This is a genomic window from Mycobacterium appelbergii (assembly GCF_032883035.1).
In the GTDB taxonomy this organism is placed as follows: domain Bacteria; phylum Actinomycetota; class Actinomycetes; order Mycobacteriales; family Mycobacteriaceae; genus Mycobacterium; species Mycobacterium appelbergii.
This window is the reverse complement of the sequence record NZ_JAMQTH010000016.1, coordinates 1-55,756: the sequence shown is the minus strand read 5'-3', so window position 1 is coordinate 55,756 and position 55,756 is coordinate 1. Positions and strand designations below refer to the sequence as shown.

The following is a 55,756-nucleotide window of genomic DNA, read 5'->3' as shown; positions in this document are numbered from 1 at the left end:
GCCCACCCCGAGGTGGGTTGCGGCCTGCACCTCGGGCTGCTGCAGGGCCTGCGCGACCGTGCCGTCGCCAGTGGCGGATCCGGTACAGCCGGTTGTGAGCCCACGGCGAGACTCGAGCCGTTCGTCGAGCCGGAGCTGTGCATCGCCCGGTTGACTGTCTCCCGCAGACCCACGTAGCTGCCGGGCGCGAGGGCGCGTCGGGTCAATACAATCTACGCCGCGAATACCTTGGTACGGAGGTGTTGACGCAGGGAGCCGAGCCGTCCCCGTAGCCGTGGCCCGATCACTTGACGCGGTAGCCTGCGCGGGCTCGGATAGGCGACGATGATTCTTCCGCGGTCCGGATCGCAGCCCTCGACGAAAGTTACTCCGTTCTCAGTGTAGGAGAACGTCGCCACATCGAAGGCGAGCAGGCGCTGCGATATTCGCTTGAACTCGTCCGGGCTGTCCGTTGCCCACATCAGGTGCTGAACACCCGTGGCGTCGACGCGGGGCTGCCGGGTCGGCCCTTTTGCGTGCAGATAGATCTGAAAGCCACCCGGCGCCAGCAGCAGCGCCGTGTCCTGCTCGCTCAGGGCAACCCGGCAACCGAACACATCGCAGTAGAAGCTGGTCGATCGGGCCAGGTCTGCGACCCTTATCAATGCTGACGCGACTTTGGCGGCGCCCTCGTCGTCCAGCGGTGGCGGAGGCTGTCCGGCCGGCCCTGCCGTCGTGATGAGCTCCTTTTTAGATGATTTCATTCCTCTATAATACTCGCCGCGTCGATCGCCGGATGGGCCCACGAGGCATCAAATATATTTGTTTCCAACAAAATTCAGATATTTACCGCCGCGGTGGCGGGGCGCTGTGGTGCGGCGCAAGTGCCCGGCCGTGGGTGGCGACTCGACACGACCAGCCCGGTGCTCAGGGAGTGCCCCTTAACTTTTACATATTTAAATGATAGAATTCCTCTATATTTACGGCTTCTCGACCAAGAGGGGTGCGGAGTGACCACCGGCGATGTCTACGATCCGGCTGCCCAGCCAACGGATTTCGCCGGGCGACAACAAATCCTGCTCGACGTTGAGACTGCCGATTCACTGAATCTCAGCGGTAGGAGGCAGCGCATGTCCGCATCCAGTCTGTACGTCAACGGCTCCGGGACGCGCCGCGCGGCCCGCCAGGGTCTGCGGTTGCGGTTGAAGCCTGCCCACGGCTATGGCGGATTTGTGCAGGGGGCCTGGTGGCCCCACGGTGACCGGCTGTATGACGAACTTCCGCAGTTGCTTACCGCCTTGTCATCCCGCGTAGGTCCCGTCGACCGAGTGATCTACGATGAAAGTGCCTGGGCCCCAACGGCACTGCGAATGGAAGTCATGGGCCGTAGCGTGATCCTGGAGTCTTCTGGCACCGACACGAACACTTTGTCGGTGTTCGGCGCGGGGTTCGGCAGGTTGGTTCTGCTGGTCGTACCCCTCTACACGAGCCCCACCCGCGCCTATACCGCCGTGATGACTGCATCCAAGCCCGACGACGAGTCGAGCCCCGATGAACTACTGGGCATCGGTCCCCGCGAGGCGCGGGATCGTCGCCAAGCATTGATCGCTCAACAGCGTTGGGAATCCGAAGGCGGAGCATTACGCATCCGGGAACTCCTCCGCGCTGACGCTACCGAGGCGACCGATAAGGCAAGAAGGACAGCATGATCAACCACCACGAACGCGCAGTCCTACGTGATATCGAGCGCCAGATTCGGACAGAGAGCCCCGAACTGTTCCGCCTCTTCCACGGCACGCGAGGGCAACTGCCAATGCCCCACGGTAAGCGGGCGAGGGCCAGGGGGCACATCGCCGCGGCCGCGCTCATCGGATTGACGTTGCTCGGACCACGGATGCTCGATGAGGCCGAAGTCCAAATACAGAAACGTCCACCATTGCCGCGAACCTCACCTGAAATCACCACTGCCGACGCGGTCGTTGCGAAGACGGTCTCTGCGGAGACCTGACCGGGCAGAACTGGAGAGAGAAATGATCGTTCTCTACACACTCGCCACGGCAGTGGGCCTCGTTCTGCTCTGCCTGGGAACCAATTTGCGCGTCGTGAAGCAGTTCGAGCGAGGTGTCGTGTTTCGTTTCGGCCGGGTGCAGAACACCGTTCGCGCACCGGGGTTGACGATGTTGATTCCGATCGTCGATCGCCTCGACAAGGTCAACATGCAGATCATCACGATGCCGGTGCCCGCCCAGGACGGCATTACCCGTGACAACGTAACCGTGCGGGTCGACGCCGTCATCTACTTCAATGTTGCCGATCCGGTTCGCGTGGCCGTCGACGTCCAGGACTATATGTCGGCCATCGGGCAGGTCGCCCAGACATCGCTGCGGTCGATCATCGGCAAGAGCGACCTGGACGACTTGCTGTCCAGTCGCGAGCACCTCAACCAGGGCCTGGAGGTGATGATCGACAGTCCCGCGCTGGGCTGGGGTGTCCATATCGACCGCGTCGAGATCAAAGATGTCGTGCTGCCCGATTCGATGAAGCGGTCGATGTCGCGTCAAGCCGAAGCGGAACGGGAGCGTCGCGCCCGGGTGATCACCGCAGACGGTGAACTGCAGGCTTCTGAAAAACTTGCTCAGGCAGCACAAGTCATGTCCGAACACCCGGCTGCGTTACAGCTGCGCCTGCTGCAAACCGTGGTCGAAGTGGCAGCCGAGAAGAACTCCACCCTGGTACTTCCGTTTCCTGTCGAGTTGCTCCGTTTCTTGGAGAAGGCCACACCGCCGGACGCAGCCGCGCCGATGTCCGTCGGCTCGCGTGTCGGACCATGACATCCGGGGAGGGGCCGATGCCGGTGGTTGTCGGCATCGATGGCTCTCAAACCGCGCTTGACGCCGCCACGTGGGCGGTGGACGAAGCGGCAAGCCGTGGCGTACCCCTGCGCCTTGTGCACGTTTGCGGCGAGAAGCAGGTGTGCCATCAGTCGGCCTTGCGCCGGGCGGAGATGACCATCGAAGGCATGGGAAGGCAGGTCCGGGTCGAAACCGTGATCGTGCACGGACGTGCCGGCTGCGTGCTCGTCGCCGAATCTCGCCGGGCGGTGATGGTGTGCGTCGGATCGCGGGGTAGGGGTCCATGCGCTCGCATGCCACTCGGCCCGACGGCGGTCGCCCTTGCCAGGTATGCGCACTGCCCGGTAGCGGTCGTCCGGGCCGGCGCTGCACGTGGATCAAATACCGGATGGATCGCCGCAATCCAGAACGACGAGGCCGATAACGACGCCGTCGTTTACCGCGCTATGGAGGAAGCGCGCCTCCGCAGGGCGCCGGTACTGCTCATCGACATGCGAATCGACAGCTGGGTGCGGCGCTATCCGGATGTTTACGTGACAACCGTCACCGGATGCCATCGGAGAATTCAGCGTCAGGAAATCCCCAGCGACTCAATTCAACTGGCGGTGGTGGGCAGCACCGAGGCTGAATCCGTGGCCCGATTGGTCTGGCCCGACTATCATCCCGTCCTCAGCGACGCCAACCGATCGATGTTGTTGGTCCGTCATTGACGACCGGACACACCATTCATCAGCGTTTGCAGTCCAGGTCCACGTAGACCGTCGTGTACTGCAAAACCTGGCCAGGTCCCATCATCGTGATTCCGTTCGCGACGGGCGGCGGTTGCGGTCCGGTCACCGAGCGCCCCTGCCGAACAGCGCTCACGGTGCAATCGTCGATCGGTCCACTGCCGACCTTGCTCACGATCACCCGGTAACCCTCGCTCTGCAACTGGCTGATGGTCTGACTGGCTGACTCACGAGAGGGCGCAGCCGCAGCCGGCGCGGTCAGAACGGTTCCTGCGGCAAACAATCCGGCAGAGATTGCGGTGGTGTTCTTTACCTTCGATTTCACTAGGGTTCGCCATTCCTTTTTGATGTGATCTGGCCGCATTAACCCTAAGTAGTGATATTCACGCGATCCGCAAACTCATATCGAATCCACATCAAAATATGCCACACATCGAATTCAGGCCGAATTCAAAGGCCCGGAGTGGCGCGCCGTGGTCCCCAACCTCAGTAGCCGGAAACCCCCTCGGCCCCGGGCCCACTCAGCAATGCCCGCGACCCCGACACGCCCAGCCGGGTGGCGCCCGCGGCGATCATCGCCTGCGCCTGCTCGAGGGTGCGCACCCCGCCGGACGCCTTCACCTCAAGGCCGTCGCCGTGGACCGTACGGTGCATCAGCTCGACAGCGTGCACAGAGGCACCGCCGGTTGGATGGAAACCCGTTGACGTCTTGACGAAGTCGGCGTGTGCCGCCACGGCAGCGCGGCACACCGCCACGATCTCGTCGTCGGTCAACGCGGCCGATTCGATGATCACCTTCAGCACCGTCGGCGTCGGAGCGGCCGCCCGCACCGCCGCGATGTCGGCTTCCACGCGGTCGAACGCGCCTTCTTTGGCCGCACCGATATCGATGACCATGTCGATCTCGTCGGCCCCGCGGCGCACTGCCTCGGCTGCCTCGGACGCCTTCACCGACGAGCTGTGCTTTCCGCTCGGGAAGCCACACACCACAGCGACTTTCAGTGCAGAACCGGACGGGAGATCGATCGGGAGCATCGACGGTGACACGCATACCGAATAGGCGCCCAACGCCGATGCCTCGTCGATCAGTGCCTTGACGTCGGCAGTGGTGGCCTCCGGCTTGAGCAACGTGTGGTCGATCATCGCGGCGACCTGCGCTGCAGTCGGTGGGGTGGTCATCAGATTCAGCATCCTTCTGTTGTCTCTCGGGGTTTCAGGCGGTTTTGCTTTGACGGTCGAGCACGTAGTTCATGATCAGTGCCGCGACCAGGATCAGTCCCGTCACCACCATCTGGAAGAACGAGCTCAAACCCAGCAAGTTGAACAGGTTGCGCAGTACCGACAGCAGCAGCACCGCAATGAATGTACCCATCACGCCGCCCTTTCCACCGAACAGGCTGGTGCCGCCGAGCACCACGGCGGCGATCGCATCCAATTCCAGTCCGGTATGCGCGGTGGGCTGGCCGATGGTCAGCCGTGCGGTCAGCAGGACTCCGGTCAATGCGGCCAACCCGCTGCAAATCACGTATGCGGCCGTGGTGATGCGCTGCACCGGCAGTCCGGACAGCCGTGCCGCCTTGGCGTTGCTGCCGACTGCGTAGACATGTTCGCCGAAAGTCGTGCGGCGCAGCACCAAGCCGACGATCAGGGTGGTGATGACGAAGATCAGTCCAACGGCCGGGATGCCGGCCACTGATCCCGCACCCAGAAACCGCAGGCCGATGGGAATTTCGGCAGTTGTCGGCGTGCCGTTGGTGGTCAGGAAGGTGAGCCCGCGGATGCTCTGCATCCCGGCCAGCGTCACCATGAACGCCGGGAGCGCCAGGTAGGCGCTCAAGCCGCCCATGACCCCGCCGAGCACCAGCCCGCTCAAGATTGCCAGTGCCATTGCCACCGGCCAGGGGATCCCCATCCCGATGAGGATCGCCACCACCATTCCTGACAGTGCCGCAACACTTCCCACCGACAGATCGATGCCCGAGGTGAGGATCACCACCGTCATACCGATTGCGACGATGCCGGTCAGGCTGGATTGCTGAAGCAGGTTCGCCAGGTTCTGCGAGGTGAGGAACTGCGGGGCAGTGACCGATGCGACGACAAACAGCGCAACGAAGATGAACAGGAGATTGAACCGGACCATGATGTTCTGGCGGCGGGTGCGGGCGCTGATGGCCGTCGTGGACGGCGACTTCGGAGCGGGTCCTTCAAGGAGGTCAGTCATTGTCGGTTCTTCCTGTGACGATGCAGCGGGCGATATCCGCCGGCGATGTGGTTCTCGGGTCGTAGGCGGCGATATTCCTGCCTTCGTGCATGACCCAGATCAGGTCGCAGTTCTCGGTGAGCTCACTCAGCTCGCTGGATGCCATCAACACCCCCACCCCGGCTTCGGCCAACGCCTGAACCTGTTCGAAGAGATCGGCCTTCGCGCCGATATCCAGTCCGCGGGTGGGCTCATCGAGTAGCAGTAGGTCGATGCCGCGGGTCATCCACTTGGCCAGCACGACCTTCTGCTGGTTGCCGCCGGAGAGCTCACCGACCGGCTGATCGATGCTGGCGAATTTCACGCCGAGGCGCTGCAGCGGAGCCGCACACAGCCGCCTGGCGGCCTTCATCGGGTTGATGCCGAACGGGGCCAGCGCCGCGATTCCGGCGTTACGCAGGATCGACTGTTCCAGGAACAAGCCCTGGCTCTTGCGATCTTCGGGGACCAGGCCGATTCCCGCAGCGACGGCACCTCGCGGCGTCTGGCGGGTGATGCGTTCGCCACTCAAGGTGAGGTCCAGCGTCGCGGACCGGTCGCCGAAGAGAGTGGCCAGTAGCGTGGAACGTCCAGCACCGCCCAGCCCGGCCAACCCGATGATCTCGCCGCGCCGAACCGAGATGTCCGACACGTCCATCACACCGGGGATGACCGCGCGGCGCACCTCGAGCAATTCGGTTCGCTCACTGTCCCGGTGCGATTGGCGAGGCGTGTGCGATTGCAGTTCGCGGCCGATCATCGCCTCGACCAGTTCGTCTTTGGTGACCGTCGCGAGGTCGAACACGCCGACCGTGGCGCCGTCACGCATGACGGTCGCACGGTCGCCGATCTCTTTGACTTCGTCGAGCCGGTGGGAAATGTAGATGACCGACTTGCCCGCCGCGGTCAGTTCACGGATGACGCGGAACACCTCGGCGAGATCGTGGTCGGTCAGCGTGGCGCTGGGCTCGTCCATGACGACGATGCGGGCGTCGCTGGTGAGCGCCTTGGCGATGGCAGTGAGCTGTTGATCGGACACCGACAGATTCGCCACCACATCCGACGGTGCGAAGTTGCCACCGACGCGGGCGATCGCCGTGGCGGCCAGACGGTCCCGTTCGCGGCGTGCGACGAACGGTCCGCGCAGCGGTTCGTGACCCAGAAAGAGGTTCTGCGCCACGGTCATATCCGGGATCAGATCCAATTCCTGGTAGATCGTGTTGATGCCCGCGTGGACACCGTCGATCGGTGAACTGAACGAGACTTCCTTGCCGTCGAGCGTGATCGTTCCGGAATCTGGTGTGTAGGAACCAGACAGGATTTTCATCAAGGTGCTCTTGCCCGCACCGTTCTCACCGAGGAGGCAGTGCACTTCACCTTTGGTCACCTCGAGCGACGCACCGTCGCATGCCTTGGTTCCGGGGAACTCTTTCACGATGTCGGCCATCCGCAGCGCGGTCACCGTCCCGCCTTCGCCGGTGCGGAGCGGTTGCGTCGATGTGGCGTTCTGACTATTTGCCATGTGGTAACTCCAGCACAGCTCGCGCCGTGGGTTCGTCGGTGATCAGGACCGAGCACAGCCCGCTGGTCAGGGCTCCGTTGACGACGGGAACCTTGCGGGTCCCCGAGGCCACTGCGATCGCGCAATTGGCGTTCCTGACGTCGTCGAGGCTGAGACCGACTGTCCTGCGGTCGATGTCGTGATAAGCGAGCTCACCGTCTGCGGTGATGTAGTGGGCCAGGATGTCGCCGCACGCGCCGGCTGATTCGAGGTGGGTGAGCTCGGCAGACGTGACCGCGCCGGACTCGACGAGGACTGACGTCGGGCCCAGCGCGCCCAGCGAGAACAACAGGGCATCTGCCGCGCGGCCGCGGGACAGCACGTCCTCGACGAAGCCCTCGGTGTACAGGGCATCACGCGTTTCGATTCGCTCGACAATCGCAGGCACCGGCAACAGCGTGGCCCGCCCGTTCCCGCTGTGGGCGATGCTCGTCACGATGTTGGCAGCCTTCGTGGGGTGTACCGATCGGCTCACCCCGCCGTTCACCTGGATGACCTCGATACCGTTCGTCCACCCGGCGGGCAGCACCGCGGCAATCTGCTGCAGGGTGTTGCCCCAGGAGACGCCCAGGGTGGTAATCCAGGCGGAGTTCGCCTTCAGATAGTTGGCTGCTGCCGTGGCGATGTGCCCGCCGTCGGCGTCGCGGTTGTCCGGGCCCGGCACCACCACGCACTCACGCAAGCCGAACCTACTGCGCATCGCCACTTCGAGGTCAGTTCTACGGGCCTGGGGATGCACGATTCTGACCTCGACGAGACCCACGCCGCGGGCTTCCTCGAGCAATCGTCCGACCTTCCACCGGGTGAGATGAAGTTCAGAGCCGATATCTTCCTGGGTGCGGCGCTGCTCGTAATAGCACTGCGCCACATAGAGCAGCAGGTCGGTGTGACTCATCTCGGCGGCCGCGCTCATGACGGCATCACCCGCAGTGGGGGCCGGCCACCAGTGCTCAGCGCCGAACCCCCGTCCGCGGCGTCACACATGATCGGCCGCAATGCTTCGGTCAACCGTTGATATTCGCCAAAGGTCTGTTCGTAGACCGCTATCCGCTTGGGGTCGGGTTCGAGCATCCGGACCCGCGGGGCGAACAAGCGGGAACCGGCTGCCAGGCTCGGAACGATTCCGGCGGCGGTCGCCGCGATCACCGCGCAGGCCCGCAGCGTCAGATTCTCACCGATCACCAGTTCTGCGGGCCGCCCGAGCACGTCGATCGTCACCTGCTGCCACAACGAGTTTCGCTCGATGCCGCCCGAGAACACCAGTCGCGTACAGGGCACTCCGGAACGTTCGAACGAATCGATGACGCCGCGGGTGCCGCACGCCACGGCTTCCACCATGGCGCGATACAACTCAGCCTTTGTGGTGCCGAGCGTGAGTCCGATGACGGCCCCGCGCAACCGCGCCTCACGGTGCGGCGTGCGGTTACCCATGAAGTAATCGAGCGCCCGCAACCCATGGGATGCCGGGTCCACCGCGGTGGCCTGGTCGATCAGGGCAGGGAGGTCGTCACGGGGCACCCCCATGATGGATTCGCCCGTCCATTTCAGTACCGAACCGCTGGTCACCTGGCCGCCTTCGACCAGCCATTTGTCGTGGTTCAAAGCGTTCGGGTAGGGGCCCCACACCTCATTGGAATTGGTCGGCGTGTCCACTTCGGTGACGATGGCCGAGGAGGTGCCGGAAACGATGGAGACCAGTCCGTCGGATGTGCCCCCGCAGGCCAGCAGCGACACATGCGCGTCGATGCCGCCGACCGCCACCACCGCATCGCCCGTGATACCCAGATCGGCTGCAGCGCTGTCGCACACGGTCCCGGCAACACCACCCACGGGAACGATCTCGTCAGGCAACTTGTCGATCAGGTCCGCCATGTCCAGCGCGGCATAGAGTTCGCCCGAAAAGCGTCCATGAACAGCGTCGTAGTTGTACTTGCACACGGCGTTCATCTGCGACCCGACCCAACGGCCCGTCAGCCGGAAGGTGAGGTAGTCGACGGCCTCGACGATGCGTGCCGCCGACCGGTACGCGTCAGGATCGTGCTTCTTGAGCCACATCGCCTTCGGCAGCAGCCATTCCGCCGCGTCAGAGCCACCCGACCATTCCAGGATCGGATGTGCCCGACTGAGTTCCGCGGTGCGCGCCGATTCGGCCGCGCCGCGGGCGTCCATCCACAAGATCGCCGGGCGTAGCGGCATTCCCGCCGCGTCGACCACCGCTACCGTTGAGGCGGTCGTCGATGCGGCGACGGCGATGACCGGTCCGGTGGACCGGCACGGGTCACTGTCGAGCAGCTGACGGGTCGCAGCGGTTATCGCGGCCCACCAGTCCCGCGGATCCTGCTCGGCCCACCCCGGCCGGGGATGGTGGGTCGAGTAGGGGCGGTGGGCCGTGCCCAACGGCGTGCCGTCTTCGGTGAACGCGCCGATGCGTGCGCCCTCCGTACCGAGGTCGATCGTCAGAAGGATTCCCATGGCTCAGTTCTCGTTGGGAAGAAACAACACTTTTGACGAGAAGATTGAGCGGTCGCCGAGCTGCTTCATCATGTCGGGCAGAGCGGAAAGCGATAGCTCATGCGTGATCATGAACTCCCACTTGAGTTTCCCTTCAGCCATCATCTGGGCCGCGGTACGCCACTCGTCGCCGGGGAACGGCGCCGAGAATGAGTTCCACGAGCCGTGCAGGCTGGTCTCCAGTCGCATGAACCGGTTGAAGGTGTCCTTGTCGAGGGTGACCGGTGCGTGCGGAATACCCACAAAGACCGCATGCCCGTGCGGGCCCGCCAGATTCGCAGCCATATCGGCTGTTGCCGGCACGCCCGCGGACTCCAGCACGATGTCGAAGCCACGACCGCCGAGCGCGCGCGCCTCCTCAGCGCTCTGCACCGCGTGGGTGGCACCGGCCTCCAGTGCCATGGCGGCCTTCTCGTCACTCAGGTCGACCGCCACGATCTGGCTGGCGCCGTGCAGCTTTGCCCATTGCACAGCGAACAGGCCGATCGGTCCCGCGCCGATCACCAGGACGCGGTGCCCGGCCCTCAGGTTGGTCTTCCAGAGGCCGTGCAGCGCAATGGCGGCCGGGTCGAGCATCGCCGCGGCGCGTGGGTCGATGCCCGCGGGCAACTTCAACAGATTGCCGATGGGGCTGACGACGTACTGCGCGTAAGCGCCGTCGGACCTGCTCCCGAAATAGTCGTAGTTCTCGCAGAGTCCGAACGCGCCCTTGGCGCAGAATTCGCAATTCCGGCACGGGATCAACGGCGGGACCGACACCAGTTCCCCCACATCGAATCCCTCGACACCATCGCCGAGTTCGGCGATCCAGCCGGAGAACTCGTGGCCGCAGATGATCGGCATGACATAGCCACCGTTACGCAGCATCCGCGGGATATCAGATCCGCAGACTCCGCAGGCGGCGACCTTCAGCAGCACCTGGCCCGGACCGGGTCGGGGTACCGGTGCCTGCTCGACCCGGATGTCACCGGGCGCATACATCACCGCCGCAGTCATGTCCTGAGGCAGGGCCGGACGCGCCGACGCGGTTGTCGGGGCGGGAGCCTCGGTTGTCATTGAAGTTTCTCCTCTTGTGATGTCTCGGGTGGCCTGCTGGAGTGCAAGCGCTATGCGGCCGCGGCGAAAGTGGATTCGCCCACCAGCGACGGCGCGTTGGACTTGTTCACCAAACCTGTTCCGGCGTCCACGAACTCATCAACCGACTCGCCGCGGGCAACCTTGACCGCGGTCTGGATGGCAAGCTTGCCTTCGGCATTGGGATCGTTGAGTGCCGTGGCCACGTACTGATCACCGGTGGCGATGGCACGCACCGCCTCCATCAGGCCGTCCACTCCGAAGACCTTGACGTCGGTGCGGTGATTCTCGGTGAGAACCTGCAGCGCGCCCATCGCCATATCGTCGTTCTGCGCGTACACCGCCTTGAGATCGGGGTTGGCCTGCAGTAGGTCCTGCATGGCTGTGACAGCCTTGGACCTGGTGTAGTCGCAGTAGGGACCGTCGACGACAGTGATGTTGGGCTGGGACGACACGCCGGCCAGGAATCCATCCCGGCGATCGCGCGCTACTGCACCGCCGGCGTCACCCTGAATCTGGATGACCTTGCCGCCTGCGGGCCCGAGTGTGCTGAGGGCGGTTTCGCCGACCAGCCGACCCATGGCCTTGTTGTCACGCCCGACGAACGATGCCGCACCGGATTCGACCGGTCGGTCCACGGTGACCACCTTGATGCCCGCCGCCTCGGCTGCGGCCAGGGAAGGCGTGATTCCCTTCGGGTCGACCGGATTGATCACCAGCACGTTGACGCCGCGGGTGATCAGATCCTGGACGTCGTTGTTCTGTTTGGTTACGTCGCCGTTGGCGTCGGCGTAGAAGAACTCGTTGCCCTGCCCCTCGGCCTCGGCCTTGGCCGCATCGGTCAACGCGACATAGAACGGGCTCTGCTGAGTTGCCTGGCTGAAGCCGATCTTCACGGGTCCCTCGGCGACCGTGTTGGCGCCCTGGCCGGCGTTGTCACCTGGGACGGAGCATCCGGTGAATGCCACTGCCATCGCGGCTCCGAGCGCGATACCCGAGAGGGCTTTTGCAAATCTCACTGTTCCTCCTAGCTGTGCGCGCCAGTGCCGTGGGCTGCGCATGACGACCATCACGTTAGGGAGCAGAATGTGAACACGTCAACGCATGCGCATAATATTGCTCATATGCGCACGGGCACTCTCTGCGATGTGGTCAGGAGTTGGGCAGTTGCAGCCCTGACGTACCACGTCGACGACGAGAATCGTCGCGGTCATGCGGCTGTACGCGCGCGTCGACGCGTCGGACGCCTGGGGGACTGGCTGCTTGACGACGTGCGTGTCCCAATCGGCTCGATTCCAAAGTTATCGAGGAGATCGCCGACATCGCCAGGCGCACCGGCCTGACAAGAGGAACTCGAGCCGGTCAATCTGGCGGCCCTGGCGGCGATCAAAGGGGCACTTGATCCGCGCGGTACTCTCCATCCCGGCAAAGCAACTGGGGCCTGACGTCCCTGAACGATCGGCACCCTGACATCAGAAACCCATCGGGTCTCGCGGGCTGTAGGGAGCGGTCAACGAGGCTAGTTCGTCGTCATCGAGTACGAGAGTGAGCGACGCGACGGCATCGTTGAGGTGATGTTGCTTGGTCGCGCCAATGATCGGAGCGGTGACCGCGGCCTGCTGTCGCACCCATGCCAGCGCGACCTGCGCTCGTGAGACACCGCGCTCGTCTGCGATTGTGGCGACCGCATCAACAATGGCGCGGTCGGATTCCTCGTCCTGACGATACAAGTCCGCGCCGAACTTGTCTGTTTCGCTTCGGGCGCTGGTCTCGCCCCAGGGCCGGGTGAGGCGGCCGCGTGCCAGCGGACTCCAGGGCAGAATGCCGATCCCTTGATCGAGGGCGAAGGGGTACATCTCCCGTTCTTCTTCGCGCTGAATGAGGTTGTACTGGTCTTGCATCGATACGAATCGTGTCCAGCCGTGCAGGTCTGCGGTGTACTGCATCTTTGCGAACTGCCACGTCCACATGCTCGATGCCCCGATATAGCGAGCTTTCCCGGATTTGACGATGTCGTGCAATGCTTCCATGGTCTCTGCTACCGAGGTGTCTGGATCGAAGCGGTGAATCTGGTAGAGGTCGACGTAGTCAGTGCCGAGGCGGGTCAGGCTGGCGTCGATGGCGGCCATGATGTGTTTGCGCGACAACCCGCCGGTATTGGGTCCGGCTCCGGTCGGGAAGAAGACTTTAGTCGCGATCACGATCTCGTCTCGTCGCGCGAATTCGGCAAGAGCGCTGCCCACGATCTCTTCACTGGAGCCTGCTGAGTATTGGTCAGCGGTGTCGTAGGTCGTGATGCCCGCTTCGAGTGCGGCGCGGATGAGTGGCCGGGATGCCTCTTCATCGAGGGTCCATTCGTGTGGGCCGCGTGTGGGCTCGCCGAAACTCATACAACCGAGGACGAGTTCGGAGACCGACAGTCCTGAGGTGCCGAGTCGGTGGGACAACATCGCCCTTCCTCTCTGCTCGATTGCGAGGTGATTGCGCAGACGTTATGCAGCCGGTCGAAAAGTTGAACTGGCGTGGCCCGAGGTCGAGTCTGCCTGACGGCCGGCTTCGACGGAGGGCTTCAGCAGTAACCTGTCCTCACCGACCAGCGCGGCATACCATCCAGACATATACACCTGTCGACGAGCGCTGATCACCGGCGCATCGGAAGCCGTCGGGCGGTTTGTTGCGGGTTGGTCGTCCCGCTCGACACACGGCCGAAGTATCGCCACATGAACGCCGTACCGACACCGTCCATCGGCCGACCGGGCGGCCCGGCCGCGGTGCGGTCCTTGAGGATGGACGATGTGGTCGCCACCTATGCGGTGGACGGAATACTCAGACTGCGGCCCGAGAAATTCTTCCCCGCAATACCAAGCGGCCACTGGTCGCAGCTGTGTACCCCAAACGGTGACATGCTCATGAGCGCGGGCGGTTTATTGATCGAACTGGCAGGCTCAACGGTGCTGATCGATACCGGAGTGGGCGTGATGAAGACGACGTTCATGTTCGGCAGCGTCGACTGCGGTTCGATGATCGACGTGCTTGGCTCACTTGGAGTTAGCCCTGCGGATATCGATGTGGTGGCATTCACCCATTTGCATTTCGACCATGCCGGCTGGGCATTCCTTAACGGAGTCAAGACTTTTCCGAACGCGCGATACACGTTGGCGGCCGAGGAGTGGGCACCGCACGCAAGAGGTGAACACACCGAGGGTTCGGCTTCTCCATCAAATAACCTGTCGCATTTCGCATCTGACCAGACCGAACCTGTCTTGTTTTGCGACGGGGACGAAATTGTTCCCGATATGCGCGCGGTCGTCACGTCGGGCCATACGCCGGGCCACACGTCATACGTGATCACCTCACGTGCGGGGAGGCGACTCATCGTGTTCGGTGACGCCTTCCACAGCCTGGTGCAATTAACGCATCCCTATTGGTTGTCGGCTGCCGATTCGGACGCGGAGGGTGTGATATCTGCGCGGCATCGACTGCTGGCCCAACTGTGCGAGCCCGACACTCTCGGCTTCGGCTTCCATTTCGGTGATCAGCCTTTCGGCCGGGTCATCGTTGCTGCCGCCGGGGAACTGACGTGGGAGCCGGTGCCTTCGTCGGTACTGGCTCCACCACCGCGCTAGGCCGTGGTGGCGTGCCATCAGCAAGGGTGGCCCGCAGACCCGATGCGGGCTTGCCGGTATGCGGTGGGGGTGGTGTCGAACCAGCGTCTGCAGGAACGGGTGAGCACGCTCTGTTCGGAATAACCGAGTTGGCGGCAGATCAGGTCCAGACTCATGTCGCTGTCGAGTAGCAGCCGGCCGGCGATGTCGCGGCGGCTCTGATCGACCAGTTCGGCGAAGGTGGTTCCTTCGGCGGCCAGTCGGCGGCGCAGCGTTTTGGGGTGTAGGCCGAACTGGCGGGCGGCCACGTCGGCAGTCAGGTTTCCGGTGGGTAGCAGTTGGCGGATGACGCTGCGCAGGGTGTCGGCCAGGCCACACGTGTGCCGGCCCACGGTGGTGGACAGGTAGTTGAGGGCAAGCTGGTGAGCGAGCGTGTCGTGAGTGAGCGGTCGTTGCAGATCGCTTGCGCGCATGCTGAATCCGGCGATCGGCTCATTGAACTGCGGTGGGCAGTTGAAGTAGCGGCGATAGTCGTTTTTGGCGGCCAGCGCGGGGTGGGGAAGATGCACGGCCACCGGCCGGTAGGCGGTGCCCAGAAACAGTTGTAGCACCCGCAGCGTGACACCGAGCGCCAGTTCGATGGCCTGCGCTTGCGGGGGCGGCGGGTTGAGCAGGAAGTCGAATTCGAATCGGCCCAACGACGCATCGGGATGGGTACCGATGCGCGTCGCGATGCCGGGACTGTACGCACTTATGTAGGTGTCGAGGATGACGAAGGCGTCGGCGACGGTGGCCGCCGTGCGGGCCGCGACGCCCACCGGGCCGAGGATGTCGATGCTTTGCCGCATCGCAAGCTGACGGCCGAAATCAGCCACGTTGAGCACCGTGGCCGCGCCCTCCACGGCGGTGATGGCGCTGCGCAACGGAATGAAGCGGTCACGCTCGCCAAGATCTTCCGGATCGATGTTGACCAGTTCCAGCAGGGCGGCGGGGTCGCCGCCGTGGGCAGTCACCAGCGCCGAGAACCCTGTCAGCGATGAACCCCGGATCAGCAGCATGTCCAGTACGGTCAAGAAAATGTCCAGAAATGTCAAGACAGCGATCATGGATCGCAGCAAAGATGATCAGGCCCGGTTCACTGGACCGTGGCACGGGCGATCATGAAACGCTCGGCAAGCGGTCCAGCTGAAGGGGATGGCATTGAGGATTCACGGGTTGGGGCGCTGGTCGGGTGTCGTTGCCGCGGTAGCGATGACAGCGGCAATGACGGCGTGCGGTGGCAATGACGAGTCGGCCGAACAAGACGAGGTGAGCATGGAGCAGGTCCGAGAAATCGCGAAACAGGCCTATATCTACGGGTATCCGATGGTGGACAACTATCGGATTCAGTACTCCTACTTCGTCGACAAGGAGGATCCGAACTACAAGGGCACTTGGAACCGGCTGCACAGCATCGCCCGGGTCGCCACGCCCGCTGACACCGCCATCCAGACGCCCAACTCCGACACGCCCTACTCCTTCGTCGGCGCCGACTTGCGAGCCGAGCCGCTGGTGCTCACCATCCCGCCCATCGAGGCGGGCCGCTACTTCTCCGTTCAGTTCATCGATGCCTACACCTACAACTTCGCCTACGTCGGTAGCCGCACCACAGGCAATGGCGGTGGCAAATACCTGCTCGCCGGGCCGACCTGGCACGGCGAGAAACCCGCAGGCATCGCCGAAGTCATCAAGTCCGACACCGATTTCGCGTTCGCCGCTTACCGCACCCAGCTGTTCAATCCAGACGACCTCGATAACGTCAAGAAGATCCAGGCCGGCTACACGGCGCAGCCGCTGTCGGCATTCCTCGAGCAGCAGCCACCGCCCGCCGCGCCGAACATCGACTTCGCCAAGCCGCTCAGCGTCGACGACCAGAAGCGTTCCGTGACGTTCTTCGAAACCCTCAACTTTGTTCTGAAATACGTGCCGGTGCTGGATTCGGAGAAAGAACTGCGAGAGAAGTTCGCCTCCATCGGCATCGGCCCGGATGGCGATTTCAACGCCGAGAATCTGAGTCCGCAGCAGCGAGAGGCGTTCCAGGGCGCGATCACCGACGCGTGGAAGGCATTCGACGGGCTGCAGGCCAAGATCAACGACGGCACCGTGGGCGCGGGTGACGTCTTCGGTAGCCGCGAGCAGCTCGGCGACAATTACCTCTACCGGATGTCGGGCGCGGTCAACGGGATCTACGGCAACACCAAAGCCGAAGCGATGTATCCGATCTTCACACTCGACTCCACCGGCGCACCGCTCGACGGGGCCAACAACTACGTGTACCGGTTCGCACCGGGGCAACTGCCGCCGGTGCGCGCGTTCTGGTCCTTGACCATGTACGGGATGCCGCAAAGCCTGCTGGTCGCCAACCCTATCAACCGGTACCTGATCAACTCTCCGATGTTGCCCAGCCTCAAGCAGGATCCCGACGGCGGATACACCATCTACGTCCAGAACCAATCACCCGGGCCGGACAAGGAATCCAACTGGCTGCCTGCGCCGGAAGGATCCTTCCGCCTCCTCGAACGGCTCTACTGGCCCGAGGAAGCAGCGCTCGACGGCACCTGGCAGACACCCAAACCGGAAAGGGTCTAGAAACCCCCTGACTCGTCACCGGCCGGTGGCCCCGTCAATGAGCTCACGCAGGATGTCCATCTGCCCGGCATGGCGGGCAGTCTCTTCAATCATGTGAGTGAGAGCCCATCGGATCGACGGCGGCTGGCCTTGGCGCGTCGGCCGCAGGCACGGCAATTCGAGGTCGGCGCACTCGAGAACGGTGTGGTTGGCCCGTGCTGTGACACTTTGGTATTCGGCGCTCAGCGACTCAACCGTATCGCCGGGACCGGGATGGAAAGTGTTCTGCCAGTTCATGACCGACTCGCCCAGGAACGTGAATCTCTCGACATTGATCAGGTGATTCAGGAGCCCGAGAAGGTTCGTACCCGAGGGGACACCCGGTGTACGGACCTCGGTTTCTGGTACACCGTCGACCTTCTTGAGCACGCAGCTGCGAAGGTAGTCGAGGAATCCGATCAATACCTCTCGCTCGCTGCCACCGGTGGCCGGCGGTGGCGTATCGCTTCGACGTCGACTCTGAGCCATGGCATCGACCATAGCGATACGGAGTTACTCGTATCAGGATTGACTTATATTAACTGCGGCTTATTATTGTGGCGTGCACGCGTTCGATGTCCTCGGCGACCCGGTACGCCGCCGCATCCTCGAACTCCTGGCCGACGAGGAGTTGACAGCCGGCGACGTCGTGCGCGTGATCGGGAATGAGTTCGGGATCACCCAGTCGGCGGTTTCTCAGCACCTGAAAGTGCTGCGGGAGACGGGATTCGCGGGCATGCGGGCCGAAGGAACCCGACGCCTGTACTCACTGGACCCCGCGCCACTACGCGGTATCGATGAGTGGCTGGATCCGTTCCGGCCGTTCTGGGCGCCACGACTGGATGCACTCGGGACCGAAATCGCCCGCGGCAAAAAGGCGCGACGTGACACACCGACACACACCAGCAAGAAGGAGAAACCATGACGGACGCATCCGACCAGATCATCGCCTCCCAGGCGGAAGCGGTGCGCCGGGGACTCGCCATCGAACGTGACGGGACGAGTCAGCACACCACGCAGACCATCAGTCAGTCCTATCCGACCACCGTGGACGACCTCTGGGAGGCGTGCACCCAGGCCGACCGGCTTGAACGCTGGTTCGCACCGGTCAGCGGCGACCTGCGACTTGGGGGCCGCTACCAGGTCGAAGGCAATGCCTCAGGCGAGGTGGTGGCCTGCGAGCCACCCCGATCCTTCACCGTGACATGGGAGTTCGCCGGGGACACCAGCCAGGTGGCCGTGCAGGTGGACGACGAGGGGGACCGTGCGCGGCTGACCATCGAGCACACGCATGCCGGCGACGCCGACTCGGACTTCTGGACGCAGTATGGACCGGGCGCGACAGGGGTGGGCTGGGACCTCGCACTGCTCGGCCTGGCACTGCACTTGGTGGCAGGGGAGGACCGTCCGCAGGATCCCGAAGCCTTCACCCAAACGGCGCCGGCGCAGCGGTTCATCCGCGCCGCGAGCGAGAGCTGGGGCGAAGCGTCCATACATGCCGGAACGCCGGAGGAAGACGCCACCGCGGCCGCGAACCGCACGACCGCTTTCTACCTCGGTCAGGATGTGGAACCGTAGAGCAATATCATGCGAATCATGCGCTATCCTTTTAGTGCATGATTCGCACGTTTGAGCTCGGTGGGTGAACAATGACCGCTGCATATGACCACTTCGTCGACGTTGCGCACCGCATCAGGGAGAGCGCCGCGGCGCTCGGTGATGCGCTGGACGCCGTGCAGGTCTACACCGAACCGGCGATCGCGCGTGCCGTGCAGGCCGAGCGGAACGTATACGACCGCATCGAAGCCGAGTTCGGGCTGCTCACCAGCGCCGAGGCGGGCAGACGGTTGGGCTCGAGGTCGACCGCGCCTCGCAACCTGGCCGTCGCGACTCGCCGAAACGGAGCGCTGCTGGCGATCATGCGCAGACACCAGATGCTCTTTCCGGGATTCCAGTTCGGCGAGGACGGGCGACCGCTTCCGGTGATCCGCGTCCTGCGCGACCTCGCCGACGAAGCCGAGTGGTCGGAGAGCGGTGTCGTGCAGTGGTTGTGCGCGCCGACCACCTACCTCGGGGGACTGCGTCCGGTCGACGTTCTGGCGACCGATCCCGACCGGGTTGTGGACACGGCCCGGCGGGCCTGGACGGTCCAGTGGTGACATCTGTCCCACCGAAGCCGTTCAACCCGAAGACCGCAACACTAGGCGCCGGGACGCAGCTGTACCGAGTCTTCACCGCAGCCGAAGACCGTTCTGCCACAACGTTCAATCCCGGGTTCGGAGCGCCCACCAGATTCGCATTCTTCGGCACCCCCGCGGTTCCCGTCCTGTACGCGGCGGCCACCGAGGAGGCCGCCGTCGCCGAAACCCTCCTGCACGACATCCCGGTCAGTGGCGGCCTCCTGCCGTACGACAGGTACGCGCGGACGGTCATGGCGCGCCTGCACGTTGCCCGTCCGATCAAGGTCGGGGTTCTGCACGGGCTGGGGCTGCGGCAACTCAAGGTCACCGCCGACGAACTCACCGCCGGCGGTGCCGATACTTATCCGGACACGGTCAAGTGGGCACAGGCGGCGCACGACCGCGGGTTCGACGGTTTGGTGTGGATGTCGAGGCTGTGCAACGACGCCAAGGCATATGTGTTCTTCGGTGACAGGTGCGACGGTGCGTTCATCCAGGACTCCACCTTCGGTCGACTCTTTGCCACCGGTGCGGACCAACTCTGGCTGATCGATCTGTGCGCACCGCTGCATGTAGACGTGCTCCTCGGCCCCTGACACCCGGCCCGGGGTTGACTTCTTTCGCTCGCCGTGGCTATGGTCCACATCACCATTTGAAACGTTTCAATTCACGCGGGGAGCATATGGCGCACGCAGCAGCCGAGCGGGTGTGCTTCGTGTTGCAACTCAAGCCTGACCGCATCGACGAGTACGTCGCCGCCCACGAACACGTCTGGCCCGAAATGCTCGAGGCCCTGAGCAACGCAGGCTGGCGCAATTACTCGCTGTTCGTCCGCTCCGCCGACGGCCTGGTTGTCGGCTACCTCCAAACCGATGACTTCGAGGCCGCGCAGTCGGGTATGGCCGCCACCGAGATCAACGCCCGCTGGCAGGCAGGCATGGCCGACTTCTTCCAGAACCCGGCCGGGGTGCAACCCGACCAGGCGATGCGCCCGCTGACCGAGTACTTCCATCTCGACTGACGAAGGACCGATATGAACATCGGAGCACGGAGCACGACGGGGTGGCGAGCGACCATCGCGGTCGCCATGTCGAACTACATCGAGGCCGGGTCGATCATCGCCATCGCCACCAGCCTGGCGTTCTGGCAGGCCGAGCTCGGCATCAGCGACTTCGCGGTCGGTCTGCTTGCCGCGTTGAGCGCCAACGCCTTCGGCGCTGCAATCGGGGCGATCCTCGGTGGGCCGCTGTGCGATCGGTTCGGACGAAAAGCCATCTACACCTACGACCTACTGGTCTACATGGCCGGAGTGCTGCTGGCCGCGTTCGCCGTCAACTTCACGATGCTGCTCGCCGCCTTCGTCATCACCGGCATCGCCGTCGGCGCCGGGGTTCCCGCCTCCTGGACGTACATCGCCGAGCAGGCGCCATCGGAGGGACGAGCCAAGCACGTCGGGACTGCACAGTTGGCGTGGTCGATAGGGCCGCTCATCGGATTTGCGCTCGCCGCCGCGCTGGCTCCGATGGGTCTGCTCGGGTCAAGGCTCATATTCCTGCACCTGTTCGTCGTTGCCGCAGTCGTGTGGTGGGTCCGCCAGGGCTTGGCGGAGTCGACGATCTGGACCGAGGAAGGCCGGGATGCGGGGGCCACGGCGGCTGCTGTGTCGCCACTGGGTGCACGCGGGCTGCGCGGCCTGTTCTCGCGCAAGGTCAATGTCACCGCGCTGCTGTTCCTCGGTGGCATCTACCTGTTCTGGAATACCGTCGCGGGGCAGGCCGGCATCTTCATGCCCCGCGTCTACGACACCGCGGGACTGCACAGCCCGGTCGCGCAGAACCTGCTGCAGGTTCTGGTGTGGGGCTGCACCGTCATCGCCACCTACTTCGGTTTCATGCGCTACGCGGACCGGATGTCCCAGCGCCGCCTGTACGTCATCGGCGCCGCCCTGGGCATCGTCGGCTGGATCGTGTTGGTGGCGTTCACCGACGGTGGGGTGCCGACCATGTTGACGTTCGCGGTGCTGTGGGGCCTGTCGGCCGGTATCGGGGCCCAGGCGTTCTACAGCCTCTGGGCCAGCGAGATGTTCGCCACCCCGTACCGGGCCAGCGCACAGGGCGTCATGTTCTGCGTGGTGCGCAGCTTCACCGGCCTGCTGAGCTACTTCTTCCCGACGCTGCTCGTCGTCACCGGCCTCACCGGGGTCGGGCTGTTGCTGATCGGGCTGCTGACGGTGGGTCTGGTGATCGGTGCCGTGTGGGCGCCGCAGACGCGCGGAAAGACATTGCGGCAGATTGAAACCGAGCGTTACGACAAGATAGAAGGCCAAACCGCCACGACCGCGGAGGTGACGACCCCATGAACACCCTCTTGAACAACGTCGCGATCGAACTGCCGTCCTGGGCGTTCGGCAATTCCGGTACCCGATTCAAAGTGTTCGGCACACCCGGCACGCCGCGGACCATCGAGGAGAAGATCGCCGACGCCGCGACGGTGCACCGATATACCGGCATGGCACCCACTGTGGCGCTGCACATCCCATGGGACCGTGTCGACGACTACGGGTCGCTCGGCGCCTACGCGGCCGAACGCGGGGTCCGGCTGGGCACCATCAACTCCAACACCTTCCAAGACGACGACTACAAGTTCGGAAGCCTCACGCACACCGACAAGATGGTGCGGCAGAAGGCCATTGACCACCATCGGGCATGCATCGAGATCATGCACCAGACGGGGTCGCGGGACCTGAAGATCTGGCTGGCCGACGGGACCAACTACCCCGGTCAGGGCGACATCCGCGGCAGGCAGGAGCGGCTGGCCGAGTCATTGGCCGCCATCTATCAGCACATCGGCCCCGATCAGCGAATGGTCCTGGAGTACAAGTTCTTCGAGCCCGCGATGTACATGACCGACGTTCCGGACTGGGGCACTTCCTACGCCCAGGTCAGCGCGCTGGGCGAGCGTGCGAAGGTGTGCCTGGACACCGGCCACCATGCGCCGGGCACCAATATCGAGTTCATCGTCGCTCAACTGCTGCGCCTGCAGAAGCTCGGTTCGTTCGACTTCAACTCGCGGTTCTACGCAGACGACGATCTGATCGTCGGTGCGGCGGACCCATTCCAGCTGTTCCGCATCATGTTCGAGGTGATCCGCGGCGGCGGCCTGGATGGAGGGGGCGAGCGAAGCGACGGGGGAGAGTCGCGCTCGGACCTCGCGCTGATGCTGGATCAGTGTCACAACGTCGAGGCCAAGATCCCCGGTCAGATCCGCTCGGTGCTCAACGTGGCGGAGATGACCGCGCGGGCACTGCTTGTCGACACGGCCGCGCTGACCGCCGCGCAGGCCGAGGGAGACGTGCTGGGCGCCAACGCGATCTTCATGGACGCCTTCTACACCGATGTCCGGCCCGCCATGGCCGCCTGGCGCACCGAACGCGGGTTACCGGAGGATCCGATGCGCGCCTTCGCGGAGTCCGGCTACCAGAACGCCGTCAACGCCGAACGAATCGGCGGCACCCAGTCGAGTTGGGGAGCCTGAGAGGACCATCATGACCAATGCCACCGTGGCCGAGCTGATCGCCCGTTCGAACCGACTCGGGTCCGACCCGAGGAACACCAACTACGCCGGCGGCAACACGTCGGCCAAGGGATCCGAGGTGGATCCGGTCACCGGTGAGCCGGTGGACCTGCTGTGGGTGAAGGGATCCGGGGGAGACCTCGGCACCCTCACCGAGAATGGCCTGGCCGTGCTGCGGCTCGATCGGATGCGGGCGCTGGTGGGCGTGTACCCCGGCGTCGAGCGTGAGGACGAGATGGTCGCCGCGTTCGACTACTGTCTGCATGGCCGCGGCGGAGCGGCACCGTCCATCGACACCGCCATGCACGGTCTTGTCGATGCCGCCCATGTCGACCACCTGCACCCCGATTCGGGCATCGCGCTGGCGACTGCAGCCGACGGTGAGGCACTGACCAAGCAGATCTTCGGTGACCGCGTGGTGTGGATTCCCTGGCGTAGACCCGGTTTTCAGCTGGGCCTCGACATCGCCGAGATCAAGGACCACAACCCGCAGGCAATCGGCACCATCCTGGGCGGCCACGGCATCACGGCATGGGGTGACACCTCGGCCCAGGCCGAAGCCCGGTCGCTGGAGATCATCGAGACCGTGCAGCGGTACATCGATGCCAACGGCAGGCCACAGCCGTTCGGCGGACCGCTGGACGGCTACGGCGCGCTGCCGGATGACCAGCGTCGCACCAAGGCGGCCGAGCTGGCGCCATTCCTGCGTGGGTTGGTCTCGACCGACCGGGCCCAGGTGGGCCATTTCACCGACGACGACCGCGTGCTCGAATTCCTCAGCGGCAGCGAGCATCTCAGGCTTGCGGCATTGGGCACCAGCTGCCCGGACCACTTCCTGCGCACCAAGGTCAAACCGATGGTGCTCGATCTGCCCGCCGATGCTCCGGTCGAGGAGTGCCGCGCCAGGCTGGCCGCGCTGCACCAGGGCTATCGCGCCGATTACCAGTCGTACTACGACCGCCACGCGGATCCGGCGAGCCCTCCCATTCGCGGCGCCGATCCGGCGATCGTACTGATCCCCGGCGTCGGAATGTTCAGCTACGGCAAGGACAAGCAGACCGCGCGGGTGGCGGGCGAGTTCTACCTCAACGCCATCAACGTGATGCGGGGTGCCGAGGCGATCTCGACCTACGCACCCATCGACGAGGCAGAAAAATTCCGCATCGAGTACTGGGCACTCGAGGAAGCCAAACTCGCCCGGATGCCCAAACCCAAACCGCTGGCCACCCGCATCGCGCTGGTGACCGGCGCTGCCTCGGGCATCGGCAAGGCCATCGCCACCCGCCTGGCCGCCGAGGGGGCATGCGTGGTCATCGCCGACCTCGATGCCGGCAAGGCTGCTGCCGCGGCCTCAGAAATCAAGACGGCGATCGGGTCCGACGATGTCGCAATCGGTATCGCGGCCGACGTCACCGACGAGAATGCCGTGCAGGAGGCGGTCGACGCGACCGTGCTGGCCTTCGGCGGCATCGACATCGTGGTGAACAACGCCGGATTGTCATTGTCCAAGTCACTGCTGGAGACCACCACCCAAGACTGGGATCTGCAGCACAACGTGATGGCGCGGGGATCCTTCCTGGTGTCGAAGGCGGCTGCCCGTGCCCTGATCGACCAGAAGCTCGGCGGCGACATCATCTACATCTCGTCGAAGAACTCGGTGTTTGCCGGCCCCAACAACATCGCCTACTCGGCGACGAAGGCCGATCAGGCTCACCAGGTGCGGTTGCTTGCGGCCGAGCTCGGCGAGCACGGCGTGAAGGTGAACGGCATCAACCCCGATGGAGTCGTCCGCGGCTCCGGCATCTTCGCAGGCGGATGGGGTGCGAAGCGGGCCGCCGTCTACGGCGTCCCCGAAGAGGAACTCGGTGCGTACTACGCCCAGCGCACCCTGCTCAAACGGGAGGTGCTGCCGGAGAACATCGCCAACGCCGCGTTCGCACTGTGCACGTCGGACTTCTCGCACACGACAGGGCTGCACGTACCGGTCGACGCCGGTGTGGCCGCGGCCTTTCTCCGATGAGCGCTCGCGCGAACAGCAGAATGCACCGATGAGGACCGGCCGGTTCGTCGCGGTGGACCTGGGCGCCACGAGCGGCCGGGTCATGCTGGCGGACATCGGGTCGCGCAGCTTCGAGATGCGCGCGCTGCACCGGTTCGCCAACGATCCGGTCTACCTGTGGGACGGCGACCGCACCGCGATGCACTGGAACCTGCCCGGACTGTTCGCCGAGGTCTGCACCGGGCTGGCCGAGGCCGGGCGCATGGCGCCGGATCTGACGAGCGTCGGCGTGGACTCGTGGGCCGTCGACTACGGGCTCCTGCGGGCCGGCAAGCTGCTCGGCCTGCCGTACAACTACCGCGACGCGCGATGTGCGCGAGGCGTCGACGCCGTACACGCCACCGTGTCGCAGGACCAGATCTTCGCCCGTAACGGTTTGCAGTTCCTGGCCTTCAACACGATGTTCCAGCTCGCTGCCGACCGCGCCGAGGGTCTGCTCGGCCTGGCGGATGCTGCGCTGCTGGTCCCAGACCTGATCGGTTACTGGCTGACGGGCCGGATGTCGACCGAGCGGACGAACGCCTCGACCACCGGACTGCTCGGAATCGATGGGCATTGGGACGAGGACCTGGCTGCCATGCTCGGTCTACCCGGCTCGCTGTTCCCTGAACTGGCGGAGCCGGGGACCGATCTGGGCCCGATGCTGCCCGGGCTCACCGACCGGGCTGGGCTGCCCGGTGGACTACGCGTCACCACGGTGGCCTCCCACGACACCGCTTCGGCGGTCGTGGCCATTCCGATGGACGCGGCGTCGGCGGCCTATATCTCTTGCGGTACCTGGGCGTTGGTGGGCGTGGAACTGGGCGCGCCGGTGGTTACCGAGGCGGCGCGGATCGCCAACTTCACCAACGAGGTGGGTGCCGACGGCCAGACTCGCTTCCTACGCAACGTGATGGGCCTCTGGTTGCTCAGTGAGTCGGTGCGGCAGTGGGAACGCGACGGATTGCGGATCGACCTACCGGAACTGTTGGAACAGGCCGCCACCTGCGCACCGCCGACGGAGGTCTTCGACGGGGACGATCCCCGGTTCGTCGAGCCCGGCGACATGCCTGCCCGCATCGCCGACTGGTATGCCGAGCGCGACCTGCCGATTCCGGCGGGTCGGCCTCAGCTGACGCGCGCGATCGTCGAGAGCCTCGCCGCCGGTTTCGCCCGCGGTGTCGAGCAGTCCGCGGCGCTGTCGGGTGTGCCGGTCCGGACGGTTCACCTCGTGGGCGGCGGCGCCCGCAATCGGCTGCTGTGTCAGTTGGTCGCCGACCGGGTGGGCGCGCCGGTGGTCGCTGGGCCCGTCGAAGCGACCGCGATGGGTAACGTACTGATCCAGGCCCGTGCACACGGCGTCTTGCGCGGTGGCCTCGGCGAGCTGCGCGACACCGTCGCCACTGCGGTGCCGACCGAACGTTTCGAGCCGCAACCGGCCCGGGCAGGAAGGGTGCGAGGGGAGTAGCGCCAATGGCTGCCGGAATCCGCGACGTCGCCGCGGCCGCATCAGTGTCGGTCGGCACGGTGTCGAACGTGCTCAACGCACCGGATCGGGTTGCGCCTGCCACGGTGGCGCGGGTACACGCCGCAATCGAGAAACTGGGTTTCGTGCGCAACGACGCAGCGCGTCAGCTGCGTGCGGGCCGGTCTCGCAGCATCGGGCTGCTGGTACTCGATGTCGGGAACCCGTTCTTCACCGATCTGGCCCGCGCAGCCGAACGCCATGCGGCACGCAGCAATCTGGTGGTGCTGCTGGGCACCACCGATGATGACGCGCAGCGTGAGCGGGCCTATCTCGAGACATTCGAGGAACAGCGCGTCTTCGGTCTGCTGATCTCGCCTGTCGGCGACGACCTGGACCGCCTGCTCGTCGTGCACGGACGGGGCATCCCCGTGGTACTGGTCGACCGCGACGGTGCGGGGACACCGTTACCGTCTGTTGCCGTCGACGACGTCGCAGGCGGCCGGCTGGCGGTGGCCCACCTGTGCGAACAGGGTCGCCGACACATTGCATTCGTCGGTGGCCCGCACGGCCTGCGGCAGGTCGCCGATCGCCTCGCCGGGGCCCGCGAGGCCATCCGCGAGTACCCGGGCGCCACATTGGCGGCGATCCCCACCCACGAGCCGAGCGTGCTCGCGGGGCGTGCCGCAGGTGAGCGTCTGTGCACGTTGCCTGCCGGCGACCGACCCGATGCGGTGTTCTGCGCCAACGATCTCCTGGCGATCGGAATGTTGCAGGCACTGATGAACGGTGGCGTGAGCGTCCCGGGCGATATCGCCCTTATCGGTTACGACGACATCGACTTCGCCCGCTCGGCGGCGGTTCCGCTGTCCTCGATCCGGCAACCGAGCGCAGACATCGGGACAACCGCGATCGACCTGCTGTTGACTGCAGCCGAGTCACCCGACCTCGAACCCCAGCATGTGGTGTTCCGTCCCGAACTCGCTGCGCGAGCCTCGACCGTCACCCCGTGATGGGGTATCCGCCGTAGACACCGGCTGCCCACAAGGGCCGGTAAGGTACGAGGCACGGTGTGCCGGGAAGTCTGGTCGGCAGCACGGGTGCGGCGATTTGCCCGCGCGTGCTTATGAGTGTCGATACAGCTGAGGTGTTCATTTGTCAGACAACCGATCGCGTCAACCGGCCAAACGCGCATTGTTTGCCCGCGGCTCGTGGTCAGAAACATCGCGCGTCTCTGACATCTTGCGCAAGGAGACGGTCGGCGGGGCACTGCTGCTGGCGGCGACGGCGATCGCGCTGGTCTGGGCAAATTCGCCGTGGTCGTCGGCCTATGACACCCTGCGCGATACCCGTGTGGGCACCGACAGTCTCGGTCTGCATTTGGACTTGAGTTTGGGCACGTGGGCAGCCGACGGCCTGTTGGCGATCTTCTTCTTCGTCGTCGGACTGGAACTCAAACGCGAATTCGTCGCCGGGGATTTGCGTGACCCCGCCCGCGCGGCGCTGCCGATCGCAGCGGCACTGGGCGGGATGATCGTGCCCGCGCTGATCTTTGTCGCCATTACAGCCCACGTGGGCGGTGACGCGACCCAAGGATGGGCGATTCCCACCGCTACCGACATCGCCTTCGCTGTCGCGGTGCTGGCAGTGCTCTCAACCCATCTTCCCGCGGCGTTGCGCACGTTTCTGCTGACTCTGGCCGTCGTCGATGATCTGCTGGCGATCACTGTGATCGCGGTGTTCTACACCGACGAGGTCAATCTGGCAGCCCTTGGGTTGTCGCTGCTTCCGCTCGCACTGTTCGCCGTGTGCGTGCAACGCCGTGTCCGGTCATGGTGGGTGCTGATTCCACTGGCAGTTTTGACCTGGGCCTTCCTCCACGAGTCGGGCATCCACGCCACCGTTGCCGGCGTACTGCTGGGTTTCACGGTCCCTGTGCTGCGTAGCCAATCCGCTGGCGGACCTGATGCCGGGCCCGGTCTGGCTGAACATTTCGAGCGCCGAATCCGGCCGATTTCAGCGGGTTTCGCCGTTCCGGCGTTCGCGTTCTTTGCCGCCGGAGTGACCGTCGGCGGCTACAAGGGCTACTTCGAGGCACTCAGCGATCCGATCGCGGTCGGGATTGTGGCCGGCCTGGTGGTGGGCAAAGCGGTCGGCATATTCGGCACCACCCGGATTTTGTCGGCGGCGACGCGCGCGTCGTTGGACGCCGCGCTCCGCTGGATCGACGTGTTCGGCATCGCGCTGTTGGCGGGCATCGGCTTCACGGTGTCGCTGCTGATCGGCGATCTGGCGTACGGCATGGGCACCGACCGCGACCAACATGTCAAGATCGGGGTACTGACCGGATCGGTGATTGCTGCAGTCATCGCGTCGATGGTGCTGATGATGCGAAACCGCCACTACCGCAAGGTGTGTGCCGAGGAAGCCCGGGACGAGGACCACGACGGTCTGCCTGACGTATTCCTGCCTTCTGAGAGCCAGTAACGCGACGTCGTCTGCATTCGCGTCAGAAGCGGTACCGCACCACCCAGACGCCGCGCCGCGCCTGCGCGCGCCAGCGGGCGAAGAGTTTCGCGATCATGCGGGTCGGCCAGGCGAATTGGGCCGCTTCCGGCGCTTGTGCGCCGAGCACCTCTTCGACGTAGGTCAGTTGCGGGTTGAGCTGTTCGACCGCGTGCGGGTCGTCAAAGCCATAGCCGCGGCAGCTCCTGGGGATGCCTACCGACCGCAACACGCCCAAAGACCCCATGAGCCGGGCGGCGATACGGGTATAGGCGTTGAAGACGAGTTCACCGCCGGAGGTGAAGTGATCGGTGATGGCACGGAGGATCTGACGGTTTTCGGCCTCGGTGAGAAATCCGAGCACTCCGTCGGCAACGACCACGGCCGGCCGGTCGCGTGGCACGCTCTGCAGCCATCCCGGCTCAGTGAGTGACGCGGCGATCAAGTGGGAACGATCCAGTTCGGGGATCACCTGCCGGCGCAGAGCCATGACGCCAGGTAGATCGATGTCGTACCAGTCGACGGTGATCGGCGATGAGACGCGGTGCATTCGGGTTTCCAGCCCGCAGCCCAGTTCCACGACGACTGCGTCGGGATGCTCGGCGATGAATCGGGTGACGAGCCGGTCGAGCATGGCGCTGCGTACGGCCACTGCGATCCTGACGGTGCCTGACAGCTTGACCGGGTCGTGAGATAGACGGCTGCTGACCGTGTCAGCCAGGCCGTCGGCAAGCAGCGGCCGGCTGGTGCGGGCATCGGCCGCGCGGCCGCTGAGCGTGACCAGCAGTGTTCTTTCGACCGGTGTGAGGTGCTCAAGGGTTACCGTCATTGATTGCCTTTCTGATGGTCGCGGTAGTACCTGCTGTAGCGGCCCACTTCTGTGTGAGCGGTCAGTCGTGAGAGCGCCCGGGCGGGGCAATGGTGTCGCTGACGACCGTAGGGGCGCGGCGCTCCTGACGTTTCACGACGTAGCGCAGTGTCATCAAAACGGCAGCCGGTACCGCCATCAGTATCAGCACTTCGACCATCTGGTTCATCGATCGCCTCGCTTGTCAGCGTCCACCCCGGAGAGCAGATCCTGTTCGTTTGCCGGCCCGGCGTAGACGTGCCGCGCCACCGACACGGTGAATGGTTCGAGGCCAGGTTGGGCAACCAACCGCGATCGGCGCGCTGGCATCCCGTCGGCCAGAGATAAAGAGTTCACATCCGTTAGCTCTACCCGTTGCCGCCGGAGAGTGCACCTATCCATACGAATCCTTAACGCCCACCCCACCACAACGTATTGGGCCGAGATGCGCGTGGAACTTTCGTGCTGCTGATGACGACTTCGCCAAAGCCACTCAACGTTGTGCATACACCGCGCGTTCGATGGGGGAGGCGTTCATCGAACGGCCTGCCGGCCGCAGATACCGTTCGGAGTACTCCTGCGCACCGACCTGCTCACGCTGATGCCAGCCGTAGCCGGCGAGGAATTCCGGCACCTGATCGGGATGCAGACCGAACTTCCACAGTCGTTTGTTGACGACAAATTCGTCGTACGCCGCGCGCGCACCGTAGAGGTGCTCGCCGTCAAGAAAGTCTTGGCGCACAAAGGTGAAAGCCAAAGAGCTACCCGGCGCGGCGCCTGCCAGATGGTCCATCGTGGAACGCACTGCATCGTCGGTGAGGTATTGGGTGACCGCTTCCCAAATGTAGAAGACGGGCTGTGTGCGGTTGAAACCCGCATCATCGAGCCGACGGGTCAGATCATTGGCCTCGAAATCGACGGGCAGCAGTGTGACATGGGATGGCACCGCTCCGAAACAGCGTCGCAGCGCTTTGGTCTTGGCAGCGATGTTGGTGGACAGGTCGACTTCACATACCCTGACCCCGGCGAGCTCGGGCATCCGGTACGCCCGGGTGTCGAAACCTGCGCCGAGGATCACCACGGCCTCGATGCCGCCGGGGTGCGCGGCGCGGAGTTGGTCGTCGATATAACGTTTGCGGCACAGAAAACTTGCCCAGCCTCCGTCGAACTTCTTCTCCGTGGCGGAAATCAGCAACCGGCGCATCACCGACCACCGCGTGCTGGACGCGGCGAGGCGGCCCGTCAGGGGCAACATCCGCCGGGCCCAAGGATCGTGGATCAATGGAGACTGTTCGTACTGGTCGGCGGCGACGATCACCATGGGGCCGATCGCGGTTTGGGCAGCAGGTGCGTTCATCAGCTCACTCCTGGTCTGTGGCCTTGTGGCGCTGGGGCTTACGCCCCGCCGTCGGTGAGTTGCCGCGGGTCGCCGATGCCTCGGGCTGCTCGTGCCATCGATCGAGCAGCGCAGGCAGTTCGGCCAGCAGAAACGCGTAGAAGCCACGCATCTGAGTGAGGCGCCCGTAGGCGGGGCTGCGACTGTCGGTCGCCGCGATACCCTCGTCGGCAGCGGCCTGCATTGCTGCGATGGTCTCGTTTTGGTTGGTGAACAAGACAGCCCAGGCGTTGTCACGCAGCCGATAGTGGTCGCGGCGGCTGGCGGGTACTGCGACCCGCTCTGCCAGGCCGACCGACGTGAGCATTTTCAGCGCACCCGAGATCGCGCCCGCACTGGCACCCAGGGTTTCGCCCAATTCACCCATCGTGAGGTTGACCTGCTCGGTGAACAGCAACGTCGCCAACACCCTCGCAGTCATCCGCTGCAGTCCGTGGCTGGTCAGTACCACGGCGAGCTGTTCGGCTGCCTCTTGTAGATCTGGCGATGTTTCCGCCACGAATCCTCCTCTTCTCAAACGGTCTTCACTATTTTGTGAAAGTTTAGTACAGTCAGCTTTGGTGTTCCGGGAAGTCTGGTCGGAGGTGTTGTATCGACCTGCGCGCGGCTGCCGCGCCGACCTGAAAGGCGACTGAGAACCCGATGCCCACCACGCCGAGCGTCATCGCTCCACCGCCCGCTACCACCACCGATGTCATCAGTGTCGCGGGGCTGACCTTCACGTATCCGAAGGCGACCCAACCCGCGGTGCGGGGAATGGAGTTCACCGTCGGGCGCGGGGAGATCTTCGGATTCCTCGGCCCCAGCGGTGCGGGGAAATCGACGACCCAGAAATTGCTCATCGGGCTCCTGCGAGGCCATGACGGCCAAGCCGACGTGTGGGGTCGCGATCCGCTGGCGTGGGGGCCGGACTACTACCAGCGGGTCGGGGTGTCGTTCGAGCTGCCCAACCACTATCAAAAGCTGACCGGTCTGGAGAATCTGCGCTTCTTCGCCTCACTGTATGGCGGGCCGACCGCAGATCCGATGCAGTTGCTGGAGTCGGTTGGTCTGGCTGACGCCGCCAATACGCGGGTGGGCAAGTATTCCAAGGGAATGCAGATGAGGCTGACGTTTGTACGGTCGCTGATCAACAATCCTGAGTTGTTGTTTCTCGACGAGCCGACCTCAGGTTTGGACCCGGTCAACGCACGCAAGGTCAAGGACATCATCTTGGGCCTGAAAGCCGAGGGCCGCACCATTTTCCTGACCACGCATGACATGTCCACCGCTGACGAACTGTGCGATCGGGTAGCGTTTGTCGTCGACGGCACCATCGTTGCTCTCGACACCCCAGCCGAGCTGAAAATCGCGCGCAGCCAACGGCGCGTGCACGTGCAATACCGCGCCCACGGCGGCACGTTGGCCACCGCCGAGTTCGCGATGGACGGGCTTGCCGACGATCCGGCGTTTCACGCGGTGCTGCGCGACCATCACGTCGAGACCATCCACAGCCGCGAAGCCAGCCTCGACGACGTGTTCGTCGAGGTAACCGGAAGGCAGCTGACATGATTCGACTGATTTCTGCGCTGCGCCTGGAACTCACGTTGCAGTACCGGCAGAAGTTTCTGCACGCCGGCATCTTCTCCGGGCTCATCTGGCTGACCGTGCTGTTGCCGATGCCGCAGCACCTGCGCCCGGTCGCCGAGCCCTATGTCCTGGTCGGCGATATCGCGATCATCGGCTTCTTCTTCATCGGCGCCGCAGTGTTCTTCGAGAAGCAAGAACGCACCCTGGCAGCCATCATCTCCACACCGTTGCGGTTCTGGGAGTACCTGGCTGCCAAACTCATTGTGTTGTTGACCATCTCATTATTTGTTGCCGTCACCGTGACGTCCGTCGCCGATGGGTTCGCCTACCACCCACTGCAGTTGATTCTCGGCGTCATCCTGGGCACGCTGCTGATGCTGCTGGTCGGCTTCATCACCTCGTTGCCGTTCAGCTCGGTAACCGACTGGTTTCTTGCCGCGACGATCCCGTTGGCGATCATGCTGGTCCCGCCGCTGATCTTCTACTCCGGGCTGTGGCCCAACCCGGTGCTCTATGTCATACCCACCCAGGGTCCGCTGCTGCTGCTCGGTGCCGCCTTTGATCAAGTGGCGTTGAGTACGGGCCAGGTCGTCTACGCGGTGGCCTATCCGTTGCTCTGTCTGGGCGGGTTGTGCTGGGCGGCCCACCTCTTGTTCGACCGCTTCGTCATCGAAAGGTCCGGCGTGCTATGACGACCGTGCTGGGATTTCGCTCAGGCAGGGCGCTGGCCGCCTTTGGCCGCAACGACATTCGCGGGACCTACCGTGATCCGCTGCTCGTCATGCTCATCGTGGCGCCGGTGATCTGGACTACCGGAGTTGCGGTGCTGACGCCAATGGTGACCACCATGCTGGCCGAGCGTTATGACTTCGACCTGGTGCCCTACTACCCGCTGGTGCTGACCGCATTTCTATTGCTCACCAGCATCATCGTCGCCGGTGGGCTGGCGGCATTCCTCGTCCTCGACGAGATCGATGGCGACACCCTGACCGCACTGCGCGTCACGCCGGTGCCGCTGTCGACGTTTTTCGGTTACCGCGCCGCCACCGTCATGGTGGTCACCACCATCTACGTGGTCGCCACCATGTCCTTCAGCGGGATTCTCGAACCGGGGCTGGTCCCGGCGCTCATTCCGATCGGGATCGTCGCCGGCCTGTCAGCGGTGGTGACCCTCCTGCTGATTGTTGCGATAGCCAGCAACAAGATTCAAGGCATCGCAATGGTGCGGGCCCTGGGCATGCTGATCGCAGGGCTACCGTGCCTTCCGTGGTTCATCGACTCCGCCTGGAACGTGGCTTTTGGTGTCCTGCCGCCATATTGGGCGGCCAAAGCCTTTTGGGTGGCATCCGAACACGGCACCTGGTGGCCGTACCTACTCGGTGGCGTGATCTACAACCTGGCCATTGCCTGGCCGCTGTTTCGCCGATTTGTCGCCAAGAACACGTGACATCAGTCCGAATCCCAGCCATCGGAGCCTCAGCTGCCTGAATCAGTACGCGAGTGCGGCGGCGGTAGCAAGAGCGCAAACGCCACGGCGGTGATCGGCACGAAGCACAGCAAGGTCAGAACAGCTTGCGGTCCATGGCGATCGGCGATCGATCCGAGGACGGGCATGAACAGTCCGCCCGCGCTCACGGCCAGCCCGAGGGTCACTCCCGACGCCGTGCCAGGCCGGTTCGGCAGATAGTCCTGGCCCAGCTTCACCAACACCGCGAAGGGTACGTTGAGGACCACGCCGACCAGCAGCGCGAGCGTCAGCGCCGCATAGGGATTCGCGCTGAAGCGTAGCGCGACCAGCGCTGGAACCAAGGCCACGCAACCGATCTGGACGGTACGGACCATGCCGATGCGGTCGGCGATGCGGCCACCACCCAGCGTCCCCAGCACTCCACCGACGAACAAGGCCGTCAGCACGTACCCGCCCAGCGCCTGTGAAGCCCCGAGGTGCTTGATGCAGAACAGCGCGACGAAGGTGCTCAGGCCGAAGAAAACAATGGATCGCACCACGGCGACGGCCGTGAGCACAAAGAACGGCGTCCACCGGTCGTCGCCGCCGGTGGACGCCGCCGCGCCGTGCGAGACCGCCCGCCGCAGCTGGTAGCGCCACAGCAAGAATCCCATCAGCACCGCAGGCGGTATGAAAATGGCCGTGGCCGAGAGTCCGAGCGACACCAGCGCCGGCGTTGCCAATGCAGGCGCCAGGAAGAAACCGACGCTGCCACCCACGGCGAACAGGCTCATCGCCGTGGCGCTGTCGCCGGCATCGCGGCGGGCATCGCGGCCGGCCGCGGGATGAAAGGACGCCACCCCGATTCCGGAGAGCAGCAACAGGGCCCACACCACCGGATAGCTGGGCGCCAACCCGGCGAGGCCGGCGCCGACGCCGGCAATCGTCAAACCCAGCGGGGCCAACCACAGGACCCGGCAGCGATCGGCAATGACGCCCAGGAACGGTTGCGGCAGTGAACTTCCCAGTGTCGCCGCCAACGCGAGACCCGATGCGGCGAGATAGCTGTAATGCCGTTCCAACACGAAGAAAGGAATGCTCGCGGGGACGAGGCCCTGGTAGAAGTCGTCGACGGCGTGCGCGACCAGCCAATACCGCATCCGTCGCCATGCCGACGGCGGATGCGCAACCGTGTCCGCGGCCCCCGTTTGCACCATGGTGATCAGCGTAGGAATGATCGGTGGTGTCGGACTTCCGATAAACTGACAGACTATGTCGAAAGGCCGCCATTCCACGGATTCGACGCGAACGCGGGTGCTGTGCGCCGGTGACGAGATCGACCGGCACTGGCACACCGAGCACCAGATTGTGTTTCCCAGCTCAGGTGTCGCTGAGGTCCGCACCGACGCCGGCGCGTGGATCGCGCCCGGTGACTGTGCTGTGTGGATCCCTGGTGGTTGGCCGCACGAACATCACTTCTACGGGCACACCCGGTTCCATCATGTCGGCCTGGCGGCTGCGCCCGGCCCGGACTGGACGACCCCACGTGTGATCACAGCTACGCCGCTGGTGCGTGAACTGATCATCGCCTGTGCCGACACAACGGATCTGGCTGTGCAGGAACATGATCGGCTGCAGCAGGTGCTGCTTGACCAACTGCGGCGAGCACCGGAGGAACCACTGCTGCTGCCGGCAGGCCGCGACCCGAGGCTGCGCCGAGCTTGCGAGCTGGTGGAGCAGGACCTGGCGGTGAGTTGGACACTTGCCGAGCTCGGCCCGAAAGTCGGTGCGGCAGAACGCACCCTGACTCGACTGTTCCGTGATGAATTCGCCATGACCTATCCCCAGTGGCGCACCCGATTGCGGTTACACCACGCCGTCCGTCTGCTCGCGGAGGACAACGCGGTGACCGCGGTCGCCCACGCGTGCGGCTGGTCGTCAGCAAGCGCGTTCATCGATGTTTACCGCCGAGCGCTGGGGCACACGCCGGGAACCTACCGACGGATGTGACCAGCTGATCCGTTCTCGTGCTCATGGCGGACAGGGGAGGGGCCGCACGGGCATACTCCGGGCGAGGCAGTTGTTGGGTTGGCCATGACCCGATTCCTGTGGGTGTCCGCGCACCCTGACCGCAAGTCGCTGACCGCGGCGCTCCGCCAGGCCGGTATCGAGCATCTTCGGCGGCGCGGGCACCAGATCGCCGAGTCTGATCTGTACGCGATGGGTTGGAACCCGGTGCTCTCTGATGCCGACTTCACCGAGCCGGACGCAGACGTGGCGCTCTCGGAGCGGCAGCGGATCGCGACCACAGACGGCACGCTCGCCGCCGATATCCGTGCCGAGCAGGACAAGATCCGTCACGCCGAGGTGGTGGTTCTGCAGTTCCCACTGTGGTGGTACGGGCCGCCCGCGATTCTCAAGGGCTGGTTCGACCGGGTGTTCACCAATGGCTTCGCGTTCTGGATCCGCGATCCGCAGACCGGACGGGTCCTCAAGTACGGCGACGGCGGGCTGGCCGGCCGGCGTGTTCTGATCGTGCTCACGGCAGGCGACCGCCCGTCGGCGCTCGGTCCACGCGGCATCAGCGGACCCGTGGAGGACGTGCTGTGGCCCATCCTGCATGGCACTGTGCATTACACCGGCATGGCGCCGCTGCGCCCGCACCTGATCGCCAGCGCTGACCGGATGGACAGCGACTGCCTGGCCGCCGAGACAGCGTGCCTCACCGATCGGCTCGACGCCGTCCTCGACGAGGACCCCATCCCGTACCGCACCCTGATCGGCGGCGAGTACGACGACGAGAGCCGTCTGGTCGATGAACTCGCCCCCGGTGCCACCGGCCTCGGCATCCATCGCCGCAACCCTCAGCCGAGTCGGTAGGCCAGCGTCGCGACCAAGGTTGCCACCGTCAATGTCAGGAAGACGGCAGCCGGACCAAGCGCGAAGTCGCGGACGCGCAGGTGGGCGATGATTGCGCCGATGAAGTACAGCACCAGGCCGGTTGCGGCTGCGATACCCAGCGCCGGAATGGCCAAACCCGCGAGCAGTCCGAGTGCACCGGCGCCCAGGAGACTGCCCAGCGGAATCATCCAGGACTGCGGTACCTGAACCGCCTTGGCCGCGGCGACCGGGATGGGGTGATGGATGTAGTTCATTACGCAGCCCGCTCCGGCGGCGCCCGCGGTGAGCAGGGTGAGGATGACGTACGGTGTGAACATCGAAAACCTTCCTGAGGTGGGGACTCGGTGTGACGGAACCGGATTCACGTGACCGAACAGTGCGTTTCTTGTGTCACGGTGCTCCTTCGTCCGGTGGCGCGACAACGAACCCGCATGCTCGTTCATCGCGATACAGGTATGACGAATTGATTCGCCGCAAGGTGACATCGGGCACCGGATGAGCGATACCACCGCGCGGACGAGGCCTGATACGGCGACGGACGGCGATGCGACGGGGTCAGGTTTCCCGGTCGACCAGATCGAACACAAGAACGGCTTCGGAAAACGGTTGCGAGGTAACGCCCATCGGGCCGTACGGGTGGTCCAGAACGAAAATGAGGTAGAGAAGCAGAGCGAGCAGCACGGTGACCGCGCTGACGAGGACGATATGCGCACGGTTGTCAGCCAGGCGCATGGAGCTGGTGAGCATGATCAGGACGAGCCCGCCGAAGATCAATGCGCACCACAACAATGGTGGGATGCGCGGTTTGGCATCTAAGATGCGCGCACTGCGGATGGTTGACAGGTCTGTCAGTTGACCGAGGAACGGTTGGTTGATCGGGCTGGCCGTGGTGCCGGGTGTGGCTGTACCGACGATGCGGTACATCGCTGTGAGCGCCGCTCGACCCTCGTTGCCGATATTGCCGAACTCGCTTCTACCCCATTCGGGGCCTTGCATCGCGGCCGCGTATCTGCGGAGCTGCGCACGCACCTGTGCCTGCTCCGGCTGCGGCATTGCGACCGTCTGGCGGTACATCGTTTTCAACGTCGAGGCCTCGGTAGCCACGTTCGTCTCGGCCGACAGATACTGCTGCCATCCGACGACCACGGTGAAGCCAAGGAGCGCACCGTAAACCAGGCCGACGACGGTCAGGAAGGGCGACAGTATCGAGTTGTGCTCGGGACGCGCGCCGCGGGCGACCACGCGGCTGGCGAGCAGCACGCTTCCGACCGCCATCAGCACTGCGCCGATGACAACGATGACGAGCAAGAACCACGCGCCGAACAGGCCAAAGTCGCCCATAGTTGATAAAGGATGCCAGCAAACATCTCGCCGCGGCGGCAGATCGCTCGTTTCCCGCTGGAGGTGTGGTAGTCGATGACTTCGTCGGTGCGCGGGAGGAACAGCGACTGACCGAGAAGTGGGAACTCGTGTGCCCGCGGACGCGGGGGTCGAGGTCAGCGTCTGCGATCGGGCTGACGTCCATTTACGGCAATGCGGCACAACATAATTCGTTCCTGACTAAGTTCCTGTGCGGTGACCGTTCACTATTTGAGGCCGACCACCATCGAGTCTGGGCCGGCAAGGTGTTCGACGTAACTCCGGCTGAAGCCCGCGTCGGACATCCAAGCGCGGCAGTCTGCACCCGTGTAGTCGAAGCCGTGCACTGCCTCGATCAGCATGTTGAGACTCATCAGGAGTCCAAACGCGTTTTCGCGTCGATCGTCGTCAATGACCGCGTCGTAGACGATCAGCGCGCCGCCTTCGGGCAGGGCGGCATAGGCCTTTTGCAGGAGCAGCCGCTTCTCGTCCAGGTCCCAGTCGTGCAGGATGTGCCCCATCACGAGCACGTCGGCGGATGGCAGCGGGTCGGCGAAAAAGTCGCCGGCGGTGAAGGTCAGGCGGTCGACGAGCCCGGAACTGGCGACGTAGGCGTTGAAGAGCGGCTCGATCGGAGCCAGGTCGAAGCCGCCGCCGGTGAGGTGCTTGTGCGCCAGCGCAATCGCGACCGGGACGGCGCCCTCAGCGCATCCGATATCGATCAGGCTGCCGTAGTCGCCCCAGGGGAATTTGGCCGCGATCGCCCGGCCCGTGCCGGCGCTGAGTCCGGTCATTGCTCCGGCAAACTGGGCGAGCCGTTCAGGGTCGGCATACACGCCGGCGAAGAAATCGTCTCCGGCCTTCACCTCGCTCTGCGGTTTGCCGGTCTGCAAGGCCTCGGTGAGCGATCCCCAGAACGGGTAGAGGCGCGCATTCGCCATCTCCAGCATCCCGCCCACGTAGGTGGGCTTCGCCGGGTCGAGAAACAGCTCGGTCTCTGCCGTATTCGAGTACCGGCCGTCGGTGCGAGCGAGCATCCTGAGCGCGACCAGAGCGTCGAAGAAGTCCTTCGCGCTGCGCGGATGCAGGCCGAGTCGGACGCGCAGTTCCTCGGCGTCGAGCGTTCCGGTCTCGCTGAGCACCGCAAAAAGTTTGAGCTCGACCGCGCTCAGCAGAGCCTTGGATCCCCAGAACCCGACCCCCAGCTGCAAGATCGCATCGGGGGTGAGCGCCTCATCTTGCTCGACAGCCGGCGCCGCATTCGGTTTACTCATCGGACACCTCGATTCGCAATGTCGTGTGAGTGCTCGACTCGGACTGCAGCAAAGAGCGAGGATAGTCGCCGCGTATAGAGGTGTCTTGAAGAAAATTAACCTCAAAACGGTTGCGAAAGGTTACCGACGGGGCTTTGCGGGGAATGACCACATTTGGCCGAATAATCCCGAGCTGGGACCCGGAGGCGCACAGGGAGACGACAGATGCGGACGCCCGGGACCAGGATCGTGCTGGTCTCTGAACGGGCTGGGGGACCACGCGTTGGCAGCGCGGCGCACCCGCAGCTGCGCGGATTGCTGGCCCGGGACTACGCCGGCTTCACCGAGCCGGCTGCACCACCACACGACCTCGTCTCGCCGGCCACCGCCGCCGTCGGCATCGTCCTGAAACTGCATGACTCGGACTGGCACCCTTCGGAGCTCCTCATCGGCGCCCGCGATTTCTGCATCGCCCACCCGATCCCCGTCGGTGCGTCCGCGCATCCCAACATGCAGCAGTGGCTGACGCCGCTGGGCGCCTACCGCTTGCTCGGTGGCCTGCCCATGGATGCCCTGAGCGGCCAAATCGTCGACCTGACCGACGTACTGGGGGCAGGCATCCGGCACCTGGCCGACCGGCTGCGCGAGACGCCAAGCGAGCGGCAACAGTTTGCCCTGCTGGACGCCTACCTGCTGCAGTGGACCCAAGACGGTCCGGAGCCCGCGCCAGAGGTCACGTGGGCGTGGCGGCGCCTGATGACCACAGGCGGCAATATTCCGATCCATCGGCTGGCCGACGAAGTCGGCTGGAGCCACAAGCACCTGATCAGCCGGTTCCGGCAACAGGTCGGCCTTCCGCCCAAGACCGCAGCCCGCCTGGTCCGTTTTGATGCGGTGTGGCGCCGGCTGGCCAATCATCCGCCCGGACGCTGGGACGAGCTCGCCGTCGAGTCCGGCTATGCCGACCAGGCCCACTTGATCCGCGACTTCCGCCAGTTCACCGGCGCATCTCCGACCGAGTTCCCGTCGCATCCCCAGGCTGGCGCCACGAGGAAAACCTGGGGAGCCCGACGCTGCCGCACTGACGCCGGCTGAACCGGACACAATCCTCGTGTGTGCGGGCAAGTCGTCAGATCGGTCAGTCTGCCGCCCGCAGCGTGATGTCGGAGATGTTGGTGCGGCTCTGGCCATCGAGGGTGCCCAACTTCGAAATCCACACCAGCACGTTGGACGTTTTCGTCTGATTATCGACGGTGATGGTGTTTTCTCCTGGATGCAACATCACGTTCGGAGTGAGCTCGACGGTGTCCGACAGGCTGTTCGGTTCGGCGTTGTCGGCCGCCCGAATCTGGACTTCTGTGCCGGTGCTGGGCACGTCGATGGTCACCTCGCCCAGAGCAGTGGCCGCAGGCAACTGCAGCATGAGGCCGACACCTTCTTTGAAGGTGGGGAAGGGCGTGGCGTCCTGGTAGATGTCGGTCGGCCAGGACGTGGCCGGGTTGCCGTCGATGGCCAGACCCGCGTCGTCTGGATGGTCGGGTGAGCCGCCCGGGGAGAACACCATCGCACGCTCGGGCGTCACGAGCGGTCCAGGGCCACTGTGCGATGACGAGTCGAAACCACGGATGAGAAAGAAGGACGCAGTAGCGATCACAGCGATTACCGCCAGTAAGGCGACGATGTGCACGAGGCGGAACTTCCTCGGGGCGCGATCACCAGGTTTCACCTCGAATGTGGCGCGTCGGCGGCGGCCGTGGGTCCCCGCCGAATGGTTGACCACCGCGTCGGCCATCAACGTCCGGTCGTCCCAGAAACCGCTGACTTCCACCACGTCACCGTCGGAGAGTTCGCCCGTGATGGAACGGCCATGCAGTTCCACCGGCACGATGGTGGACGCTTCTCCCGTCGACTCGTACCGCTCCACGCGAAAGGACCAGAATTCGTCGTCGTTGTCGGGCCCGGCCGGTCGTTTGTGCACCCCGCGGGCGGTACCGAGCACCGTGAGCACGGCCAGCTGCTTGGTGTGCGGTGAAGTCCTCGGGTTGTCGGTGCCGGGCATCTCCAGCGGGGCGGTAAAGGGACCCGTATCAGGGGGCGTTTCCTCAGGCTGCGGCGCCGGCTCGGGCGCAGTCGACACGTCCGTGCTCCCGCCCAGTGCCCGGGCGAAGTCGAGGCACCTCGCGTAACGCTTGTCAGGCTGCTTGGCCAGCGCCTTCGCCATGACAGCGTCGAGGTGTGCCAGGTCAGGACGGCGTTCGGATAGCAGCGGCGGTGAGGTGTACAGGTGGTTTCCGGCCAACACGATGCGATTTGCTTCGTCGAAAAGAGGCGCACCGGTCAGCAGATGGAAGGCGGTGGCGGCCAGCGCGTACTGATCTGCCCGGCCGTCGAGTGCCTTGCCGGTGAGCTGCTCGGGCGCGACGTAGGTGACGGTACCGATGGCCATGTTGGTCTCCGTGAGGCCACTCACGTCGTCAGCTTCCCGGGCGATGCCGAAATCAGTGAGCAGTACCCGTCGGCGGGCGCTACCCGACGGTGTCGTCACCAGGATGTTCGCCGGTTTGACGTCGCGGTGCAACAGGCGCCGTTCGTGCGCGAAATCGAGCGCTTCGGCAACTGCCGTCACGATCTCCAGCACATCCTGGTAGGGCATACCCGACGGATACTGCTGCTCGAGTAGGTGTCTGGCGTCGGTGCCGTCGACGTAATCCATGGAGATCCACAGCCGACCGTCGAACTCTCCGCGGTCGTGCACGCCAACGATGTGCGGATGCCACAACGTCGCCGCCAACTCGGCTTCTCGGTTGAAACGGGCGCGGAACTCGTCGCCGCGTGTGGAGTCGATCGAGAGAATCTTGAGCGCATCCAGACGAGGAAGGCGGGGATGTTCGGCGAGATACACCTCGCCCATGCCACCGGCGCCGAGGCGCCGCTGGATGGTGTATCCAGCGAAGACCTCACCGGCATGAAGTGACATATCCCGAAGCCTACAAACGAGAGCAAATCGAGCCCGAACACGTGTTCGCCCGCCAGCACGTCTTCGGCCGACAGTGCCGCCCACGCGTCGTCTAGTGTTGGCACTCTCGATCAGTCGGTCAGGGAGAACCTCGCCACAGCGGACAGCTCGGCACTGTCGCGCGGTTGCTCGAAGACCACTTCCGCGCTGCGGCCCGTCGTGTCCAGTACGGCGATGGTGTTGCCGAACAGCGGGCGACCGAGGCTCTTCCAGGACATCGGCAGCGGGGGAGCGCCGTGGCGGCGCGCCCAGCGTCGGGTGACGCGGGCCACCCGTGGTGACCATCCGAGCTTGAACACCGGTTTGACGTAGGTTGGCACGTAGTTGTGGACCGGAGAACACACCAGCTGGTGCACTCGGCTGGTCGACGGTCCGGGAAATTCGGCCCGCGCCGCATAGCTGTGGTGTACGTCGCCGGACAGAACGGTGACGGTGGCGGGCCCGGGTGATGGGCGGGTGGCGACGCCGATGATCAGTTCGCTCAGGCGGAGAAACGATTTCAGAAAGGCCGCCCAGTGCTCGAGGTCCGCCGTCTGGCGAACCTTCTCGGCCAGCCGCCCCCGCCGGCCCGGACGGTTGGCGCCGATCTCGTTGACGGTCTGCATATCCCCGATCGCAGGGGGAAGCAGCCATGGTAACGACGAGCCGAGTATCAGGTGGTCGAGTTCATCGAGGCCATCGTTGACCTGGGCCTCCAACCAACTGAATTCGCGGTCGCCCAGCATCTTTCGATCGCCACTGTCGAGGATCCGGGCATTGCGCGAGTCGATCATGATGAGTCGACTGCGCCCGAGATCCCAGCGGTAACTGAACCGCAGGCCCTTGTCACCATCGACCTCGCTGTCCGCGCGGTCGGCGAGATCAACCAGATGTGGCCAGCAGTCGCCGCCGGCCGCGAGCACCCGCTGATAATCCTCGTCGACGGCCAACTCGGCCGGACTCAGATTTCCGAGATGCTGGTAGACCCAGTACGACCCGAGCCCCGCCCGGATCCGGTCGCGCCACCACCGTTTCTCGTTGATCTCGGCCCGCCACGCGGCGGATGTGTTCCAGTCGTCGCGGATGTCATGGTCGTCGAAGATCATCGCGGTGGGAAGGGTCGACAGGATCCATCGGATATCCGGATCGCCCCACGTGTGCCGATACAGCCCTTCGTACTCCTTGAAGGTGACGACCTCGTCGGGCGGGCGTTGACCAACCGCCCGCCGGCCGGCCAGCCGACGGCGCGACTCCGGCGTCAGTTCGTCGGCATAGACCTGGTCGCCGAGCAGGATCAGGGCGTCCGGCCACTCCTCGACCGGCAGTGCGGTCAGCCTGGCGGCGTAGCAGTCCAGGGCGTCCAGTCCGAGCTTGTCGTCGAGCGCGGCGTCGCCGGTCTTCGGATACCGGCAGGACCCGAAGATCACCCGGAGTCGATCGGCGGCGTCCGGCCCACGCGTTCTGATCACACTCGGTGGAAACTCCGAGTCCGGTTCCGGCCAGACCTTCACACCGTCGACGTGGACCTGGTACTCGGTGGTCGAGTCTGCCGTCAGCCTTTGCACCGACACCAGCGCATAGTGGCAACCCTGCACTTCAAAAGTGCGGGCCGAGCAACCAAGCACCTCGACCTCAGCCGCCTCCTCCGTCTGCACCCAGACAGTTGCGGTGGTATCACCGACGTGGCGCAGGACGGGTCCGAGTATGAGAGGCACCGACCCAGCCTAGAGTCCGGGTCCTAACGGGCTACCCGACGATGATCAGGTGTTCGTGCGTCTTCGGTGGCCCGGCACATTTGGCACGCCGGGCAACGGTTCAGGGGAAGGGGATCGGGGGAATTGCAGAAGGAAGTTCGATGCGGGGAATCGCGGCGGGCAACTCGACCTGCGGCACGTCGGCCGGAAGCTGCAGCCGCGGGACCTCGCTCGGCATCTGCACGGTGGGCACGGCGCTCGGTAACGGCACAGGCGGAATATCGCTCGGCAATGGAAAAGGTGGAACGTTGGCCGGAACGGGCAACGTGGTCAGTGCGTCATCGGATCCTGCCAACCGGTCCGAGTCAGCGCCACATCCGACGGTCATCCCCAACGTCGCGATGGCAGGCAACAGTAGCGCGACATGTCGGCTCATCTGTTTCATCCCGATGACCATCTGGTCGACTCCTTGCCGATGACAATTACGACGCTATCACCGCGCGGTATACACCTTTTGGACTGCCCAAGCTAGGCGTCGCCGGCGAAGAACTGGCGTAGCTGCGCTGCGATGGCCGCCGGGTTGCCGCCTTGGTCTTGGGGCCCACCGTGGTTGAGGCCGGGGACTTCGACGCGAGTCGCACGCGGGAGCACCTCCTGCAGGGCGTCGAGGGTGCCGGTGAACAGAGTCGGTGCACCGATGCCGCACAGCAGCAAGACTTCGGCGGTGACACCTGCGTAGTCACCGATGGTTCCTTCGCTGGCGATGACGACGTCCATCTCGTCTTTCCACGCCACGATCAGGTCACGGAGCGGGGCGTCGTCGCCTCTGGCCGTCCTGGCATCGGCCCACAGCCATGCCCGGCAGATTCCCGGCTTGACCATGATGCGCTGCAGCAGGCGATACGGCGCTGAAAGCGCTTGTGCCCGAGGGTCGGAGTCTGCCGCATCTTGGGCCAGACTGGACATTGCGGCACCGACGTCGCCACTGGCAACCATTCGCTTTCCGCGCTCGATGATCCTCTTGAACTCGTCCAGACCCGGTTGGCCGACGAACACGACCGGCTCGAAGACGGCGACCTTCCGGATGGCCGGGATCGTGATTGCGCCGTGCAGCGCGAACAAGCCGCCGTCGGCCACTCCGAAAACTCGTTGCGCCCCAGTCGCGTTGACGATGGCGTCGAGGTCTTCATCCTCGCGTTCGATGCTGTAGTCCGGCCCATAAGGTCCGCTCATTCCGCGGCCCCGCCTGTCGGGGAGGTAAACGGTGAACTGGTCTGCCAAGGCGGCTGCCAGCTTCAGGTAGTGCTGAGAGGCGAGTGAGCCACCGTGCAGGATGATCACGCCGGGGCCGTGGCCGAGTTGGCGAAACCCGATCGTAGTGCCGTCCTTCGATGTCACCGTTCCCATTGAATAGCTTGGTTTCATCGCTCTCAACACGGCTTTCCTTCCCTTCTCGACGTGGAATCAGTAGTCGCGCGGCAGGGCGGCCGCCATGGTTTCGACCTGTTTCCGGGTGAGTATGGTGACGCTGCCGTCGGGCAACCCGAGGATGCGGTCGATGGCCAGGCTATGAAGTCTGAATCGCGTTGTGAGTACGTCAATTTCGTGGCTTCTGTCGGCCTCACTGGGCGCATCTGCTACCCGCAACAGGTTTGTGTTCGTGCGCGCGGCAAAGGCTTGCAGCATGTCGGCGACCCCTTCGGGGTCGAACGTGTCGAAGGTGCCCTCTGTCACGCCATCGGTTATCAGGCGCGTGAGCAGGGGTCGGGTCAGATCGTCTCCGAGCGCGACGATTCGCGCGTACAGGTGGGCGTTTTCAGGCCTCAGCAGCGAAACCGTCGCCGCCAGTTGTTCTGGTGTACCTGTGGCAACCTTGGCGTCGAAACCGCACTGCAGCAGGGTGTTCAATTTGTCCAACGCATTGCCGGAGCAGTGAGCGATCGCGGCTTCGGTGAGGACATACTGATCCCGGACGATCCGGTCGGTCAACGCGACGATGAGCGCTTCCTTTGACTGAAACCAGTGGTAGAAGGCACCTTTGGATACTCCGGCATCAGCTATCAGATCATTGAGGCTGACATTCTCGAAGCCATGTCGCAAAAACAGCGCCAACGCCCGGTCAAGTAGTTCGGCTCGACGAATGTCCGGATGTTTGATCACCCGCGGCATGCGCGCGGCCTCAGCGGCGGGCGTGATGTGGGGCGCACGTGCGACTGATCGGAGCGGCCCATCGATACCTCCTTCAATGTCGCGCACAACCATACCGACCACTGGTCGGTATGGTCAACCAGTGGTCGGTCTAGCGGCCCCGACCCGCATTCTCCGCAAGACTCGCCCCTTCCTGGCGAGGCTGGACGCGGTCCTCGGGGCTTGCGGTTACCAGATCTAATTCTCGCCCGACTGGCCCGCTGACCTTGATCTCAGATATTCCGACGGGGTAGCAATCTCCAAAGCTGCGCTCGCACAGAGTAATTCGTCACAGTGACGAATTATGAACGCACGGGCGGGGCAGCGCTTCACGGAATGGGGCCCGGGGGATTGCGGAAGGTAGTTCGATGCGGGGATCTCGACGGGCAACTCGACGTCCGGCAACGTCGACCGGACGCTGCAGCCACGGGAGCTCGCCAGCAGCTGGACGACGCAATCTATCGCGCGGCAACACGCGATCGGCCCACATCAATCTCGGAGGCACCCGAAAAACCCTCAAATCGACTGCGTAACAATCGTATCGATAGCTCAGCCACCCGTGGGTAAATCGTCACTGTGACGTATTGATCGACAGCCGAGTACGGGCCGCATCCGCCTAATGCAGGCCTACCGCGTCCCGAGGCTTCGCCGGGCGGCGACTGGGTCCTTGACAGTTCGCGGGCGTCGGCATTCATGCGGCTGAGCGCAATCCGCATGTACCCACCGGAAACGCGAGGGGTCGACGGGGGCGCGAGAGGCCAAGGATGGAAGGCTGTCTGCGCCGTAGATGAAGGAAGTGCCTACGGCGCCAACGACTCCGGCATTCCCGCCGGTCAGCATTTCGCCGATAAGCTACATTATGTCAAGTAAACCACTGCATATTGCACCAGATGAATCAACGCCTGGCCGCTTTGCCAGCCACTACTACTCCCGTCGTTTTCGGCAGCGTTGCAACACTTTCCGCCCACCGTCCCCGCTCTGCGGACTCGTATCGGCAGCCATCCTCGCGACGACCGTAGCCGTTCCGACGACACGCTGACCAGGAGTCTTGACTTGATGATGCAACAGATGAATCATTGATTCATCTGTTGATACCAGATGGCGGGAGTTTCGGGTGGCAGTCGACGACGTCGGACGTGCATATCTCGTTGACGCGGTCAGGCCCCTGCACCCCGAAGAACAGACAGTCGCCGAAATGCTCCAAGGCTGGCGCAACCAGCAGCTCAGCCGAAATCTGCAGTTCGAGACTATCGACGCCCGCATCAAGCAGGTGCAGCGCTTCATCGAGCACTCGAACGAGTTCCCGTGGACCTGGACCGTCGCCATGGTCGACGAGTTCTTCGGCGATCTCCGCAGTATCCACAAACTCGCCCAGTCGTCGATCCGTTCGTATCAGGTCGGCCTGCGACAGTTCTGCTCCTATGTCAGCAATCCGGACTACGGCTGGGACCGCGTCTGCGAAGCACTGTTCGGGACTCACCCATCCCAAGTCTTCTTCGACTGGAACACTGCTCGACACGTCCAGGAGAACGAAGCCCAACCCGAGAAACGCGCATTCACCAAGCGCGAACTTCAAGACTTCTTCGATCATGCCGACGAGCAGGTATCTGCCGTCGTAGCTTCGGGCAGAAAGGGTTGGTTGCCCGCATACCGCGACGCCGTGATGTTCAAGATCGCCTACTCGTATGGGTTGCGGTTTAACGAACTGGCCCACTTGCAGACGGTCGACTTCGCAAGGAACCCCCACGCTAAGGAGTTCGGAAAGTTCGGCCTGGTTCATGTGCGATACGGCAAAGCGAAGAAGGGCTCCCCGCCGAAGCGGCGCAGCGTCCTGACAGTCTTCGACTGGACGCCCGAAGTGCTGGTCGACTGGCTGGAGAATGGTCAGCCCCATATGGACGACGGGATCGACTTGTTCCCCAGCGAACGCGGCAACCTCGTTTCGGAAACCACACTCATCAGGCGGTTCCGCCGCTACTGCGACGACCTCGACCTCTCGCCCTGTCTCGACCTCCATTCGTTCCGCCGGTCCTACGCAACGCACCTGCTCGAGGCAGGCTGGGATGCAATGTTCGTTCAACACCAAATGGGTCATGAGCACGCTTCCACCACAGCGATCTATAGCTGTGTCAGCAGTGACTACCGAACCCGGACACTGCGAAACGCGCTCGACGCAACCATCGCTGCCGCGCTGTCTCCGACGCAGAACGGCGGCGCCGGATGAAACGCGATGTCGATTACCAATGGCGCCTCGCCGAGCTCATGGCAAGCAACCAGATGCACAACAGCACCGATCTCATACCGCGGCTGAACGAACGCGGCATCACGCTGTCACGCCCACAGGTCTACCGGCTCGTCCACCAACGACCCGAACGAGTTTCTCTGAAGCTCATCGCCGCGCTCTGCGACATCTTCGACTGCGGCCCAGACGATCTCGTCACTGTCACTGCTGCGGACGCTCGCAAGAAGGCCGCCAGCGCTGGCCGAGAAAACGTCGTAGAACTCAATAAGGCCATCCGCCCCAAGCGTGCTCGGATCCTCAGCGATGACGATTGAACCGCAACGCCGTAACACCGTCCGCGGACGACCAAAAGTCACCGACGGATCAATGGAGTGCGCTCGCTGCCACCGCGAGATGCGGCGCACGGCAGCAACATGGCCAGACGGCCGCATCTGCAATTCCTGCTACTACGAAGCAACCAGCTTCTACGGCGACTGCCCCAGCTGCGGATTTCACCGCCTCCTGCCCGGCCGACTGGACATCGGCGATCAAGCAGTGTGTCGAGACTGCGCCCGTATCCGCCAGAACTTCTACTGCACGTCATGCAACGAGGAGCGCCGGCCCTACCGCGGCAACGTATGCGCGCGGTGCACCCTCCGTGAGGATCTCGAGAGAACGTTCGTGCACTCCAACTCCCCCGCGGGCTTCTCTCAACTCATCGACGCCCTGTGCGCAGCAGATCGCGCCGAGAGCATCATCACGTGGAAACGATCGGACAAAGTTCAAGGACTCCTACGCTCCCTCGGAGATGGCACCACTCCCCTCACCCACGACGGCCTGGACCAATACGAGCCCAGCGGCCGGCACGTCGACCATCTCCGCGCAATCCTGCAGCACCACGAGGTCTTGCCGCCTCGTGACAAGTACCTTGCCTACTTCGAGCGATGGATCGAAGAAAAGCTGTGCCCCGTATCTGACCCCGAGATCGCCACGCCAATAAAGCAATTCGCCACCTGGCATCACCTCAAACGCATCAACGAGTTAGCCCTCGCAGGGAAGCCGACACGCGGACCCGTTCACGCCTCGAAGCAGGACATCACTGAGGCACTGAAGTTCCTCGTGTGGCTTCGAACTGACCATGGTCGAACGATCGCCGGCTGCACACAACAAGACGTGGACCTCTGGGTCGCAGCGGGTCCGACCACGCGGCACCTCATCCGGACGTTCATCATCTGGTGCAAGAAGATGCGGGTTAACCGATCAATTACGCTCGGACATCGGCAGGCCAAGACGGTTCGGGTTCTCACTCAAGATCAGCGGCTTGAGTGGATTCGCGAGCTTTTGTCCGGCGACAATGAAACGCTCCCCTATCGGGTAGCAGGAACCCTGCTACTGCTCTATGCCCAGCCGCTCGTCAAGGTCTCAGCCATCCCGATGAGCAAGGTGCTCGTCGCTCCCGATGGGCTGTCCATCGAACTCGGTGTTACTGCTTCGCCCGTCCCTGAGCCATTCGCCGAACTGCTCAAGCGTCACATCGGCAGCAGACCGAATCTCCGCACAGCCGGAGCCGACAACCTGTGGCTGTTTCCGGGATACCGACCCGGTGAGCATCTGCATCCCAACACGCTGATGGATCGTCTTCGGTGGCTCGGCATCGGCATCCTCGGCGCTCGGAACACTGCGCTACGCGAACTCGTCACTCAGGTGCCGCCCCCGGCCGTTGCCGAAATGCTCGGCTACAGCGACCAGGTTGTTCATCGTCACGCTGCATTCACTGCCCAGGCGTGGCATAGATATGTCCCAGCGGCTACAGCCGCGGTTCAACAGAAGAGAGATCGATGAAACGCACCCTGGCATTTTTCAACAACAAGGGTGGCGTCGGAAAGACGACGCTCGCGTGCAACTTCGCCCATTTCGCTGCAACAGTGCTCGGACAACGCACTCTTGTGCTGGATCTGGATCCACAGGCAAATGCGACGCAGCTACTTCTTCCCGAAGCGGAATGGGAGCGACTCTACGAGGACGTATCCACAAGTCCTTCTGAGACGATTCTCAAAGTCTTCGAACATATTTTGGAGGGCGACTCGGCGGTTAGCACTGATGCCAATCTGATATCTAGCAAGCGCTTCCATGTGGATGTCCTAGCCGGCCATCCGTCTCTTTCGAGAGCGGAGGATCATCTCAGCCGGGCGTGGATAGATCTGAGAGGGCAGCAAGTTGGCGGTGCTCGGCGCACAAACTGGTTGTCGACGCTGCGCTCGGCGCTTCCGCACGATCTTGTGGTGATCGACCTGGGCCCTAGCCTAGGTGCGCTCAATCGGAGTGCACTCGTCGGCTGCTCGCACTTCATGACACCTGTTGCGGCTGATCTTTTCAGCCTGTACGCGCTCGAAAATATAGGTGAATGGATAAAAGAATGGGTTAAAGAGTACGAAGATTCGATGAGTCGCACAAGAGAGAAAAACCCCACAGCGAAGACTCTGCTTGGCCTACCTGCCACCGCGGATCTGCAAACCGGATATATTGGCTATTCGATCCAGCAGTACGTAGCACGAAAGTCCGGTGGGGAAATAAGGCCTACTGCTGCGTATGACAGATATAAGGCTCAGATTCCTGATCGTGCATCTCAACTGAAGGAGTTATCCGCTGCGGATGCAACTTCGTTCGAGTTGGGAGTAGTACCAAATATGTTCTCAATGGTTGCTCTTGCGCAAAATTCGCACGCTCCGATTGCTGCTCTCGAACCGCGCGATGGCGTCAGAGGCGCACAGGGCTACCAGCAAGCTAGATACGCCGAGGACTTGAACGGCATTTTCGCGAAGATCGCGACCAACATGGGTGTGGAAATTTGAGTTCGAACTGGCCAGCCGATGTGATCAACGCCCTTCGGAGGAACGACCTTGTTGTCGTAATCGGCGCGGGAGTTTCGATCAATAGCTTGAACTCCGGTGATCAAAGCCCCCTTGGATGGAAAGACTTAATACTCCAGCTTGAAACTGTCGCCCGCGGCAATGCCGAAGCCGACCCGGTCTTGCATAAACTGATTGACGCTGGTTCTCTACTAGAGGCAGCGGAAAGGGTTATGGCGAAGGCGCATCAATCGGGACGAATCAGGGATGTGCAGCTCAGGATCAAGGAACTCACTGACGGTGCTACTGGCGGTGGAGGTGGAAACTTTAAGCCAAACGCCTGGCACGATGCTATTCTCATGTTAGAGCCCACTGTAGTTATCACAACTAATTACGACAGGCTAATCGAGCGCGCCTCCCAATCCGGTTACCAAGTACACAGCTATCTATCTGAAACCGTAGGTCAGGAGGTTCGCCGAGGGGAGCCGATTCTCGTTAAGATTCATGGCAGTGTCGACGACTTAGAGAATATAGTCTTGACTCAGAGCGATTATTCCCGGATGCATATACGGGGCCGACATGCACTTGATGTGGTACAGGCATTATTTCTGACGCGAGTTGTGCTGTTTGTAGGATACTCAATAGTGGACCCCGACATACGGCTACTGCTTCAGAATACAGTCGGAGGGCGCGGGCAAATTCCTTCCCATTATATGCTCACCCCGCGGGTAGATCAGTTTCAGCGCCAAATGCTCACTGACGCATTTGGCATAATTCCGATTGAGTATGACACGACGGGTGATCATTCGGAGGGGCTAGAGATGCTCCAGGAACTGGGCAACGTCCCGCGAAGTGTTGTGGCAACTTACGAATAGCACCCCGAGTCATGCCCATGTTAGAATGGCTCGAAGGGGTATCGCGCTCCAGAAGTCTATTTCTGACTTACGCTTCGATACCATTCGATCACTTGATCTGTAACGTCAGTATATTCACTATTTTCAAGCCCTAAAACCACTGCGGTCCCAATGAGATTCGATTGTTCCGATGGTGTTAGCTCCCGGATGAGGCTGCTCGCAAGCCGGTTCCGTGGCAGACCCCACTTCATCCCTTCTTCGTTTACAATTACCGCAACCTCGTGACCGCCTAGATCTCCATAGATGTGTTCGAGCCATCCCCCCACAATGGCTCGTAAGCCGCCATTCTCCGTGTCGATCGTGACGATGGGCAGATCAGGCAATTGCTGATCGTATGGCGTCAAGACAAGAGCTTTCACGAGACTCACCATTCAACTCCTTCGAGTTATTCGGATTGGAATTCGCATAGGAGTCCAAGCTACCTCCAGATCTACACGACCGAAGGCGGTATGAAACCGAACGTCGTCGCGACCAGTCAGGTGCGTCCAAAGCCAGTGGCTTGCGATGGCCGGCTCGAGTACCATCTACCTCGAACTACACGACTGTAATTCGAGGTGACCATGCTCAACGTGAAGGACGCCTTCGCCCGCGTCGAACGTGCGAGGGAACAGCACCGCGAACTAGCCGAGGCCTGGCGCCAGTGGAACGAAAGCGGCGGTATCCAGCTCATCTGCGAGCGTGATCCCGAGTACGCCCGGTACGTATGGGGCCTGGTTATGCACTCAGAACCGGACAAGAACCTCGCCCTCATCGCCGGCGAGATCTTCAACAACCTCCGTAGCGCGTTGGATTACATTGCTTTTCAGATCTTCGTCGCTGGTGGCGGCGACAGGACTGCGAAGCAGGCCAAGTCCGTCGCCTTCCCCATAGTCACCGAAGAGGATCGCTGGGACAAAGTAGTCAAGGCCAACGTGCCTAATGCGTGGGACGAAGCAGTGCTGAAACTGCAGTGGTGCCAGCCTTTCGTCCAGATCGGACCACAGTCAACGGCTTTGCCCGCTCTACGCGGCGTCAGCGCGACAGACAAGCACCACAATTTGGTGCTCTACGCGGCACCTGTATCAATGGTCGAGGCGATAGCACCTGACCTATCCGAGGGGTTGAGTCTGATCGCAATGATGGCTGTGCCCGGTCCGACTGTGGCAGTCAACGAGCCGGGGATCGTTGCTCAGGTCTACGTGCACGAAGGAAACAGCAATATCGTTGCCGAACAAACGCTTGTTCCGTGGTCCTCAGGAATCGAACTCAAGCAGCCAGGACCACCGCAAGTACAATTCGGATTCCGCGCTTCTGATGGCTCCGAGGTGACGATTGATGCAATCGACGGTCTTATCTTCTACGTAGAAGAAATCGTGAAGCGGTTTTCAGCGCTCACCACTCCCGTTCTGACCGTATCGTCTGCTCCGGTGTGATCGGGTCGCACGACGCATGGCGCCGCCACTTCCTCCAGATATCCTGGCGGTCATCAATCATCTCGGACAAAACGCGCGTGGGTACAGGCCGCTTAACGCCGGTCAAGACCACCCTGGCAGGTTGAAGTTCACCGAGTCAGATGCATTCAAATCCGAACTGATGCTCAGAACGTCCCGATGGGCGCGCGATCGGGTGCCGGCCACCGCATTCCGGCAAGCCTGTCTGGAAGCCGGTCTTTCCCAAGAGGACACCGACAAGTTGACCGGTTACCTCCAACGCCGTCAGAACGGCAAACGACTGGTTCAGCGAGCCACAAGATTCCGCCGAGGTGCAACGTTCGACGGTGTCATTCGGGCCCCAGGCCTGGCAGACGACGACGGTAGTCCATCAGAGTTGGGCGAACCTTCCGAAGACTGGTAGCCGACGAATGGACGGATGGGCTTCGGTCAGAGGGCGATCCGAGGTCGCCACGCCACCACAAGTCCAATGAATATCCACCTGGACATGACGCGCGATTGTTCTGAGCCTGCTTCTGCTGTGGAGCCCAAGAGAATATGCAGCAACCGAATACGCAGCGTTACCAGTAAACCACTGCAATACCCGTTATGCCGTTGTCCTACAACACATTGCGTGATACAGCGACGCGCCGATAATCTTGCGGGGCCGCAATATGCACTGTCCCTGCGGTTTTCATCCGCCGCTTGAAGTGTCGAACCTGCCGGTGGTGAAGCGTCAGATGAATCGGCTCGGTGCGGCCAGGAGGGATGCGGCTAAGCGTGTCGGAGCGGGCACTTGTCAATAGCGCCGCTCACCCGCCGGGGGACTGATACAGGGCGTGAAAGTTGCCGGGCGTGGGCGGCAGTAGGGACGAGGTCATGCTTTTGACCCAGTGGGCTTGTTATCGCTGCGCGCGTCGATCACGATGACGTCCTCGCGAGCTAGCAGGTCGAGCTCCTTCAACTGCGCAGTGACCCTGTCGTGCTCGGCGGCGGTATAGGCGACGATAACGGTGACCGCCGTCGCAGTGTCGTTGGCCTTCTTGTAGATCTCCACCTGGTTCTGCAGGTTTCGTTTAAGCTGGCGATTGCTGGCTAGTTTGAACTCGATAAGGGATTTGTCGGCGGCCCCGATGCTGACCTTGAAGTCCACGGGTCCACGGCCGTTGTTCGGCTCGCGGTTGACATCGAAAGCGCTGCCGAACCACGCGAGGCCAAAGTACAGCTGGACCTCGGTCTCCTTCGCGAACACGCCGTCGCCACGGTTGACGAGCTTCCAGCCGTCTTGGTCTTCGACGTAGTGTTTGAAAAGCTTTGCGCGGGTGAGTGCTTCGTCGTAGCTTGACCATCCGATCTTGTAGAATTCGGTACGCGCGGCAAGGTCGCGCACAAGCCGGGTCAGTTGTTCGACAAAGATCTCGAAGGTGTCACGGACCTTCTCCAGACTCTGCTGCTGAGCCGCGTTGCCATCGTCTTCTCGGAGTCGAATGTAGTAGTCGAGCAACTCAGGGTACTGGCGGACGGTCGCGCCGACCGCAGCCACGACCTGCTCGCGGTTTGGTCTATCGCCGAGGGCTAGTGCGAAGTAGTTGGAAACTTGCGCGCGCAGTTCTTCATTCGGCAATGCCTCTGGGATCGAGGAAAAGCGGCCGACCATGTCGCCGAAGCTGATCCAGGTGTCATTGGCGAGACCCCGTTGCTGAGTCCACCCGGTTTTGGAGTCGGGTTTGTTTGATCCAGATTCAGTTGATGCTGCAGG

Annotated in this window: 57 protein-coding genes and 1 pseudogene (1 of these 58 cut by a window edge); 31 read left to right on the top strand and 27 right to left on the bottom strand. The window is 63.5% G+C overall.

The features are described 5' to 3' along the window. Positions 1-177, top strand: the end of a protein-coding gene (locus M1247_RS30000; RefSeq protein ID WP_317160171.1) for a helix-turn-helix transcriptional regulator. It extends 528 nt beyond the left edge of the window; only the last 177 of its 705 coding nucleotides appear in the window; its start codon lies beyond the left edge, outside the window; its stop codon occupies positions 175-177. A 35-nt stretch (positions 178-212) separates the two neighbouring features. Here the strand turns inward: M1247_RS30000 and M1247_RS29995 are convergent, their stop codons facing one another. Beyond that, complete coding sequence (locus tag M1247_RS29995; protein WP_317160061.1) at positions 213-743, bottom strand: VOC family protein; 531 nt, start codon at positions 741-743, stop codon at positions 213-215. Positions 744-1,109: 366 nt separating this feature from the next. Between M1247_RS29995 and M1247_RS29990 the strand changes: the two genes are divergently transcribed. Genes M1247_RS29990 through M1247_RS29975 form a run of 4 tightly spaced genes read left to right on the top strand, consistent with a single transcriptional unit; the run spans position 1,110 to position 3,541 of the window. Next, complete coding sequence (locus M1247_RS29990; RefSeq protein WP_317160060.1) at positions 1,110-1,688, top strand: DUF5994 family protein; 579 nt, start codon at positions 1,110-1,112, stop codon at positions 1,686-1,688. Further along, a complete protein-coding gene (locus M1247_RS29985) occupies positions 1,685-1,987 on the top strand; it encodes a DUF3040 domain-containing protein (protein WP_317160059.1) in 303 nt (100 codons plus the stop codon). The genes M1247_RS29990 and M1247_RS29985 overlap by 4 nt, the downstream gene beginning before the upstream one ends. 22 nt (positions 1,988-2,009) lie before the next feature. Beyond that, positions 2,010-2,810, top strand: a complete 801-nt coding sequence (locus M1247_RS29980) for a slipin family protein (RefSeq protein ID WP_317160058.1) — start codon at positions 2,010-2,012, stop codon at positions 2,808-2,810. Positions 2,811-2,827: 17 nt separating this feature from the next. Continuing rightward, positions 2,828-3,541, top strand: coding sequence for a universal stress protein (locus tag M1247_RS29975; RefSeq protein WP_317160057.1), 714 nt, complete (start codon positions 2,828-2,830; stop codon positions 3,539-3,541). Between the two features lie 19 nt (positions 3,542-3,560). On the opposite strand, the gene M1247_RS29970 is transcribed toward M1247_RS29975, so the two are convergent. From M1247_RS29970 to M1247_RS29935, 8 genes are all read right to left on the bottom strand, one after another. Then, positions 3,561-3,884 (bottom strand): hypothetical protein, encoded by a 324-nt coding sequence (locus M1247_RS29970; RefSeq protein WP_317160056.1) that lies wholly within the window; start codon positions 3,882-3,884, stop codon positions 3,561-3,563. Between the two features lie 161 nt (positions 3,885-4,045). Beyond that, complete coding sequence (deoC, locus tag M1247_RS29965; protein WP_317160055.1) at positions 4,046-4,738, bottom strand: deoxyribose-phosphate aldolase; 693 nt, start codon at positions 4,736-4,738, stop codon at positions 4,046-4,048. A gap of 34 nt (positions 4,739-4,772) precedes the next feature. Beyond that, the gene (locus M1247_RS29960) at positions 4,773-5,780 is read right to left on the bottom strand and encodes an ABC transporter permease (protein WP_317160054.1); all 1,008 of its coding nucleotides are present in this window, start codon (positions 5,778-5,780) and stop codon (positions 4,773-4,775) included. Beyond that, a complete protein-coding gene (locus M1247_RS29955; protein WP_317160053.1) occupies positions 5,773-7,320 on the bottom strand; it encodes a sugar ABC transporter ATP-binding protein in 1,548 nt (515 codons plus the stop codon). Before M1247_RS29955 ends, M1247_RS29960 begins: the two co-directional genes overlap by 8 nt. After that, positions 7,310-8,272, bottom strand: coding sequence for a sugar-binding transcriptional regulator (locus M1247_RS29950; protein WP_317160052.1), 963 nt, complete (start codon positions 8,270-8,272; stop codon positions 7,310-7,312). Before M1247_RS29950 ends, M1247_RS29955 begins: the two co-directional genes overlap by 11 nt. Beyond that, positions 8,269-9,831 carry an FGGY-family carbohydrate kinase gene (locus tag M1247_RS29945; protein WP_317160051.1) on the bottom strand — a complete coding sequence of 521 codons (1,563 nt, stop codon included), beginning with the start codon at positions 9,829-9,831 and terminating at the stop codon, positions 8,269-8,271. Before M1247_RS29945 ends, M1247_RS29950 begins: the two co-directional genes overlap by 4 nt. A gap of 3 nt (positions 9,832-9,834) precedes the next feature. Beyond that, complete coding sequence (locus M1247_RS29940; protein ID WP_317160050.1) at positions 9,835-10,926, bottom strand: galactitol-1-phosphate 5-dehydrogenase; 1,092 nt, start codon at positions 10,924-10,926, stop codon at positions 9,835-9,837. 50 nt (positions 10,927-10,976) lie between these two features. Next, a complete protein-coding gene (locus M1247_RS29935) occupies positions 10,977-11,963 on the bottom strand; it encodes a substrate-binding domain-containing protein (protein ID WP_317160049.1) in 987 nt (328 codons plus the stop codon). A gap of 339 nt (positions 11,964-12,302) precedes the next feature. Here M1247_RS29935 and M1247_RS36480 point away from each other — a divergent pair. After that, positions 12,303-12,389: pseudogene (locus M1247_RS36480) on the top strand (hypothetical protein); the annotation flags it as partial. 27 nt (positions 12,390-12,416) lie between these two features. On the opposite strand, the gene M1247_RS29930 reads toward M1247_RS36480, so the two are convergent. Then, a complete protein-coding gene (locus M1247_RS29930; RefSeq protein WP_317160048.1) occupies positions 12,417-13,394 on the bottom strand; it encodes an aldo/keto reductase in 978 nt (325 codons plus the stop codon). Positions 13,395-13,664: 270 nt separating this feature from the next. Between M1247_RS29930 and M1247_RS29925 the strand changes: the two genes are divergently transcribed. Further along, positions 13,665-14,570, top strand: coding sequence for an MBL fold metallo-hydrolase (locus M1247_RS29925; protein ID WP_317160047.1), 906 nt, complete (start codon positions 13,665-13,667; stop codon positions 14,568-14,570). A 17-nt stretch (positions 14,571-14,587) separates the two neighbouring features. On the opposite strand, the gene M1247_RS29920 is transcribed toward M1247_RS29925, so the two are convergent. Beyond that, positions 14,588-15,607: an AraC family transcriptional regulator gene (locus M1247_RS29920; RefSeq protein WP_317160170.1), complete on the bottom strand. Its 1,020-nt coding sequence runs from the start codon at positions 15,605-15,607 to the stop codon at positions 14,588-14,590. A 136-nt stretch (positions 15,608-15,743) separates the two neighbouring features. Here M1247_RS29920 and M1247_RS29915 point away from each other — a divergent pair, with 136 nt between their 5' ends. Continuing rightward, positions 15,744-17,177, top strand: coding sequence for a DUF1254 domain-containing protein (locus tag M1247_RS29915; protein WP_410506966.1), 1,434 nt, complete (start codon positions 15,744-15,746; stop codon positions 17,175-17,177). 15 nt (positions 17,178-17,192) lie between these two features. On the opposite strand, the gene M1247_RS29910 is transcribed toward M1247_RS29915, so the two are convergent. Beyond that, positions 17,193-17,684: a DinB family protein gene (locus M1247_RS29910; protein ID WP_317160046.1), complete on the bottom strand. Its 492-nt coding sequence runs from the start codon at positions 17,682-17,684 to the stop codon at positions 17,193-17,195. Positions 17,685-17,757: 73 nt separating this feature from the next. Here M1247_RS29910 and M1247_RS29905 point away from each other — a divergent pair, with 73 nt between their 5' ends. The 11 genes from M1247_RS29905 (at position 17,758) to nhaA (ending at position 28,938) form a co-directional block, all read left to right on the top strand. Continuing rightward, positions 17,758-18,120 (top strand): ArsR/SmtB family transcription factor, encoded by a 363-nt coding sequence (locus M1247_RS29905; RefSeq protein WP_317160045.1) that lies wholly within the window; start codon positions 17,758-17,760, stop codon positions 18,118-18,120. After that, positions 18,117-18,773, top strand: a complete 657-nt coding sequence (locus M1247_RS29900; RefSeq protein ID WP_317160044.1) for an SRPBCC domain-containing protein — start codon at positions 18,117-18,119, stop codon at positions 18,771-18,773. Before M1247_RS29905 ends, M1247_RS29900 begins: the two co-directional genes overlap by 4 nt. A 71-nt stretch (positions 18,774-18,844) precedes the next feature. Beyond that, the gene (locus tag M1247_RS29895) at positions 18,845-19,354 is read left to right on the top strand and encodes a hypothetical protein (protein WP_317160043.1); all 510 of its coding nucleotides are present in this window, start codon (positions 18,845-18,847) and stop codon (positions 19,352-19,354) included. Then, positions 19,351-19,971, top strand: coding sequence for an RES domain-containing protein (locus tag M1247_RS29890; protein WP_317160042.1), 621 nt, complete (start codon positions 19,351-19,353; stop codon positions 19,969-19,971). Before M1247_RS29895 ends, M1247_RS29890 begins: the two co-directional genes overlap by 4 nt. Before the next feature lie 86 nt (positions 19,972-20,057). Then, positions 20,058-20,396, top strand: a complete 339-nt coding sequence (locus M1247_RS29885) for an L-rhamnose mutarotase (protein WP_317160041.1) — start codon at positions 20,058-20,060, stop codon at positions 20,394-20,396. A 12-nt stretch (positions 20,397-20,408) separates the two neighbouring features. Further along, on the top strand, positions 20,409-21,734 hold the full coding sequence (locus M1247_RS29880) for an MFS transporter (protein WP_317160040.1): 1,326 nt from the start codon (positions 20,409-20,411) through the stop codon (positions 21,732-21,734). Continuing rightward, positions 21,731-22,909, top strand: a complete 1,179-nt coding sequence (gene rhaI / locus M1247_RS29875) for an L-rhamnose isomerase (protein ID WP_317160039.1) — start codon at positions 21,731-21,733, stop codon at positions 22,907-22,909. The genes M1247_RS29880 and rhaI overlap by 4 nt, the downstream gene beginning before the upstream one ends. A 10-nt stretch (positions 22,910-22,919) precedes the next feature. After that, complete coding sequence (locus tag M1247_RS29870; protein WP_317160038.1) at positions 22,920-24,968, top strand: bifunctional aldolase/short-chain dehydrogenase; 2,049 nt, start codon at positions 22,920-22,922, stop codon at positions 24,966-24,968. Between the two features lie 28 nt (positions 24,969-24,996). Next, positions 24,997-26,454, top strand: a complete 1,458-nt coding sequence (locus tag M1247_RS29865) for a rhamnulokinase (RefSeq protein WP_317160037.1) — start codon at positions 24,997-24,999, stop codon at positions 26,452-26,454. 5 nt (positions 26,455-26,459) lie between these two features. Further along, complete coding sequence (locus M1247_RS29860; protein ID WP_317160036.1) at positions 26,460-27,464, top strand: LacI family DNA-binding transcriptional regulator; 1,005 nt, start codon at positions 26,460-26,462, stop codon at positions 27,462-27,464. A gap of 142 nt (positions 27,465-27,606) precedes the next feature. Continuing rightward, positions 27,607-28,938, top strand: a complete 1,332-nt coding sequence (nhaA, locus tag M1247_RS29855) for a Na+/H+ antiporter NhaA (protein ID WP_317160035.1) — start codon at positions 27,607-27,609, stop codon at positions 28,936-28,938. A 22-nt stretch (positions 28,939-28,960) separates the two neighbouring features. Here the strand turns inward: nhaA and M1247_RS29850 are convergent, their stop codons facing one another. From M1247_RS29850 to M1247_RS29835, 4 genes are all read right to left on the bottom strand, one after another. Continuing rightward, complete coding sequence (locus M1247_RS29850; protein WP_317160034.1) at positions 28,961-29,785, bottom strand: class I SAM-dependent methyltransferase; 825 nt, start codon at positions 29,783-29,785, stop codon at positions 28,961-28,963. A gap of 61 nt (positions 29,786-29,846) precedes the next feature. Further along, positions 29,847-29,993, bottom strand: coding sequence for a hypothetical protein (locus M1247_RS29845; protein WP_317160033.1), 147 nt, complete (start codon positions 29,991-29,993; stop codon positions 29,847-29,849). Positions 29,994-30,296: 303 nt separating this feature from the next. Beyond that, positions 30,297-31,160, bottom strand: coding sequence for an SAM-dependent methyltransferase (locus M1247_RS29840; RefSeq protein ID WP_317160032.1), 864 nt, complete (start codon positions 31,158-31,160; stop codon positions 30,297-30,299). A gap of 4 nt (positions 31,161-31,164) precedes the next feature. Beyond that, positions 31,165-31,698, bottom strand: a complete 534-nt coding sequence (locus M1247_RS29835; RefSeq protein ID WP_317160031.1) for a GbsR/MarR family transcriptional regulator — start codon at positions 31,696-31,698, stop codon at positions 31,165-31,167. A gap of 143 nt (positions 31,699-31,841) precedes the next feature. Between M1247_RS29835 and M1247_RS29830 the strand changes: the two genes are divergently transcribed. From M1247_RS29830 to M1247_RS29820, 3 genes are read left to right on the top strand one after another with little or no spacing between them, the layout of a single operon-like run. Further along, the gene (locus tag M1247_RS29830; RefSeq protein ID WP_317160030.1) at positions 31,842-32,750 is read left to right on the top strand and encodes an ABC transporter ATP-binding protein; all 909 of its coding nucleotides are present in this window, start codon (positions 31,842-31,844) and stop codon (positions 32,748-32,750) included. Beyond that, positions 32,747-33,460: a fluoroquinolone export ABC transporter permease subunit gene (locus M1247_RS29825; protein WP_317160029.1), complete on the top strand. Its 714-nt coding sequence runs from the start codon at positions 32,747-32,749 to the stop codon at positions 33,458-33,460. Before M1247_RS29830 ends, M1247_RS29825 begins: the two co-directional genes overlap by 4 nt. Beyond that, positions 33,457-34,215, top strand: a complete 759-nt coding sequence (locus M1247_RS29820; RefSeq protein ID WP_317160028.1) for an Rv2686c family ABC transporter permease subunit — start codon at positions 33,457-33,459, stop codon at positions 34,213-34,215. The genes M1247_RS29825 and M1247_RS29820 overlap by 4 nt, the downstream gene beginning before the upstream one ends. Positions 34,216-34,244: 29 nt before the next feature. Here the strand turns inward: M1247_RS29820 and M1247_RS29815 are convergent, their stop codons facing one another. Beyond that, on the bottom strand, positions 34,245-35,432 hold the full coding sequence (locus M1247_RS29815; RefSeq protein ID WP_317160027.1) for an MFS transporter: 1,188 nt from the start codon (positions 35,430-35,432) through the stop codon (positions 34,245-34,247). A 55-nt stretch (positions 35,433-35,487) separates the two neighbouring features. Here M1247_RS29815 and M1247_RS29810 point away from each other — a divergent pair, with 55 nt between their 5' ends. Together M1247_RS29810 and M1247_RS29805 are read left to right on the top strand one after the other, a co-directional pair. Beyond that, positions 35,488-36,225: an AraC family transcriptional regulator gene (locus M1247_RS29810; protein WP_317160026.1), complete on the top strand. Its 738-nt coding sequence runs from the start codon at positions 35,488-35,490 to the stop codon at positions 36,223-36,225. An 84-nt stretch (positions 36,226-36,309) separates the two neighbouring features. Then, on the top strand, positions 36,310-37,095 hold the full coding sequence (locus M1247_RS29805) for an NAD(P)H-dependent oxidoreductase (protein ID WP_317160025.1): 786 nt from the start codon (positions 36,310-36,312) through the stop codon (positions 37,093-37,095). Here the strand turns inward: M1247_RS29805 and M1247_RS29800 are convergent. The 3 genes from M1247_RS29800 to M1247_RS29790 form a co-directional block, all read right to left on the bottom strand. Next, a complete protein-coding gene (locus M1247_RS29800) occupies positions 37,080-37,433 on the bottom strand; it encodes a DoxX family protein (RefSeq protein WP_317160024.1) in 354 nt (117 codons plus the stop codon). The two genes, M1247_RS29805 and M1247_RS29800, sit on opposite strands and share 16 nt — an antisense overlap. A gap of 238 nt (positions 37,434-37,671) precedes the next feature. Continuing rightward, complete coding sequence (locus M1247_RS29795; protein WP_317160023.1) at positions 37,672-38,457, bottom strand: bestrophin-like domain; 786 nt, start codon at positions 38,455-38,457, stop codon at positions 37,672-37,674. 245 nt (positions 38,458-38,702) lie between these two features. Then, a complete protein-coding gene (locus M1247_RS29790; protein ID WP_317160022.1) occupies positions 38,703-39,749 on the bottom strand; it encodes a methyltransferase in 1,047 nt (348 codons plus the stop codon). Between the two features lie 204 nt (positions 39,750-39,953). Here M1247_RS29790 and M1247_RS29785 point away from each other — a divergent pair, with 204 nt between their 5' ends. Beyond that, positions 39,954-40,823 (top strand): AraC family transcriptional regulator, encoded by an 870-nt coding sequence (locus M1247_RS29785; RefSeq protein ID WP_317160021.1) that lies wholly within the window; start codon positions 39,954-39,956, stop codon positions 40,821-40,823. A 43-nt stretch (positions 40,824-40,866) separates the two neighbouring features. Here the strand turns inward: M1247_RS29785 and M1247_RS29780 are convergent, their stop codons facing one another. From M1247_RS29780 to M1247_RS29760, 5 genes are all read right to left on the bottom strand, one after another. Next, positions 40,867-42,705 (bottom strand): serine/threonine-protein kinase, encoded by a 1,839-nt coding sequence (locus tag M1247_RS29780; protein WP_317160020.1) that lies wholly within the window; start codon positions 42,703-42,705, stop codon positions 40,867-40,869. A 110-nt stretch (positions 42,706-42,815) separates the two neighbouring features. Beyond that, positions 42,816-44,438, bottom strand: coding sequence for an alkaline phosphatase D family protein (locus tag M1247_RS29775; protein ID WP_317160019.1), 1,623 nt, complete (start codon positions 44,436-44,438; stop codon positions 42,816-42,818). 100 nt (positions 44,439-44,538) lie between these two features. Then, positions 44,539-44,853: a hypothetical protein gene (locus M1247_RS29770; protein WP_317160168.1), complete on the bottom strand. Its 315-nt coding sequence runs from the start codon at positions 44,851-44,853 to the stop codon at positions 44,539-44,541. 92 nt (positions 44,854-44,945) lie between these two features. Beyond that, positions 44,946-45,824 (bottom strand): alpha/beta fold hydrolase, encoded by an 879-nt coding sequence (locus tag M1247_RS29765; protein WP_317160018.1) that lies wholly within the window; start codon positions 45,822-45,824, stop codon positions 44,946-44,948. A 57-nt stretch (positions 45,825-45,881) separates the two neighbouring features. Then, complete coding sequence (locus tag M1247_RS29760; protein ID WP_317160017.1) at positions 45,882-46,586, bottom strand: TetR/AcrR family transcriptional regulator; 705 nt, start codon at positions 46,584-46,586, stop codon at positions 45,882-45,884. 1,132 nt (positions 46,587-47,718) lie between these two features. Between M1247_RS29760 and M1247_RS29755 the strand changes: the two genes are divergently transcribed. From M1247_RS29755 to M1247_RS29735, 5 genes are read left to right on the top strand one after another with little or no spacing between them, the layout of a single operon-like run. Further along, entirely contained in the window at positions 47,719-48,828 is a 1,110-nt protein-coding gene (locus tag M1247_RS29755) for a tyrosine-type recombinase/integrase (protein WP_317160016.1), read from the top strand. Continuing rightward, positions 48,825-49,160, top strand: a complete 336-nt coding sequence (locus M1247_RS29750; protein ID WP_317160015.1) for a helix-turn-helix domain-containing protein — start codon at positions 48,825-48,827, stop codon at positions 49,158-49,160. The genes M1247_RS29755 and M1247_RS29750 overlap by 4 nt, the downstream gene beginning before the upstream one ends. Beyond that, positions 49,150-50,667 (top strand): recombinase XerD, encoded by a 1,518-nt coding sequence (locus M1247_RS29745; protein WP_317160014.1) that lies wholly within the window; start codon positions 49,150-49,152, stop codon positions 50,665-50,667. The genes M1247_RS29750 and M1247_RS29745 overlap by 11 nt, the downstream gene beginning before the upstream one ends. After that, positions 50,664-51,677, top strand: a complete 1,014-nt coding sequence (locus tag M1247_RS29740; protein ID WP_317160013.1) for a ParA family protein — start codon at positions 50,664-50,666, stop codon at positions 51,675-51,677. Before M1247_RS29745 ends, M1247_RS29740 begins: the two co-directional genes overlap by 4 nt. A 20-nt stretch (positions 51,678-51,697) precedes the next feature. Further along, positions 51,698-52,549: an SIR2 family NAD-dependent protein deacylase gene (locus M1247_RS29735; RefSeq protein ID WP_317160012.1), complete on the top strand. Its 852-nt coding sequence runs from the start codon at positions 51,698-51,700 to the stop codon at positions 52,547-52,549. Between the two features lie 56 nt (positions 52,550-52,605). Here M1247_RS29735 and M1247_RS29730 read toward each other — a convergent pair whose 3' ends face one another. Further along, entirely contained in the window at positions 52,606-52,947 is a 342-nt protein-coding gene (locus M1247_RS29730; RefSeq protein WP_317160011.1) for a DUF3846 domain-containing protein, read from the bottom strand. Positions 52,948-53,142: 195 nt separating this feature from the next. Between M1247_RS29730 and M1247_RS29725 the strand changes: the two genes are divergently transcribed. Beyond that, positions 53,143-54,000: a hypothetical protein gene (locus M1247_RS29725; RefSeq protein WP_317160010.1), complete on the top strand. Its 858-nt coding sequence runs from the start codon at positions 53,143-53,145 to the stop codon at positions 53,998-54,000. An 874-nt stretch (positions 54,001-54,874) separates the two neighbouring features. Here M1247_RS29725 and M1247_RS29720 read toward each other — a convergent pair. Continuing rightward, a partial coding sequence (locus M1247_RS29720; RefSeq protein ID WP_317160009.1) for a DUF8371 domain-containing protein occupies positions 54,875-55,756 on the bottom strand: 882 nt, incomplete at its 5' end.

What these genes read in the sequence shown, in the direction of transcription:
- rhaI (WP_317160039.1), top strand. Translation starts at nt 21,731, where the DNA reads ATGAACACCCTCTTGAACAACGTCGCGATCGAACTGCCGTCCTGGGCG.
- M1247_RS29760 (WP_317160017.1), bottom strand. Translation starts at nt 46,586, where the DNA reads ATGCCGCGGGTGATCAAACATCCGGACATTCGTCGAGCCGAACTACTT.
- M1247_RS29915 (WP_410506966.1), top strand. Translation starts at nt 15,744, where the DNA reads ATGGCATTGAGGATTCACGGGTTGGGGCGCTGGTCGGGTGTCGTTGCC.
- M1247_RS29810 (WP_317160026.1), top strand. Translation starts at nt 35,488, where the DNA reads ATGTCGAAAGGCCGCCATTCCACGGATTCGACGCGAACGCGGGTGCTG.
- M1247_RS29985 (WP_317160059.1), top strand. Translation starts at nt 1,685, where the DNA reads ATGATCAACCACCACGAACGCGCAGTCCTACGTGATATCGAGCGCCAG.
- M1247_RS29750 (WP_317160015.1), top strand. Translation starts at nt 48,825, where the DNA reads ATGAAACGCGATGTCGATTACCAATGGCGCCTCGCCGAGCTCATGGCA.
- M1247_RS29800 (WP_317160024.1), bottom strand. Translation starts at nt 37,433, where the DNA reads ATGTTCACACCGTACGTCATCCTCACCCTGCTCACCGCGGGCGCCGCC.
- M1247_RS29805 (WP_317160025.1), top strand. Translation starts at nt 36,310, where the DNA reads ATGACCCGATTCCTGTGGGTGTCCGCGCACCCTGACCGCAAGTCGCTG.
- M1247_RS29830 (WP_317160030.1), top strand. Translation starts at nt 31,842, where the DNA reads ATGCCCACCACGCCGAGCGTCATCGCTCCACCGCCCGCTACCACCACC.
- M1247_RS29825 (WP_317160029.1), top strand. Translation starts at nt 32,747, where the DNA reads ATGATTCGACTGATTTCTGCGCTGCGCCTGGAACTCACGTTGCAGTAC.
- M1247_RS29900 (WP_317160044.1), top strand. Translation starts at nt 18,117, where the DNA reads ATGACGGACGCATCCGACCAGATCATCGCCTCCCAGGCGGAAGCGGTG.
- M1247_RS29925 (WP_317160047.1), top strand. Translation starts at nt 13,665, where the DNA reads ATGAACGCCGTACCGACACCGTCCATCGGCCGACCGGGCGGCCCGGCC.
- M1247_RS29910 (WP_317160046.1), bottom strand. Translation starts at nt 17,684, where the DNA reads ATGGCTCAGAGTCGACGTCGAAGCGATACGCCACCGCCGGCCACCGGT.
- M1247_RS29950 (WP_317160052.1), bottom strand. Translation starts at nt 8,272, where the DNA reads ATGAGCGCGGCCGCCGAGATGAGTCACACCGACCTGCTGCTCTATGTG.
- M1247_RS29995 (WP_317160061.1), bottom strand. Translation starts at nt 743, where the DNA reads ATGAAATCATCTAAAAAGGAGCTCATCACGACGGCAGGGCCGGCCGGA.
- M1247_RS29860 (WP_317160036.1), top strand. Translation starts at nt 26,460, where the DNA reads ATGGCTGCCGGAATCCGCGACGTCGCCGCGGCCGCATCAGTGTCGGTC.
- M1247_RS29895 (WP_317160043.1), top strand. Translation starts at nt 18,845, where the DNA reads ATGACCGCTGCATATGACCACTTCGTCGACGTTGCGCACCGCATCAGG.
- M1247_RS29740 (WP_317160013.1), top strand. Translation starts at nt 50,664, where the DNA reads ATGAAACGCACCCTGGCATTTTTCAACAACAAGGGTGGCGTCGGAAAG.
- M1247_RS29960 (WP_317160054.1), bottom strand. Translation starts at nt 5,780, where the DNA reads ATGACTGACCTCCTTGAAGGACCCGCTCCGAAGTCGCCGTCCACGACG.
- M1247_RS29765 (WP_317160018.1), bottom strand. Translation starts at nt 45,824, where the DNA reads ATGGGAACGGTGACATCGAAGGACGGCACTACGATCGGGTTTCGCCAA.
- M1247_RS29820 (WP_317160028.1), top strand. Translation starts at nt 33,457, where the DNA reads ATGACGACCGTGCTGGGATTTCGCTCAGGCAGGGCGCTGGCCGCCTTT.
- M1247_RS29930 (WP_317160048.1), bottom strand. Translation starts at nt 13,394, where the DNA reads ATGTTGTCCCACCGACTCGGCACCTCAGGACTGTCGGTCTCCGAACTC.
- M1247_RS29840 (WP_317160032.1), bottom strand. Translation starts at nt 31,160, where the DNA reads ATGAACGCACCTGCTGCCCAAACCGCGATCGGCCCCATGGTGATCGTC.
- M1247_RS29850 (WP_317160034.1), bottom strand. Translation starts at nt 29,785, where the DNA reads ATGACGGTAACCCTTGAGCACCTCACACCGGTCGAAAGAACACTGCTG.
- M1247_RS29745 (WP_317160014.1), top strand. Translation starts at nt 49,150, where the DNA reads ATGACGATTGAACCGCAACGCCGTAACACCGTCCGCGGACGACCAAAA.
- M1247_RS29955 (WP_317160053.1), bottom strand. Translation starts at nt 7,320, where the DNA reads ATGGCAAATAGTCAGAACGCCACATCGACGCAACCGCTCCGCACCGGC.
- M1247_RS29920 (WP_317160170.1), bottom strand. Translation starts at nt 15,607, where the DNA reads ATGCTGCTGATCCGGGGTTCATCGCTGACAGGGTTCTCGGCGCTGGTG.
- M1247_RS29880 (WP_317160040.1), top strand. Translation starts at nt 20,409, where the DNA reads ATGAACATCGGAGCACGGAGCACGACGGGGTGGCGAGCGACCATCGCG.
- M1247_RS29945 (WP_317160051.1), bottom strand. Translation starts at nt 9,831, where the DNA reads ATGGGAATCCTTCTGACGATCGACCTCGGTACGGAGGGCGCACGCATC.
- M1247_RS29815 (WP_317160027.1), bottom strand. Translation starts at nt 35,432, where the DNA reads ATGGTGCAAACGGGGGCCGCGGACACGGTTGCGCATCCGCCGTCGGCA.
- M1247_RS29870 (WP_317160038.1), top strand. Translation starts at nt 22,920, where the DNA reads ATGACCAATGCCACCGTGGCCGAGCTGATCGCCCGTTCGAACCGACTC.
- M1247_RS29785 (WP_317160021.1), top strand. Translation starts at nt 39,954, where the DNA reads ATGCGGACGCCCGGGACCAGGATCGTGCTGGTCTCTGAACGGGCTGGG.
- deoC (WP_317160055.1), bottom strand. Translation starts at nt 4,738, where the DNA reads ATGACCACCCCACCGACTGCAGCGCAGGTCGCCGCGATGATCGACCAC.
- M1247_RS29865 (WP_317160037.1), top strand. Translation starts at nt 24,997, where the DNA reads ATGAGGACCGGCCGGTTCGTCGCGGTGGACCTGGGCGCCACGAGCGGC.
- M1247_RS29845 (WP_317160033.1), bottom strand. Translation starts at nt 29,993, where the DNA reads ATGAACCAGATGGTCGAAGTGCTGATACTGATGGCGGTACCGGCTGCC.
- M1247_RS29975 (WP_317160057.1), top strand. Translation starts at nt 2,828, where the DNA reads ATGCCGGTGGTTGTCGGCATCGATGGCTCTCAAACCGCGCTTGACGCC.
- M1247_RS29790 (WP_317160022.1), bottom strand. Translation starts at nt 39,749, where the DNA reads ATGAGTAAACCGAATGCGGCGCCGGCTGTCGAGCAAGATGAGGCGCTC.
- M1247_RS29770 (WP_317160168.1), bottom strand. Translation starts at nt 44,853, where the DNA reads ATGAGCCGACATGTCGCGCTACTGTTGCCTGCCATCGCGACGTTGGGG.
- M1247_RS29885 (WP_317160041.1), top strand. Translation starts at nt 20,058, where the DNA reads ATGGCGCACGCAGCAGCCGAGCGGGTGTGCTTCGTGTTGCAACTCAAG.
- M1247_RS29780 (WP_317160020.1), bottom strand. Translation starts at nt 42,705, where the DNA reads ATGTCACTTCATGCCGGTGAGGTCTTCGCTGGATACACCATCCAGCGG.
- M1247_RS29795 (WP_317160023.1), bottom strand. Translation starts at nt 38,457, where the DNA reads ATGGGCGACTTTGGCCTGTTCGGCGCGTGGTTCTTGCTCGTCATCGTT.
- M1247_RS29940 (WP_317160050.1), bottom strand. Translation starts at nt 10,926, where the DNA reads ATGACAACCGAGGCTCCCGCCCCGACAACCGCGTCGGCGCGTCCGGCC.
- M1247_RS29980 (WP_317160058.1), top strand. Translation starts at nt 2,010, where the DNA reads ATGATCGTTCTCTACACACTCGCCACGGCAGTGGGCCTCGTTCTGCTC.
- M1247_RS29990 (WP_317160060.1), top strand. Translation starts at nt 1,110, where the DNA reads ATGTCCGCATCCAGTCTGTACGTCAACGGCTCCGGGACGCGCCGCGCG.